This window comes from Ruegeria sp. SCP10 (assembly GCF_040329495.1).
GTDB lineage: Bacteria > Pseudomonadota > Alphaproteobacteria > Rhodobacterales > Rhodobacteraceae > Ruegeria.
The window spans coordinates 230,687-288,357 of record NZ_JBDZYF010000003.1; the positions used below are offsets into that span (position 1 = coordinate 230,687).

51 protein-coding genes, 1 pseudogene and 1 riboswitch (2 of these 53 running past the window's edge) are annotated in these 57,671 nt (G+C 56.2%); of the genes and pseudogenes, 36 read left to right on the forward strand and 16 right to left on the reverse strand.

Annotated features, from left to right (window positions below; genetic code table 11):
- The 4 genes from ABLN87_RS10185 to ABLN87_RS10200 all read right to left on the reverse strand — a co-directional run.
- On the reverse strand, positions 1-628 hold the 5' portion of the coding sequence (locus ABLN87_RS10185) for an IclR family transcriptional regulator (RefSeq protein WP_353009738.1). 152 nt of this gene lie to the left of the window's left edge; the window shows 628 of its 780 coding nt (coding positions 1-628); it begins with the start codon at positions 626-628; its stop codon lies off the left edge, out of view.
- An 11-nt stretch (positions 629-639) separates the two neighbouring features.
- Positions 640-1,998 carry a TRAP transporter large permease gene (locus ABLN87_RS10190; RefSeq protein ID WP_353009741.1) on the reverse strand — a complete coding sequence of 453 codons (1,359 nt, stop codon included), beginning with the start codon at positions 1,996-1,998 and terminating at the stop codon, positions 640-642.
- Positions 1,998-2,663, reverse strand: a complete 666-nt coding sequence (locus ABLN87_RS10195; RefSeq protein ID WP_353009744.1) for a TRAP transporter small permease — start codon at positions 2,661-2,663, stop codon at positions 1,998-2,000. Before ABLN87_RS10195 ends, ABLN87_RS10190 begins: the two co-directional genes overlap by 1 nt.
- A 68-nt stretch (positions 2,664-2,731) precedes the next feature.
- Positions 2,732-3,970: a TRAP transporter substrate-binding protein gene (locus ABLN87_RS10200; protein ID WP_170535418.1), complete on the reverse strand. Its 1,239-nt coding sequence runs from the start codon at positions 3,968-3,970 to the stop codon at positions 2,732-2,734.
- 108 nt (positions 3,971-4,078) lie between these two features.
- Here ABLN87_RS10200 and ABLN87_RS10205 point away from each other — a divergent pair, with 108 nt between their 5' ends.
- Positions 4,079-5,674 (forward strand): GMC family oxidoreductase, encoded by a 1,596-nt coding sequence (locus ABLN87_RS10205; RefSeq protein WP_353009747.1) that lies wholly within the window; start codon positions 4,079-4,081, stop codon positions 5,672-5,674.
- Between the two features lie 53 nt (positions 5,675-5,727).
- Here ABLN87_RS10205 and ABLN87_RS10210 read toward each other — a convergent pair whose 3' ends face one another.
- Complete coding sequence (locus tag ABLN87_RS10210; protein WP_353009750.1) at positions 5,728-8,766, reverse strand: AAA family ATPase; 3,039 nt, start codon at positions 8,764-8,766, stop codon at positions 5,728-5,730.
- Between the two features lie 831 nt (positions 8,767-9,597).
- On the opposite strand from ABLN87_RS10210, the gene ABLN87_RS10215 reads away from it, so the two are divergent.
- The 6 genes from ABLN87_RS10215 (at position 9,598) to ABLN87_RS10240 (ending at position 17,888) form a co-directional block, all read left to right on the forward strand.
- Positions 9,598-10,419, forward strand: coding sequence for an FHA domain-containing protein (locus ABLN87_RS10215; RefSeq protein ID WP_353009753.1), 822 nt, complete (start codon positions 9,598-9,600; stop codon positions 10,417-10,419).
- Positions 10,420-10,756: 337 nt separating this feature from the next.
- Entirely contained in the window at positions 10,757-11,569 is an 813-nt protein-coding gene (locus ABLN87_RS10220) for a type IV pili methyl-accepting chemotaxis transducer N-terminal domain-containing protein (RefSeq protein WP_353009756.1), read from the forward strand.
- A gap of 141 nt (positions 11,570-11,710) precedes the next feature.
- Positions 11,711-13,327: a phosphate ABC transporter substrate-binding/OmpA family protein gene (locus ABLN87_RS10225; RefSeq protein ID WP_353009759.1), complete on the forward strand. Its 1,617-nt coding sequence runs from the start codon at positions 11,711-11,713 to the stop codon at positions 13,325-13,327.
- A gap of 79 nt (positions 13,328-13,406) precedes the next feature.
- Complete coding sequence (locus tag ABLN87_RS10230) at positions 13,407-15,053, forward strand: phosphate ABC transporter substrate-binding/OmpA family protein (protein WP_353009762.1); 1,647 nt, start codon at positions 13,407-13,409, stop codon at positions 15,051-15,053.
- A 101-nt stretch (positions 15,054-15,154) separates the two neighbouring features.
- Entirely contained in the window at positions 15,155-16,990 is a 1,836-nt protein-coding gene (locus tag ABLN87_RS10235) for a serine/threonine protein kinase (protein WP_353009765.1), read from the forward strand.
- A 79-nt stretch (positions 16,991-17,069) separates the two neighbouring features.
- The gene (locus tag ABLN87_RS10240) at positions 17,070-17,888 is read left to right on the forward strand and encodes a PP2C family protein-serine/threonine phosphatase (RefSeq protein WP_353009768.1); all 819 of its coding nucleotides are present in this window, start codon (positions 17,070-17,072) and stop codon (positions 17,886-17,888) included.
- Between the two features lie 190 nt (positions 17,889-18,078).
- Here ABLN87_RS10240 and ABLN87_RS10245 read toward each other — a convergent pair whose 3' ends face one another.
- Both ABLN87_RS10245 and ABLN87_RS10250 read right to left on the reverse strand, forming a co-directional pair.
- Positions 18,079-18,699: an HD domain-containing protein gene (locus tag ABLN87_RS10245; protein WP_353009771.1), complete on the reverse strand. Its 621-nt coding sequence runs from the start codon at positions 18,697-18,699 to the stop codon at positions 18,079-18,081.
- A 189-nt stretch (positions 18,700-18,888) separates the two neighbouring features.
- Positions 18,889-19,200: a hypothetical protein gene (locus ABLN87_RS10250; RefSeq protein ID WP_353009774.1), complete on the reverse strand. Its 312-nt coding sequence runs from the start codon at positions 19,198-19,200 to the stop codon at positions 18,889-18,891.
- 126 nt (positions 19,201-19,326) lie between these two features.
- Positions 19,327-19,532, reverse strand: a riboswitch (cobalamin riboswitch).
- A 159-nt stretch (positions 19,533-19,691) separates the two neighbouring features.
- On the opposite strand from ABLN87_RS10250, the gene speB reads away from it, so the two are divergent.
- From speB to ABLN87_RS10270, 4 genes and pseudogenes are all read left to right on the forward strand, one after another.
- The gene (gene speB, locus ABLN87_RS10255; protein ID WP_353010256.1) at positions 19,692-20,654 is read left to right on the forward strand and encodes an agmatinase; all 963 of its coding nucleotides are present in this window, start codon (positions 19,692-19,694) and stop codon (positions 20,652-20,654) included.
- A 111-nt stretch (positions 20,655-20,765) separates the two neighbouring features.
- The gene (locus ABLN87_RS10260) at positions 20,766-21,014 is read left to right on the forward strand and encodes a hypothetical protein (protein WP_353009777.1); all 249 of its coding nucleotides are present in this window, start codon (positions 20,766-20,768) and stop codon (positions 21,012-21,014) included.
- A gap of 12 nt (positions 21,015-21,026) precedes the next feature.
- Positions 21,027-22,184 (forward strand): annotated as a pseudogene (locus ABLN87_RS10265) (tyrosinase family protein); the annotation flags it as partial.
- A gap of 72 nt (positions 22,185-22,256) precedes the next feature.
- Positions 22,257-22,514: a hypothetical protein gene (locus ABLN87_RS10270; protein ID WP_353009780.1), complete on the forward strand. Its 258-nt coding sequence runs from the start codon at positions 22,257-22,259 to the stop codon at positions 22,512-22,514.
- A gap of 19 nt (positions 22,515-22,533) precedes the next feature.
- Here the strand turns inward: ABLN87_RS10270 and ABLN87_RS10275 are convergent, their stop codons facing one another.
- Together ABLN87_RS10275 and ABLN87_RS10280 are read right to left on the reverse strand one after the other, a co-directional pair.
- Positions 22,534-23,328 (reverse strand): maleate cis-trans isomerase family protein, encoded by a 795-nt coding sequence (locus ABLN87_RS10275; RefSeq protein WP_353009783.1) that lies wholly within the window; start codon positions 23,326-23,328, stop codon positions 22,534-22,536.
- Positions 23,328-24,470 (reverse strand): M24 family metallopeptidase, encoded by a 1,143-nt coding sequence (locus ABLN87_RS10280; RefSeq protein WP_353009786.1) that lies wholly within the window; start codon positions 24,468-24,470, stop codon positions 23,328-23,330. Before ABLN87_RS10280 ends, ABLN87_RS10275 begins: the two co-directional genes overlap by 1 nt.
- Before the next feature lie 360 nt (positions 24,471-24,830).
- Here ABLN87_RS10280 and ABLN87_RS10285 point away from each other — a divergent pair, with 360 nt between their 5' ends.
- On the forward strand, positions 24,831-25,280 hold the full coding sequence (locus ABLN87_RS10285) for an Lrp/AsnC family transcriptional regulator (RefSeq protein WP_353009789.1): 450 nt from the start codon (positions 24,831-24,833) through the stop codon (positions 25,278-25,280).
- A gap of 57 nt (positions 25,281-25,337) precedes the next feature.
- Here the strand turns inward: ABLN87_RS10285 and ABLN87_RS10290 are convergent, their stop codons facing one another.
- From ABLN87_RS10290 to ABLN87_RS10300, 3 genes are read right to left on the reverse strand one after another with little or no spacing between them, the layout of a single operon-like run.
- On the reverse strand, positions 25,338-26,507 hold the full coding sequence (locus ABLN87_RS10290) for a M24 family metallopeptidase (protein WP_353009792.1): 1,170 nt from the start codon (positions 26,505-26,507) through the stop codon (positions 25,338-25,340).
- Entirely contained in the window at positions 26,497-27,690 is a 1,194-nt protein-coding gene (locus ABLN87_RS10295; RefSeq protein ID WP_353009795.1) for a diaminopropionate ammonia-lyase, read from the reverse strand. The genes ABLN87_RS10290 and ABLN87_RS10295 overlap by 11 nt, the downstream gene beginning before the upstream one ends.
- The gene (locus ABLN87_RS10300; RefSeq protein ID WP_353009798.1) at positions 27,687-28,838 is read right to left on the reverse strand and encodes an amidohydrolase; all 1,152 of its coding nucleotides are present in this window, start codon (positions 28,836-28,838) and stop codon (positions 27,687-27,689) included. The genes ABLN87_RS10295 and ABLN87_RS10300 overlap by 4 nt, the downstream gene beginning before the upstream one ends.
- 518 nt (positions 28,839-29,356) lie before the next feature.
- Here ABLN87_RS10300 and ABLN87_RS10305 point away from each other — a divergent pair.
- Complete coding sequence (locus ABLN87_RS10305; protein WP_353009801.1) at positions 29,357-30,520, forward strand: iron-containing alcohol dehydrogenase; 1,164 nt, start codon at positions 29,357-29,359, stop codon at positions 30,518-30,520.
- 28 nt (positions 30,521-30,548) lie between these two features.
- Here the strand turns inward: ABLN87_RS10305 and phnX are convergent, their stop codons facing one another.
- From phnX to ABLN87_RS10320, 3 genes are all read right to left on the reverse strand, one after another.
- A complete protein-coding gene (phnX, locus tag ABLN87_RS10310; protein WP_353009804.1) occupies positions 30,549-31,334 on the reverse strand; it encodes a phosphonoacetaldehyde hydrolase in 786 nt (261 codons plus the stop codon).
- Positions 31,335-31,590: 256 nt separating this feature from the next.
- Positions 31,591-32,481 carry an amidohydrolase family protein gene (locus ABLN87_RS10315; protein ID WP_353009807.1) on the reverse strand — a complete coding sequence of 297 codons (891 nt, stop codon included), beginning with the start codon at positions 32,479-32,481 and terminating at the stop codon, positions 31,591-31,593.
- Positions 32,478-33,479 (reverse strand): nuclear transport factor 2 family protein, encoded by a 1,002-nt coding sequence (locus ABLN87_RS10320; RefSeq protein WP_353009810.1) that lies wholly within the window; start codon positions 33,477-33,479, stop codon positions 32,478-32,480. The genes ABLN87_RS10315 and ABLN87_RS10320 overlap by 4 nt, the downstream gene beginning before the upstream one ends.
- Positions 33,480-33,625: 146 nt before the next feature.
- Between ABLN87_RS10320 and ABLN87_RS10325 the strand changes: the two genes are divergently transcribed.
- From ABLN87_RS10325 to ABLN87_RS10400, 16 genes are all read left to right on the forward strand, one after another.
- Positions 33,626-34,675: an ABC transporter ATP-binding protein gene (locus ABLN87_RS10325; RefSeq protein WP_170535381.1), complete on the forward strand. Its 1,050-nt coding sequence runs from the start codon at positions 33,626-33,628 to the stop codon at positions 34,673-34,675.
- A gap of 83 nt (positions 34,676-34,758) precedes the next feature.
- Positions 34,759-35,985, forward strand: a complete 1,227-nt coding sequence (locus ABLN87_RS10330; protein ID WP_353009814.1) for an ABC transporter substrate-binding protein — start codon at positions 34,759-34,761, stop codon at positions 35,983-35,985.
- Positions 35,986-36,050: 65 nt separating this feature from the next.
- Complete coding sequence (locus tag ABLN87_RS10335; RefSeq protein ID WP_353009817.1) at positions 36,051-37,079, forward strand: carbohydrate ABC transporter permease; 1,029 nt, start codon at positions 36,051-36,053, stop codon at positions 37,077-37,079.
- A 1-nt stretch (position 37,080) separates the two neighbouring features.
- Positions 37,081-37,962, forward strand: coding sequence for a carbohydrate ABC transporter permease (locus ABLN87_RS10340; protein WP_170742330.1), 882 nt, complete (start codon positions 37,081-37,083; stop codon positions 37,960-37,962).
- A gap of 179 nt (positions 37,963-38,141) precedes the next feature.
- A complete protein-coding gene (locus ABLN87_RS10345) occupies positions 38,142-39,170 on the forward strand; it encodes an ester cyclase (RefSeq protein WP_353009821.1) in 1,029 nt (342 codons plus the stop codon).
- Positions 39,171-39,302: 132 nt separating this feature from the next.
- On the forward strand, positions 39,303-39,833 hold the full coding sequence (locus ABLN87_RS10350) for an ester cyclase (RefSeq protein WP_353009823.1): 531 nt from the start codon (positions 39,303-39,305) through the stop codon (positions 39,831-39,833).
- Positions 39,834-39,844: 11 nt separating this feature from the next.
- The gene (hisD, locus tag ABLN87_RS10355; RefSeq protein WP_353009826.1) at positions 39,845-41,176 is read left to right on the forward strand and encodes a histidinol dehydrogenase; all 1,332 of its coding nucleotides are present in this window, start codon (positions 39,845-39,847) and stop codon (positions 41,174-41,176) included.
- A complete protein-coding gene (locus ABLN87_RS10360; RefSeq protein ID WP_353009829.1) occupies positions 41,173-42,225 on the forward strand; it encodes an ester cyclase in 1,053 nt (350 codons plus the stop codon). The genes hisD and ABLN87_RS10360 overlap by 4 nt, the downstream gene beginning before the upstream one ends.
- A gap of 1 nt (position 42,226) precedes the next feature.
- Positions 42,227-42,994, forward strand: coding sequence for an SDR family NAD(P)-dependent oxidoreductase (locus tag ABLN87_RS10365; RefSeq protein WP_353009831.1), 768 nt, complete (start codon positions 42,227-42,229; stop codon positions 42,992-42,994).
- Positions 42,994-44,013, forward strand: a complete 1,020-nt coding sequence (locus ABLN87_RS10370; protein WP_353009833.1) for a LacI family DNA-binding transcriptional regulator — start codon at positions 42,994-42,996, stop codon at positions 44,011-44,013. Before ABLN87_RS10365 ends, ABLN87_RS10370 begins: the two co-directional genes overlap by 1 nt.
- Complete coding sequence (locus tag ABLN87_RS10375) at positions 44,010-44,984, forward strand: nuclear transport factor 2 family protein (protein WP_353009834.1); 975 nt, start codon at positions 44,010-44,012, stop codon at positions 44,982-44,984. The genes ABLN87_RS10370 and ABLN87_RS10375 overlap by 4 nt, the downstream gene beginning before the upstream one ends.
- A gap of 150 nt (positions 44,985-45,134) precedes the next feature.
- On the forward strand, positions 45,135-46,094 hold the full coding sequence (locus ABLN87_RS10380) for a cupin (RefSeq protein ID WP_353009836.1): 960 nt from the start codon (positions 45,135-45,137) through the stop codon (positions 46,092-46,094).
- Complete coding sequence (locus ABLN87_RS10385) at positions 46,091-46,693, forward strand: class I SAM-dependent DNA methyltransferase (RefSeq protein ID WP_353009838.1); 603 nt, start codon at positions 46,091-46,093, stop codon at positions 46,691-46,693. The genes ABLN87_RS10380 and ABLN87_RS10385 overlap by 4 nt, the downstream gene beginning before the upstream one ends.
- A gap of 9 nt (positions 46,694-46,702) precedes the next feature.
- Positions 46,703-47,824, forward strand: coding sequence for a cobalamin-independent methionine synthase II family protein (locus ABLN87_RS10390; RefSeq protein WP_353009839.1), 1,122 nt, complete (start codon positions 46,703-46,705; stop codon positions 47,822-47,824).
- Positions 47,821-48,516, forward strand: coding sequence for an alpha/beta fold hydrolase (locus ABLN87_RS10395; protein ID WP_353009842.1), 696 nt, complete (start codon positions 47,821-47,823; stop codon positions 48,514-48,516). The genes ABLN87_RS10390 and ABLN87_RS10395 overlap by 4 nt, the downstream gene beginning before the upstream one ends.
- Positions 48,513-49,208: an RraA family protein gene (locus ABLN87_RS10400; RefSeq protein WP_353009845.1), complete on the forward strand. Its 696-nt coding sequence runs from the start codon at positions 48,513-48,515 to the stop codon at positions 49,206-49,208. Before ABLN87_RS10395 ends, ABLN87_RS10400 begins: the two co-directional genes overlap by 4 nt.
- An 81-nt stretch (positions 49,209-49,289) precedes the next feature.
- Here the strand turns inward: ABLN87_RS10400 and ABLN87_RS10405 are convergent, their stop codons facing one another.
- Positions 49,290-50,312 (reverse strand): AraC family transcriptional regulator, encoded by a 1,023-nt coding sequence (locus ABLN87_RS10405; RefSeq protein WP_353009847.1) that lies wholly within the window; start codon positions 50,310-50,312, stop codon positions 49,290-49,292.
- A gap of 114 nt (positions 50,313-50,426) precedes the next feature.
- On the opposite strand from ABLN87_RS10405, the gene ABLN87_RS10410 reads away from it, so the two are divergent.
- From ABLN87_RS10410 to ABLN87_RS10440, 7 genes are all read left to right on the forward strand, one after another.
- Entirely contained in the window at positions 50,427-52,190 is a 1,764-nt protein-coding gene (locus ABLN87_RS10410) for an acyl-CoA dehydrogenase (RefSeq protein WP_353009849.1), read from the forward strand.
- 22 nt (positions 52,191-52,212) lie between these two features.
- Positions 52,213-53,022 carry a methylthioacryloyl-CoA hydratase gene (gene dmdD, locus ABLN87_RS10415; RefSeq protein ID WP_353009851.1) on the forward strand — a complete coding sequence of 270 codons (810 nt, stop codon included), beginning with the start codon at positions 52,213-52,215 and terminating at the stop codon, positions 53,020-53,022.
- Between the two features lie 16 nt (positions 53,023-53,038).
- Entirely contained in the window at positions 53,039-54,652 is a 1,614-nt protein-coding gene (locus ABLN87_RS10420; RefSeq protein ID WP_353009853.1) for an AMP-binding protein, read from the forward strand.
- A 397-nt stretch (positions 54,653-55,049) separates the two neighbouring features.
- Positions 55,050-55,511, forward strand: coding sequence for a hypothetical protein (locus ABLN87_RS10425; RefSeq protein WP_353009855.1), 462 nt, complete (start codon positions 55,050-55,052; stop codon positions 55,509-55,511).
- A complete protein-coding gene (locus ABLN87_RS10430) occupies positions 55,508-56,176 on the forward strand; it encodes an ABC transporter ATP-binding protein (RefSeq protein ID WP_353009858.1) in 669 nt (222 codons plus the stop codon). The genes ABLN87_RS10425 and ABLN87_RS10430 overlap by 4 nt, the downstream gene beginning before the upstream one ends.
- The gene (locus ABLN87_RS10435) at positions 56,173-57,342 is read left to right on the forward strand and encodes an ABC transporter permease (protein ID WP_353009861.1); all 1,170 of its coding nucleotides are present in this window, start codon (positions 56,173-56,175) and stop codon (positions 57,340-57,342) included. The genes ABLN87_RS10430 and ABLN87_RS10435 overlap by 4 nt, the downstream gene beginning before the upstream one ends.
- A 16-nt stretch (positions 57,343-57,358) precedes the next feature.
- On the forward strand, positions 57,359-57,671 hold the 5' end (the start) of the coding sequence (locus ABLN87_RS10440; RefSeq protein WP_353009863.1) for a DUF4198 domain-containing protein. It continues 458 nt past the right edge of the window; only the first 313 of its 771 coding nucleotides appear in the window; its start codon is at positions 57,359-57,361; its stop codon lies beyond the right edge, outside the window.

Below are 57,671 nucleotides of genomic sequence, written 5' to 3' on the forward strand. Positions count from 1 at the left end.
GAGCGGTCATCCCGGTCATGAACTCTTCATCATCAGTGGAGTACCTGTTGTCGGCGACACGTTGGATTTCTGTGCGTAAAGCGTCGGGGTCGGTCAAAGAGCGTTCGGTCTGGGGTTGCAGATTGCCGGCGGAAAGAAAGCCATCCAGTGTTTTTTGCCGCAATGTGGACAGGTACATCTTGCCACTGGCGGTGCAATGAAAGGGCACTTGTGTACCGACGGGCAATTGAATGCGCAATGGCCATTTGGTTTCGACCCGGTCCAGATAGATCATACCTTCACGGTCCGGGGTGGCGAGATTGCAGGTCTCACCCACCTGTTCGGCCACGCTGCGCAAGATCGCCAGACGCGCTGTACGCAGGTACTCGGAAGACATCGTATTGACTGAAAGCAACCTTAGCCGGTGGCCGGGGCCGTATGAGCGGCCATCCAGATCGCGTTGCAGGAAACCTTCAGCCTCGGCGGTTTGCAGCAAACGGTGGACCGTTGGTTTCGCCAATCCCAATGCGTCGATAAGATCAGATGGTTTAACGGCGACCCCGCGCCGCGCCACCTCCTCTAGTATGAGGAGAAGGCGCAAGTTGGTCGGGATCTGAGTTTCTTTTTCTTGTGTTTCCGTCAGGGCCATCCCGCAACAGTCTAGTTATTTGGCAGCAGGATCAAGGCCAGATCGGGCACAAGCGAAACCAGAATCCATACCGACAGCAAAGATACCAGATAAGGCACGGTGTATCTGAGCAGCCGGAAATAGGGCACTCCGGTCACACCCGAAGCGACATACAGGTTCAACCCGTAAGGCGGTGTGATGAAGCCGATGGACGCGCCGACCAGGAAGATCACTGAGAAGTGGATCGGATCAATCCCAACCGAGGCTGCAATCGGAGCCAGGATCGGGGCTAGGATGATCGTCACCGGCAGACTTTCCAACACCATGCCTGAGAAGAAGACGATTACCATCGAGGTGAACAGAACCGCGTAATAGCCACCCATTGAGGTTACGAAGTTACCGATGGTTTCCTGCGCGCCAAGCAAAGACAGGATTTGCTGCATCACGACTGAAATTGCGATCAGCGGTGCGAGGATACCTGTGATCTGAGCTGATCGGATCACAATCGAAGGGATTTCCGGAATCGTGAAGCCTTCGACCACGAACATCTCAGCAAAGGTTTTCTCGGTTGGTGAAATGTCGTTTCGCGCGCCCATGATGCGGTTGATCGGATAGCTGACGAGACCCGCGATGACGCAGAAACCTACGGTCACGCCCGCCGCCTCAGTAGGGGAAAATTTGCCAGTGTAGATGCCCCACAGCACCAGGCCGATGGCGAAGAAGCCAAGCCAAGCTCCGAACGCGGTTTTTAGCACCCGGTTCAGTTGCAGCGGGATCAAGTGGCCCCAGCCGTTCATGCGGCAGATGATCCAGCAGGCAAACTGCATGCCAAAGACCATCAGCGCGCCGGGCAGGATGCCCGCGACGAACAACTCAGAAATAGGCAGGTTCATCAGGAACCCGTAGACGATGAAGATAATCGAGGGAGGAATGATAATCCCCACCGTGCCGCCCGCCGCAGCGGTTGCCGCACTGAACCGTTCGTCATAACCACCCTTGACCATCTCCGGGTGTAACATGGAGCCAATAGTAGCGGTGGTTGCGGAATTTGATCCCGAGATTGCGGCGAACAATCCGCAAGCGCCCAATGACGCCATCGCAAGCCCGCCGCGTATCCATCCGAGACATGCATAGGCGAAGTCGCTAAGCCTTCGGGCGATACCAGACTTGTTGATCAGGTCACCGGTCAGAATGAAGAGGGGCATCGCCAGAAGGGCAAAGCCTTTATTGAAAACATTCAGAAGTTCAGCGCCCATATTGTCCAGCGTCAGGCCAAGGACAAAGGAACAGCCGATGACCCAGTAGCCGATGACCAGAAGGACGGGCACGCCGAGCATGAACAGGAAGGTGACCCCAAGCGAGATCAGTGTGACCATGGTTCCATCTGTCATCAGTCTGCTCCGATCACGGCCTGCTTGATCAGCGGCTCGCCTGTTTTCCAATTGTGCAGATCGTCGGCGAGATTTTGAAACACCCGTCCAACCATCAGAAAGAACGAAAGCGGTGCGGCCAGAAGGAACCACCACTGCATGATGTTGTCAGTCCCCAGGACAATCTGGAAGTTCGAAGCCGACAGTGCCACCAATCGCGTGGTGGTCACGATGACGATCACTGCAAAGATGAACCACAGGACCGCATCCAGGATCAAGCAGGCTAGTTGACCGCCGCGGGGCATGGAGGTGCGGAATTCACTAAAGCTCAGATGTGTACGCAGGCGAACATTGTAGGAGGCACCGAACCATGCCATCACCATGAACAGCAGGGGCGGAATGGTCGTTGACCAGGGTTCTTGATCGTTGAACACAAATCGATCAATCACGCCCCAGAAGATGATGAAGGCAATCGCCAGGTAGGAATAGACCATCACGGACCGTTCAAAATGGCGTTCGACAAAGGGCACTTTCCGGTAAACCCACATGATGAGAAGCCCACCCAAGGCCGCGACGATTGCGCCCAAAACCCATGTCGAGTCGGATTCCAGTGCAGATTGTATCTCGAATGAATCAAAGGTGAGAAGAGCGCTAAAGATAGCGCCTATGTCTGCCCAAAATGACATGAGCCCCGTCCTCCCAGTCGGTGTTTTGTGGAACCGGCCCAAACGGGCCGGTTCTTGAAGAGCTTAGATTAGGCTTCGCCTCTCCACCAGCGACGCGGCTCAACGTTTTCTGCGATGGTATCAGCCGGGATCTCGCGCGCGATGTCGTAGATTTCCTGATAAGTGTCGATACCGCCTGCCCACTTGTTGATCCGTTCGCGCCACTGCGCCCAAGGCTCGGGGTTGTAGTTGGGCGCACACATTTCCTCGGCCAGTTTGATCTGGTCATCGGCCAGGAAGGCCGGACGCACACCGTTCTCGGCGAAGATCGTATTCGGCAGTTGCGGCTCGGAGAACCCGACTGTGTTTAAGAGCGCAGCTTCATTGGCGCCTTGAATCAGAGCTTGTGTGAAGTAGGACGATTCCATAACCGCATCCTGCAATTCCCCACCAAGGCTGTCGAAGACCTTCGAAGACATCGATGTGTGTTCGGTGCCGCAGAAGAACTTCAGGTTCACCGACTGCGAAACCACCGGCGCCATGTTGGCGTAGGCCACGGCCGAGGCCCATGTTTCCGCTCCGTCGATCAGACCGGTTTTAAGCGCGTCCAGGGTTTCTTCCCAAGCGACAGGCACAGGGTTCAGATTCAGCAACTGCATTGCGATCCGGCCCAGCTGTGTACCTGTTACACGGTTTTTGGTGCCAAACAGTTCTTCCAGCTTGGTCACGGTTGGTTTGTCGGCAAAGTTCGAACCCATTTGCAGACCACGCAACTCGCAATGGGTGAACAGGAACTTGAGCCCGTGCCGTTTCTCAAGCGGATCGCGCAGGATGCGCTGGCTCGCGGGGCTGTAGAAGAAGTGATACTGCGCCGCGCGGCTGGGGAACATGTAGGCGTAGTCCAGCACGTTCAGATAGGGCGCGCCACCTGCGGAGTTCTGAGTTGAAGCTGCGTAGATGTCGACGATTCCTTGCTGGGTCTTCTCGACACAGCTCAGTTGCCCACAGATTTGGTTATCGCCGATGAACTCAATGCGAATCTCACCGTCCGTGCGCTCTTCCAGATCCCGCGCAAACTCGATGGCTCCGGCGCGTTCGATCAGAAGGTTGCGGGTGTTGAACCCAGAAGCGCCGAATTTCAGCGTGTGCTTCGGTTCTTTTGAAAAGCGCTTTTCATAGGTTGATTCAGCGGCTTGCGCCAAATTCGCCAGGCTCATCGCGCCACCGAACCCGCCTGCTGCTAGCAGCGTCGAGCTCATGCCGTAGCGTCCGGCCACACGGAAGAAATCCCGCCGCGAAATACCACTTAGTTTCCGACCAATCTCCATTGCTTACCTCCCTGATCGCAAATAATGAGACTATTTGTATCAAAAAATGCTAGTATAATTCTTGCATCTTGCATAGAGTTTTTTTCAGCGACTTTGGAGGAGGCAGTCATGGAAGTGGATTATGCGGTTGTTGGCGCGGGGTCTGCGGGCTGCGTTGTTGCCAATCGGCTCAGCGCTGATCCCAAGAGCACAGTGGCTCTGCTAGAGGCCGGCGGGCGCGATACAAATCCGTGGATTCACATTCCCGTCGGGTATTTCAAAACGATGCACAATCCGTCAGTTGACTGGTGTTATCGCACCGAACCCGACCCCGGCCTGAACGGTCGATCCATCGACTGGCCGCGCGGCAAGGTCTTGGGTGGCTCATCTTCGCTGAACGGGTTGCTATATGTCCGCGGACAAAAAGAAGACTATGACCGTTGGCGCCAGATGGGCAATGAAGGCTGGGGCTGGGACGATGTGTTGCCCTTGTTCAAACGCAGCGAAGACCAGGAGCGGGGTGTGGACGAATTCCACGGTGTTGGCGGGCCCTTGTCTGTGTCCAACATGCGCATTCAGCGCCCAATCTGTGACGCATGGGTCACCGCCGCACAGGCCGAAGGCTATCCCTTTAATCCCGACTACAACGGCGCCGAACAGGAGGGCGTTGGGTATTTTCAGCTGACCACGCGCAATGGTCGCCGTTGTAGTGCTGCCGTCGCCTATCTGAAGCCCATTCGCAATCGCCAGAACCTGAACATCATCACCAAGGCTTTGGTATCGCGCGTGATCCTGGACGGCAAAAAGGCCGTTGGGTTGGTGTACCGGGATAGATCTGGGGTGGAGCACACTCTGAAAGTGCGGCGCGAGATTATCCTGTCAGGTGGGGCGATCAACTCGCCGCAGATTTTGATGTTGTCAGGGATCGGAGACCCGGATCACCTCAAGGAAAACGGCGTTGAACCACTGCACGCGCTGCCGGGTGTTGGCAAAGGTCTTCAGGATCATCTTCAGGCTCGGCTGGTCTTCAAATGCAATGAGCCCACGTTGAATGACGAGGTGCGCAGCCTATTCAATCAAGCGCGTATCGCATTAAAATACGCCCTTTTCCGCGCGGGCCCGATGACCATGGCGGCCAGCCTGGCCACAGGTTTCATTAAAACCCGCCCAGATGTAGAAACGCCGGATATTCAATTCCATGTCCAACCCTGGTCCGCCGATAGCCCGGGTGAAGGCGTGCACCCGTTTTCAGCCTTCACAATGTCTGTTTGCCAGTTGCGCCCGGAAAGCCGCGGGGAGCTTAGGTTAAACGGCCCCGATCCATCCACGCATGTCAAAATCATACCGAACTACCTATCAACAGAAACCGATTGCCGTACCATGGTCGACGCGGTGAACATCGCTCGGCGGATCGCCAAGCAGAATCCACTTGCCTCGAAGATTTCTGAGGAGTTTCGACCGTCGGCAGAGCTGAGCCTTGACGATTATGAAGGTACATTAGATTGGGCCAGATCGAACACCGCTTCAATCTATCACCCGACAGGTACCTGCGCGATGGGACAGGCCGAGACATCAGTTGTCGATGCAAAACTGAAGGTCCATGGAATATCGAACCTGCGCGTCGCGGATTGCTCGATCATGCCCGAAATCGTCAGTGGCAACACCAATGCTCCGGCGATTATGATCGGTGAAAAAGCAAGCGATCTTGTCTTGGCAGATGCCTAATGCGCGGACTGATCTAAGTTGGGGTTTGCCCCCGTCAGGCGGGCAGATCAAAACTACTCTAGAAGTAGCTTGAATGAAGGATGGCGTTCCGCGCCGCTTGGCATAATCTCTTGAATTGCTGACAGAACTTCTTCGGATGAAGACAGTTGCAGACGTCTGCGGCTGTTTAGAATATGGGCCAGCCAGGCAAGTGACCTGATATCTCGGGCCATTTGTTCTGCGTGGTCCAAATCTCTCACCAGTACATCTGCAGGCGCTTTTGCCAGATAGCGAGATTCCGCGCGCAGCCGCAGAATTTCGGGCCAAATCATTGTATTGCCTTGGGCGTTTTCGGGCGTGTCAATCGTCGCCCACAATCCTTCGGCGTCTTCATGTCGCCCCACGCACGCATAGGCATGCGCGAGCAATGCTTCGTGGTATCTGGTAAATATTTCTATGCCCAGAGCACGTGCCTCACCTACGGCGGCCTCCAGTTCCGAAAGCGCGGCGGCGGGGCTTTCGTTATGGTAGCGTGACGCCGACAACCAGAGATTTGCACCGACAATCCAGAATGGTTGTCCAAATGTCTCAGCCAGGCCCCTGGCGCTTTTCAGCTCTTCCTGAATCGGTACGCTACTTGGGGCGTAGCACCGCGATGCCGTACCGAAAATCCTGATATAGGGTTCCAGCGGAGGAATACCCAGCCGTTCCCGATGCGAGTGTGTCGATGCAATCGTTTGTTCCCAGCCGTCGGCGTCGCCTGCCATGAAACGCCCATGCGCCCTGAAAAGATTGGCCAATTCCAGAAAGTCCATTGAATACGTCATGGCCTGCGAGCTGTGCCGTTCAAAGTCATACAGTTCCTTCGTGCGCCGATAGGCTGCTTCCTGACCCGCGAACTCACCCATATTGAAGCACAGGACCGAACGCGCCGAACTTGACACAACCTCCAGTCTCGGCTCGGTCATGGCGATCCGTTCCATGCGATCAACCATGCGTGCCGCGCCCGACACATCCGATACAGTCTCCAGATGGGTCCAGATGCCCCAGGCAATCTGGAACTCGATCTCACCACCCCCGGCGATGGCTTCGCAAAGCGTCTGCGCGTTGCCATAGGCCGCCGCGACCCGAGGAGAGCCGAACCCTTCCTGCTGAACCAGCGCGTTTCCAAGCGCAACTTCGGTCGACAGTTCCAGGCGGTCGTGCAGGTCCCGGTCGTTGATTTTGTCAAGCAACCCTTTGGCAATCTTGATTACACGCACGCTTTCGGCGATCTCACCGCGCATGGTTGCTACCTGAGCGGCCTCGTCCAGTTTCGGGATGGCCTGCGCATAGTCTTCGCACCCCATTAAGTGCTTTGCTTCGATGATCGGATTGGCCACTAGAGATTCGGGTGAAATCGCCCGATAGGCCTGCAGCGCGTCCCGGTGCAGCTTGCGGGCGCGCGTGTTCAACATGGATGTGACGACCGCATCGCGCAGCAGCGCATGATCGAACGCAAGCTCGTTGGCCCCCCTTTGCTGAAGCAAACTGCGATAGACAAGCGTGTCCGTGGTCTTTTGCACCTCGTGTAATGGTTGGTTCATCATGGCAGCAGCCACGTCCGTTGTTGCATAGTCCTGAAGGACGGCGACGACCTCGACCAACTGCCTTTCATCCTCATCGACATCTAGCCGTTGCTGCAGCGCTTCGATCAGGGTTTGCGGTATGGCTGCCTCGATACTGGCTTGCGGCTGCTCCAGCAGGGTCATCGTGTAGTGGTACACATAAAGCGGTATGCCATTCGCGCGTTCGATTATTTTGTCGCGTGTTGATTGGTTGAGCCGGGTATCTGGATCGAGAAAACCTATCAGTCTGCCCGCATCGTGATCTGCAAGTGGGGTCAGATCGATACGCAAGTCTGCTTCCACCTGCAGATTTCGCCCTTCCAGCCTGTGTGTCGCCAGCAAAAACAGCGGCTGGTTGCGAAAAACCTGCGAAAGCAGGGTAAGGAATGCAACAGAATCCTCATCAAGCCATTGGGCATCGTCGATGAACAATATAAGCGGTCCCTTGGCAAGCTCGCGTTCGAGTATTGCTTGCAATGCTTCTGTGATCCGGCCTTGGCGGACGATTGGGGCGACAGGTATTTGCGACATATTCAAGAGGCGCTGAAGACCGTCTAGCATACCTTCCGGGGCCCATTCCTCGAGGGATGCGGCCGGGTCCGTCCCGTTCTGTTCTTGAGCGATCAACGTACGTATTGCGGCGTTGAAACATGCAAAACTCTGTTCACTGCGGTGAAGGGATCCCACGACGCGTATGACGTTTGCATCCGGAACTGATGCCAGGAATTGCTCGGCCAGCATTGTCTTGCCATAGCCTCCGGGGGCCATAACATCTGCAAATACAAAGCGGCCCGATGCAGCGTCGGCGTAACAAGTGCTGATCTGGCTCATCAGGTCAGAGCGGCCCAGCATCGGCTGTCCGACCGGGTTCAATTCTACTTGCCCGTCCCAAAGCGCAGGTTGATCCTGAAAACCTTGTTGGTCATTCAGGATACTGCCTGTCGCCAGCATGGCCTGATCACCGGTCAGGTGCGGAACGTCAATCGCCCAAACATCAATGGGATTGCGAAAGCCTTTGAGCGCTGTCTCGCCAACCTCTCTAAGATTAAGCGCCGCCTGATCAATGGATCGCCTGACCTCGGATGAAAAGAAGATGCTGCTTGGGCTCGCCAGCGATTGCAGTCGCGCAGCGCGGTTCACCGCGTTACCGATAGCTAATGCTTCCTGAGCCGCCTCGCCGGCGCGCACGATGTTTACAACGCTCCATCCGGTTGCGATGCCACAGCAGGCTTGCAAGAGCTTTCCTTTTATCTTCAGGGCAGAGGCGATTTCGATGATCTTAATTGCGCACGCAACTGCAGTGGCGGCGCTGTTTTTGATCGACCTTGGATACCCAAAATAGGCCATGGCGCCGTCGCCCAAATATTTCGCAACAAAGCCGCCCGCACTCTGGATTTCCTGCTGGCACTGGCTTTGAAAGCTCTGGATGACCTCGAACATGGCTTCGCTACCAAAATGCTGTGTCGCATCCGTAGAACCAACGAGATCAACGAAGAGAACGGTCATGTATTGGGATCGTGCTTCGCTGGCTTCTCCGATGCGGGCACCGCAGCCTGAACAGAAATTCCCACCAGCCTGGGAAGGAACTCCACACTGCTTACATATTACTTCACTCATCTGGCCAGCTTCCTCAGGGTCTTTTTGACTCTGCACACAGGGAAACAGGTATTGGTTACAGCGGTGTCGTTTTGAAAGGTATCAAAACCAAGACTGTTAGGTATCTAAATCCCAATTCGGGGCCAGAATCCGGGAATGAGATATCTGATTGCACGTTCCCCCGTTAGTGCGATCTTCCAAATATGCTCGGCCCGGTCTTCCAGGCCAAAGCATAGTGTATTTCGATATAATGCTTTAAATTAGATAAATTGTCGACAAATTCGAAACACTGATGAAGGCGGTTGTTCCGCCAATAGTGAAGTTTTTCAAGGATTGTGGACGACGATCCTGCATTTGCAACACCTCTAACCCGCAATCCTGCAATAGCGCGCAACTCTCTGCCGGGTTCAACCATAAGAGGGCAGGTCGTCTGTCATGCTGAAATCAAAAAAGTGAAAATGCAGGCCGTTCTCATTCAGTCTGCTCGCCCGCTCCATGGGCGAAAACGGTGATTTCGGGGCGCTACTTCTATCTTAATCAATTCCCCAATGAAGGCAGGAAGAAAACAAACTTTGGGCACATTGAAGGGATTCCTTGGGTTGGCGCCGGATTCTGGGGTGGTTGTTGTACTCGCTAACTCGTCTGAACTTGGACCTGATGCGAGCCTTGCTCCTACGTCCAGTCGCGTTTGGCCATCATAGGATTGGTCCAAGTGTTGTGAAAAGTTAGATGGTGAAACAGATGTTCAAATACAAAAGCCCGCTCAGCCGTATTCTTGATGGAACCAATGTGCCCAGCGTCGCCGAAGACGAAACGGTCGATAGCGGTGCCGTCGTTGTCGAAGATTCAGAATTGAATTCTGAACTTACAGAACCTGAAACGCCTCAGGCGGAAGTGACCCTTCAATCCGAAATACAGTTGGCCGGATCGGATGCGATTGCATCTTTGGCGTTTGCGGAAAGACTGGAGGCGCTGAATACGCCGAACGTGCAAGATGTCCTCGATACTCCAGCGCCTGAGGTAGTTGAACCGGCTCCGATGCCCGATCCTCATGAGGTGCCCGGCGAAAGTGTCGAGGACCCTGAAGCCACTGCTTCGGATGCAAAACGCAGCCGGCGGGTCAAAACAACTTTCTTGGGCTTTGGCAACCAGGCGGATCCGATCGAAGACATTCTAAAAACCGCGGAGCCTGTGAAAAACAATACCCAACAACACGAAGCCTACCCGGTCGGTTGGTTGGTTGTGACCAAAGGCCCCGGCCGTGGAACAAGTGTGATGCTCACAGGTGGATTGATGCAGATCGGTCGGAATGACGATCAAGCCATCCAACTCGATTTTGGCGACAACGGTATCTCTCGCAGCAACCACGCGGTTATCGCTTATGACCCAGAAGCTCGAAAGTGCTATTTGGGTCATGGGGGTAAAGCGAACTTGGTTCGCCTGAATTCGGGCCCCGTGCTTAGCACGGTTCCATTGTCGAGTGGCGACGATATTCGCATCAGCGACACCACGATGCGCTTCACCGCGTTTTGCGATGATGAGTTCGACTGGCAAGAAGGTTGAGTTGATCTAAATTAAACTCTCCTTAAAGAAGAGCGCTTCGCATAGATGTGGGGTGCTTTTCTTCGTTCTGCGCATCAGATTGATAACGACAGTCGAAAAATATTGAATAATTTCAACGCGTAGTTCGATCTTAAGGTAAGTCAAGAAATCAACACAAACTTTTCTTGGGCCAACCACAATACAGCTCAATTTCTCGTCATTGTTAACACAATCGGTGGGTAAAAAGTGAGAAAAGGTAAGGTTAGTCACTATGGAAATGAACCGACGAGTATTTCTTAACAGCGCATCGTTGGCTGCATGTGTCGCGATAGTACCCGTGGGGGGAAGTGCGCTGGCGATGGCTGCAGGGCAGGTTGCGCATCGCATACTGGCCGCAGACAAACTGAGTTTCTTGACAGAGAAGGTTGCGAAGGCAGTTGTACTGCTAAGCCTTGGTGCCGAAGTTGAAAAGGATCTTGCTGAACTGCAAGAAGCCCATGACGAGTTTGACGACATTCTGCTGGGCTTTCGCGAGGGCAAGGGATCTTCGGGCGTTGACCGTGAGCGGTTCGTTTCCGTGAACAACGCGCTGAAAGAGGTCGAAGAGCTTTGGATGCCTTACCGCAAGGCGATCGAAGAGATCATCGAGGCGGGAAAGGTGGATGATGAGCATCTGCACCTGATTATCGACAATGATGAGGTTCTGGAAAAAACCTGCCACGAAGTCGTTCGTAAGCTGGAAGAGGCCTATGGCGACGTGGATATCGATCTGGCACTGGCGCTGGCATTGGACTTTGCAGGACGTCAGAGAATGCTGACACAGAAGATCTGCAAGGAAATCGCACTGGCAGCAACAGGTCAGGACACCGAAGAGCACCACAAGAAATTCAAGAAGAACGCCAAAAAGTTCGGCAAGATTGTCGACGTTCTAATTGAAGGTGGAAGCAGTTCGATCACGATGGCGAAACCGCCAAGCAACGCGGCGCTTGAAGCCTTGACCGAAGTTCAGACCCATTGGGCAAAACTGCAGCCGGTTGTCGAGCAGCTTGATAGCGTGGATGTGCCAAACGTCGATGACGTGACTCACTTCTGTGCCGAGATGGATGTGCTTGAAATCGAGTCCGAAAAGGCCGCGCTTCTCTATGAAGAGGCCATCAAGCTGGATTCCTGAACGCTAACCATGTTTCGCGTGATTTGGCCCCAAACTACAGCACCTGAACGGAACCCGTAGCAAAACCAAATTGCGACTACTTTGATGCCCAAAAACATGCATCAGAAAAATACCAAATGAGTGCTAACTCGAGGAGTTAAAATGTTAAATTCACCCTTCACACGGCTTTGTGTTGCCGCATCGATCATCTCAGGCGCTGTCACCACCGCGTCATTTGCACAAGAGGTTCGCCTGATTGGGAAGGACAGCAATATCGACGTGATCGGCAATCTTCTATCGTCAAAAGACGGTAAGTATCTGGTCGAAACGGATATCGGCGAGTTTGTGATCAATCAGGACTTGGTGACCTGCGAAGGTGAGGCTTGCCCGACCGAACAGACTTATGTCTATGACCTTGAAATCTCTGCTCCCGATGAGATCGCAGAAGTTCTGGTTCCGATTATCGCAGAAGGATATGCCGCTGCCGCTTTGGAAGCAGAGGCGCAGCTTTATGACGAAAACGGAGAGCCGGTAGATACCGAGACCGTTGACGTGGGTGACCACAAATACGGCGAGGAGCATGACTTTGCATTGCTGCTGACCGATCTGGAAGGCGATGATGTTGCCACATTTGGTATCCATACAGCCAATGGTGCACGCCTGTTCGAGCGTCTTGCCAAGAAAGATGCCTCGATCATCTTTACCGAAACCTCTGCTCGTAAGGCTGATCGCTCGATTGTGTCCGAGAGCAGTGGCGGCAATCTGCGCGACTTTGATCAGGAGCGTGTTATCGCGGTGGACGGATTTGCGATGATCGTGAACCCGCTGAACCAGATCCCCGATCTGAGCGTCAAGCAGGCTCGTGACATCATGTCCGGTGATATCACAAACTGGTCCGAGGTTGGCGGTTCGGATGCACCCATCCATGTCTACTCGTTCGACCCTGATACCGAAGCGTATCATCACATCGAAAAGCTTCTGTTCAAGAAGTCCGATAAGACGCTGACGAACGAGTCGAGCATTGTGCACGACCGCACGGAATTGACGACCGCGATCATGGAAGATGTGGCTGGCTTCGGTATCGTCAACTACGCTGCTAAGCGCGATGCACGGGCAGTTCCGCTGCGCACAACCTGCGGGATTGTTCAGGACCCCAGCCTCTTCAATCTGAAAACCGAGGAATACTATCTGCAGGAACGTGTCGTGGCCTATAACCGCTCGGATATCGACGGCTATGCCCGTGAACTGGTTGATTTCCTGGATGATGGCAGCCTGGACGGCCTTGTTGCCAAAGCAGGCTATATCGACCTGTCGATCACCTCGGACAGCCAGGAGCGCGCCGCAGAACGTCTGGTCGCCGAACTGGAAGAGGGTGAGAATGAGTATGAGGCAGAGCTTGTCGAAGATCTGCTGAAAAACATGAACACCCACGCCCGTCTGTCGACAACGTTCCGTTTTGCTCCGGGATCGAAGCGTTTCGACAACAAAGCCGAGCGCGACCTGACGCGCATGGTGCGTTACCTGGCCGAAACCAAGCCGAGCGAAGTTGTGATCGTCGGGTTCACCGACAACAAAGGTCCCTTCGACTCGAACCTGCTGATTTCACAGGAACGTGCTCAGGCTGCGTTGGATCATCTGGTCGAGGTTGCCACCGGTGGCGAACTGGACGGGATCACCCTGAAGGCAGCTGGTTATGGCGAACTTGAGCCTGTCGCCTGCAATGACAGCCCACGTGGCCGCGCGATCAACCGCCGCGTCGAAGTATGGATCGCCGGTTAAGGTGAGAAAAGGCAAGCCGCGGCGATCACGTCGCGGCTTGCGCATCACAGGTGTAGTTTCTTCAGGGTTCGAGGCGAGTATGAAAAGTTGGTCAAAATATGCTGCAGCAATAGCCTTTGGTTGCATCGCGTCTTCGGGGCTTGCGCAGGAAGTAACGTTGACCTCGAAAGACGGCTCTAGGTCAGTGACTGGCGAGCTGGTTACGATCCAACCCGGCAAGTTCATCGTACGATCGAATGTCGGGGTTCTATCCCTCAATACAGCAGAGTTTCACTGCAGTGGCGCGGCTTGCCCGGCAAGCCTACCAACAGATACCGACCTCGTTGTGGCTGGTGGCGCCGGTTTGGCAGACATCCTTCTTCCCTTGCTTGCCGAAGGTTTTGCCGCTGAACAGGAACTCTTCTCGGATGTTTTTGATCTGCAAGGTGTACCTCTGGGCGAACAGCATGCCTTTGGGCAAGACGATACAGTCTCTGGCGCGATCGGATCTGATGCTTTCGACATTCTTATCATGGATGAAGAGGCCAGCCCAGTTCACAGCATTCTTGTGAAAGAGGCTTCGGGTCAGAACCTCTTTGAATCCCTGATGACCCGTGAAAGTGATCTGATCGTCAGCGAAGAACCGGTCTCGTCTCAGAACAATACGCAGGCCAGAAAAAGCGGTCTGGGCGAGCTGACCTCATTTCAGCAGGAACATGTTCTGGCGGTTGATGGCTATACGGCTACTGTCAATCCCGAGAACGATCTGTTGTCTCTGACAATCGAGCAGATATCGCAAATCCTGTCGGGTGAGATTGTAAATTGGACCCAGTTTGGCGGACCCGATCACAAGATCAACGTCTACACGTTACCGCAAAATTCGGAAGCGTTTCACAGAGTCGAGGGGCTTATCCTTTCGCCCTTCGAACGCGATTTTCTGGCCGATGGCAACATCGTAAACTCGAACCGAGAGCTTTCCCGAGCGATTGAAACTGATCCATATGGCTTCGCCGTCATGCGGTTTTCGAGTATTCGCGATTCACGCCCGGTGCCGTTGCGCAGTGAATGCGGAATCATTCATCTGCCCAACCAGTTTTCAATGAAGACTGAGGAATATGGGCTGCAGAATCGGGTGACCGTATACAACGGCAGCGATCTTTCGGGTGTGGGCACGGCATTGGTCGAATTTCTGGACAGCCCGAGAATAGATGGGTTCGTGTCCAAATCCGGCATCACCAGCCTTTCGGTTATCGCTCAGAGTGAAGACGAGAAGTTTGCCAGACTAAAATCAGACGTTGCCGAGATGACGGTCTCGGCCAATGCGTCCGAACTCCGCTCGTATGTGAGTGACAAGCTGACAACCACACGTCTGTCGACAACCTTCCGCTTCTCGCCTGGGTCTTCGTTTCTGGACAACAAGGCGAAACGGGATATCGAGCGGATTGCCGAATATATCCGCGACGTCGAACCCCACAAAATCGTCTTGGCGGGATTTGCTGATGCTGGCGGCAGCTACGGAAAGAACCGTCAGCTCTCGCTCGCCCGCGCCAAGCAGGTCCTGACAGAGCTTACATCAAGCATGGAAGCCAACGGTCCCGTTAGCACAGTGATCGAAGTGCGCGGTTATGGGGAAATGGCCCCGGTTGCATGCAACACCAACCCAGTGGGTCGTGCAAAGAACCGCCGTGTCGAAGTCTGGAGTGAAGTGAGCAGCCCTGATGCGGAGTTACGCGCATGGGGTGGATAATGAACAAAACTGCGGTTTCTGAGGTCAGTTTCCCTCAAGCATCGGTCGCAAAAAAAGCACGGGCGCGTCTGCATCCGGCTACAGCAAGGTAAGTGTTTCTTATGGTACAATCAGCCCACACAAACGATCAGTTCCCGGACGAGCTTGCCCCGGGTACCAAATTGCTGTCCGGTCAATACACGATCATGCGGTTTCTCAACAGCGGTGGCTTTGGCATCACCTACCTTGCCAAGGACAGCCTTGAGCGCACGATCGTGATCAAGGAATGCTTCCCCGAGGCGATCTGCCGTCGCAGCCAGACCGCGGTTCGCCCGCGGTCCCAGTCGCATACATCCTCGTACGAAGCGCTGGTGAAATCCTTTGAAAAAGAAGCGCGCAATCAGTCAAAACTTGTGCATCCGAACATCGCAGGTGTCCACCAGGTGTTCAGAGACAATGAGACCGCCTATATGGCGATCGATTTCATCGAGGGCAAAGATCTTCTGGACACGATCGAAGAACGTAAGACGATACCGCCCGAAGAGGTTGAGCGGCTGTTGCGCACCACGCTGGAAGCCATTGGTTTCATCCATAGCGAAGGCATGCTGCACCGGGATATCTCGCCAGACAACATTCTGATCAACCAAGACGGCGAACCGATGATTATCGATTTCGGCGCCGCCCGTGAGAGCGCCGCCAAATCTGACCGCGCAATGTCGATGCTGAGGGTCGTAAAGGAAGGGTATTCGCCGCAAGAGTTTTATCTGCAAGGCGCGGAACAGGATCAGTCGAGCGATCTTTATGCGCTGGCGGCTACGTTTTATCATGTCATCAAAGGGGCTGCGCCGCAGGACAGCCAGACCCGGTTGGCGGCTTTGGCCCAGAATGGCAAAGATTGCTACGAACCGCTTGAAGGTGCGGTTGAGGGTTATCCTGTCAGTTTTTTGCGAGCGATTGATCGTGCCCTGAGTATCCCGCCTGAAGACAGGTTCCAATCTGTTCAGGAATGGCAGGATGCGATTGAAGAAAGGATGCCGATCGAAGCGAAGCCCGAACCGGTCGCTGCGGTCGACTTCAACGATAAGGTCGCGGTTAACAGCAAAGCGCCGCGCAAACGTTCAAACTCTATGCTGATGATCGCGCTGATCGTCGCCGGAGTAATCGGTGGAGCAGGGTACTATTTCAGCCAGGGCGGAGAAGCGGATCAGGATGTGGTCGCGATTGCTGATACCCAGCAGGCGGCTCCGCAACCAGCCACCGATGAAGAGCCCGAAAGCGGCAGCGCGACGGCACAGGAGCCGGAACCCCAGCCTGTAGTCGCAGAGCCAGCGGTGGAGAGTGTTGCTTCGGAACCAGTGACGACAGGTTCAAACTGGATAGCGTGGACTGGCCCCGCTGTGGATCTGCCGTTTGCGACCGTTACAACATCGCAGCCGCAGGGCAGGTTCTCGATGGTATCGCTGGTGCGATCTGACCTTGATCAGGCGACAACAGATTGGTTGAAATCCGGCACGATCATCTATTCCGTAAATGGTCATTTGGTGGTGGATGACAACTCGATCATTCGTGCAATCCAATCACGTGAGGCTAATCCCGAAAGTGGCGAGATTCTGGTGGATATGCGGGTCAGAACCGAAGAAGATAGCCCGGTTTCTGAAAAGAACCTGACCCTTCAAACTGGTAAGGTGGTTGAGCTCACAAACGGAGTTCAGTTCATTACGGTCACCAATGGCAATGGGAAATGGGTCAGCAAGGTATTGCGCGCTCCGGCTTCGGCCAAATCAGTTCGCGTGGGCGATATTGTCGTGTCAGAAACCGCTTCGCAGATTTCGGTCGAGGGTGAGAACGGTATTACCCAGTTGTTCGAAGAGCTTAGCAGTACAGGTGCCGAGCTTGCGTTGCTGACCATCGCGCGGAATGGCGAACTGCAATCAGTGGATCTGCCACTTACGCATTAATGCTTGGCGGCTCTTATAATTACGAGCCGCCTACATTGCCTTGAAGGAAATTCAAGTGTCTCATTCTGAAAGATATCTGATGCAAGTTCACGAGCCCAGATTTCAACAGGCGGAGGAACGCCTGCGTGATGTCTTCGATATTTCAACCGTGATTAACCAGGGTGCCCGTGAGTATCAGGAAGATGCCATTCTTTCTGAAAAGCCGATCGGATCGGACATAGGGTTCGTGGTCCTGGCAGATGGCATGGGTGGCCACGCGGCAGGGGATGTTGCCTCTAACCTGATCGTTTGTGAGGTGATGAAAGGCTGGTTGGCCGCCGGGCTGAACAAAGACTCATCAAATTCAGAAGTCGTCGCATTCTTGCATGACAGTGCCGAACGCGCGAACAAGCAGATTTTCGAAGCCAGTCGCAACGATCTGAATGTAAGGGGAATGGGAGCTACGCTTCTCATATTGATCTGCATCGAAGATCGCGCGTTTTGGTTTTCCGTCGGGGACTCGCCGCTCTATCTCTGGCGGTCTGGCGAGCTAATACAGCTGAACGAGGATCATTCAATGGCGCCACAAATCGATATGATGGCGAAACTTGGCATGTTGGATCCCGATTTGGCCCGAAATCATCCCGACAGAAACATGCTTACATCGGTCATACATGGTGGCGACATCGCAAAGATCGATTGCCCCTCAGACCCGTTTCAGCTTCTGTCAGATGATGTTCTCATTGCAGCTTCGGATGGGCTTCAGTTTCTAGAAGACAAGGACATTCAAGAGGTCGTCACGCGCAACTATGAAGCGGGTTGCGACGCTATTGCGGACGCGCTGATCAGAGCCTTGATTGGCCTTGATGATCCCGATCAGGACAACATAGCTTTTTCTGTTGCAAAGGTTTGTTCTTAGGCGTTGATAGCGGGCGTTGAACTGATATCGTGGCGCATCTGCATTTTTGCAACCTGACTTGCCACAACTGAATCCTTCGATTTTCGTAGTGGCGATTGGCCCGTTTTGCGCTGAACAAGGAGCAAATCACCTCTACCAACTCCGCATGTTTGAACAAAGCAGGCTGTGATTTAACTAAATCGAATACATCCTACGCCCGTCTCGTTTCTGCAACGGCGTCATCGGTGAGCGGAACCCGGACGCCAGGTTGAACTACAGCCGGATCATAGGGTGTTCGATCAAACACCTCACGCACCATATCTGCAAAGAAAGACAGTGGTTTGCTGGGATAAGCGGGATCAAAGCTGGATTGATCCCAGCGTTCGCAGAACTCGGTACAGTCATCGAAATAGATGCTGTCACGATGAGCTTGGCGTTTTTCGGGGTTCGCGCCTACGTGCTGTCCGAAGTAAACAAGCTGAAAATCCCCATGGGTGTGCACACACCACGTGACCTGTTCGCGCAGGAAAGGTTTGAGGATTGAGGCCGCATATTCATCGTGATTATGCGGCGCGTATATGTCACCGATATCATGCAGCAGGGCGCCAACGATCCAATCTATGTCTGCCCCGTCAAACCAGGCGCGGGTGGCCGATTGCACCGAATGGCCAAGACGTGTGACTTGATAGCCGGACAGGCTTTTGTCGAGCCGTTCCATTGCCTCCAGCAAACGATCTGCCGTTCCTTTGCAGTACTCACGCTCCAGAGTATCGAGGAAGGTGTAATCCTCTTTGTCCCCGTCCTTCATCTGCGTGAATTTCACCTGGTCCATAGCATGTCCTTTGGCGTTTACGTGTGGGTCAGCGGGCGCAAGCAAGCGTACAATTCTGGACTATCCACGCAAACACCGGACTCGGCAAATCAAACCTGTTGTGTCGGTGAAAGCTGTAGTCGCCGGAGCTTAGCGTTCGACGTCGTCCAAGAGCACAAAGCTGTGCGATGATCCCGCAGCCCGTTTTAGTCACAGCGGCATGCGAAAGGATCGGCGGGCCTGTGCGCCGCCGCGCCTTTCACGTTTTGGCATGGCGAGTGGCAAAGGTTTGAACGGCTGTTCCAGCGAAGTCAGAAGCAAGTCGCAGAACGCTGCAACGGCAGGTGAGTGATTCATAAATGGTGCAGCTGTTTCGTAAGCATGCCTCGCAGCTACTGCATAGCTGGCATTGCCTGGAACACCCGCGATCCATTGCATATAGCCAAGCTGTCCCATCTGACGTGCTTCATCCGCAGGCATGGGGCCTGTATCGAGTTGAATAATCGTCCGTTCCAATAACATCGCGCCCTCCGCGCAAGGGGAGGAGTGTGGCTGGTCACGGTGATGTGCCGGGGACGCTTGGTCCTTCGGTCGTCTCTGCCGTTCCCAAGGCACCCCGCCCGGGTTCAAGTTGACTGCGGCGCATGGCATCACACACCGTAGATGGCAGGTCTCCTGACTTGCGGGTCAACGCTTTCCCGTTCCTTCCCGAGCTCTAGGGCTCAGTGGTTTTCAACGGGGTCGCTCACCGCTTACAGTTGCGGGGGCAGTCACGGAGTTGGGTATGAACCCGCACCGTGTTCCCTTTTCAGCCGACTCAAGCTGAGCCGGACACCATCTCGTTTACTGTCTCATACGCAAATCACTATGTCCATTGGGTTCGGATGCAATCTGATCATCGCGGGAAAAGGCTTGTCAAAGCGGGTTCGATCGTTAGGGGTCTTTACAGAGCGTGGCATTCGGGTGCCTTAATGTTCGCAAATGTTGAAGATCTGAACAGAAAGAACCCTCATATGTCGAACCATGGCTACGACTCCGGCCGATTGAACCTACCATTTGTTGGCATCTGCACCTTTGGCAAATATCCGTATGTCGAGGATTGGGGTGCGATTGACGCCGACGTTGCGGTTCTTGGCGCCCCGTTTGATTTTGGCTGTCAATGGCGGTCCGGGGCGCGGATGGGGCCACGCGCGATCCGTGAGGCGTCGACGCTGTTCTCATTCGGGCATGCAGGGGCCTATGATCACGAAGATGATGTCACCTATCTGGATCCGGCCAAAGTAACCATTGTCGATATCGGGGACGCGGATATCGTGCATACCGACACGATGAAAAGCCACGCAAATATCGAGTTTGGGGTGCGCAAAATACTGGAGGCGGGGGCGCTACCGGTCGTCTTGGGCGGCGATCATTCGATCAACATCCCCTGCATAAATGCCTTTGATGATCAGGAACCGATCCATGTGGTGCAAATTGATGCGCATCTGGATTTTGTCGATGAACGGCATGGGGTGCGCTATGGCCATGGAAACCCGATGCGCCGCGCCGCTGAAAAATCCTATGTCACCGGGCTTAGTCAGATCGGCATTCGCAATGTGTCGTCCACCGCCAAGGATGGCTATGTGGATGCCCGCGCCATGGGATCAGACATCCAATCTGTCCGGCAATTCCGCAAGATGGGAGTCGATGGGATGCTGGCCCGCATTCCCAAAGGCGCGCGGTATTATGTGACTATCGACATTGATGCCTTCGACCCATCCATCGCCCCAGGTACAGGTACACCAAGCCATGGTGGGTTCATCTACTACGAAGTGCTAGAGCTATTGGCAGGTTTGGCCAAGCAGGGCGACATTGTTGGTCTCGATCTGGTTGAAGTTGCCCCGGATTATGACGCCACCAGCTCCACCCAAATCCTTGCCGCCCAGTTGCTAATGAACATCATCGGGCGCGTGCTGCACGAGAAAGAGCAGCGTTAGATCCGCCAATCGTCATCTAGTTGTGCCGAGCGTTTGAGCCTGCCACCGCCATCGGCGGTGGTTTTATGCTATACTGGGCGCATTGAAGCACTCCTTAAGGGGGATTTTTAGATGACAACGATTGCCAAACTGAACTTTTTAAGAAAACAAGCCGGGTTGCCGATGATCCGTTTCGACCTGATCAGATTGCGCGAGGAAGATATTCAGGACCTGCGCGACGCCTATGCTGCGATGTACGAAATCTCTGACATCGCGCTGGGTGATCAGCGCGGATATTTCGCTCTGGCGCGCGGGCATGGTTATGATCAAGACCTTTGCCATGACGATGACCGCACGTTTCTGACCTGGCGCCGGTCCTAGGTCTATTCATTCGAAAAAGCACTTAACAGCGCGCTGAAACGGTGGCGCGTGGACGACGAACTCGAACCTACGCTTCCCTATTGGGATTGGAGGCAGTTTGCCACAGCGACGCACGCCTCGAACGGGCTGCCGAAAGTAGTGGACGATGCGACCTATACAAACAGTGCCGGGGATGATGTTCCAAACCCGCTGGCCCGCGCACACAGCCTCTATCGTAGCATTGCCCTGGGTTTGACTGGTGATGAGATCTTCACACGCAGATACACAACGCGCCTGCGCAGCAATATCCCGTTGCTTGAGGATGAGGTTGAGCGTTACCTGACCAATCCAAACTTTGAAGCCTTCCAGGCCGACTTCAACTTTGCGGCTCATGGCGGTATCCACGTTTTAACGGGTGGCACGGATACATCGTCGCCATTGCCCCGCTCGATTGGAGATATGGGCAGCACAGTGTCCGCGTCTTACGATCCCGTTTTCTGGCTGCACCATGCGATGTGCGACAAGGTTTGGGCAGATTGGCAGGCGCTGTGGCCCGCCGCCAATATTCCACAGCATGTTCTGGACACAGTTGTATATGACGGTCGGGTGGGCCGCGATCTGATCGATGCGGAAACCTCACTTCGCTACATCTATTCCGAGGATTCCGTCGAAGCCGCGATTGGCGCTTTGGGCACCGCAGACAGCGCGCCCGAGGCGACTTTGTCAGCGGCGGCCAGCAACGTGACCGAGGTTCGGCTCGGCATGGTGAAAGCCGGGTTTGTCAGGGCGGAACTTGAATTCCATCGCATGCGTCCGCCGACTGAAAGCTTTGAGCTGCGCGCCTATGTCGACAACGCCAGTTGCGATGCTTCGACAGGGTACAAAGACAAAAGCTATGCAGGGCGCCTTGTCTTTTTTGGTCACGGAACCTGCCCGGGTGCGCCGGGCCATTGTAACCCGGCCTTGGCCGTCCGCGACGATTATGACCAAAGATACAAGCATCCGCTCAGATATGAACATACGCGGTATCGGCTGGACATCACGCGCGGCTTGCGGCGCTTTATTGGCCGAAAAAAGACTGTAAAAGACCTGAAGATTTACCTTGTTACGCTGGATGACAAAGGTGAGGCCGTCGCGCCCGAGGCGCTGGTTTATGATCAGTGTTCCTTGCGCACCTATGCCAAAAACTAAACGGGTGGAGCCGGATCCTTGGACGTTAGACTTACGGATAAAGCTGTCAAAGACAGGGTTCTAAGGATCTGGTTGCGCCGTGTCCCGGAAGCGGGTGGTTTTTTGCAGGCCTGGCATATTGATGCAAACGAGAATGAGCGTCAGATCGGCAGCGCAACTTTGTATGGCAGAGGGGTCGGATCGACGGCACAGGAACGTGCAATGCTGTTGTTTCGACTGCCTTCGGATACTGATGATCTGAAGCTTTCAGTGGGGGATCGCGTTCAAATTCGTATTGAAGAAGGAAGCGGTTTCAAAGAGCTGAATCTCGATGTATCTGAGATTGAGTAGTGCTTGGAATTTGAAGAACTTAACCAGTTTTGCTTAGATGCCTGCCGGGATGTTCGAAGATTTGTCCGAAACCCTCAAGCTTATCCATAATTCCGGCGCGGCGTAGACAGGACCAGAATTGCGCCTGGTTCGATGTGATGACCGGTTTGCCTGCTGCCTGTTCAATCTCATCCACCACTTCCAATGATCTGATACCCCCACAGGACAAAAAGATTGCATCGGCTTCGGGCTGGTCGATCTCTAGGGCGAATTCTTTCCAATAAGATGGCTCGACCTTGCCGAACTCAACACCGGTTGCAAGACACAGGCCTTGAATGTCCAGAACATCGAAACCTGCGGCCAATAGATACTCGGCCTCGGCGGTGTTGACGTCATCCAGATAAGGTGTGCCAACGACGATCTTTTTGGCACCAACCTCACGCAGGGCGTCCATGACGCCAGTGACAATGCACATCGGTTGCGCATATGGCGCTCCTTTGCGGATTTCTCGAAAGACGTTCTCTTCGCGGCACACAATCGATCCCGACGTGCAGCTATAGCTGATAACGGATGGTTTCACGTCGGGCTGTAGGCGCGAGGCTGCGTCGGCCATGTGATCGATGTGGCGTGCCAGGGTTTCATTTGTTGTATAGTCGTCAGTCTTCAGGCGGGTGATATGAATGCCCACACCTTCGGGGGCCATCGCATTCAAATCCGCCTCGCTGGCAAGATCGGTCGACATCAAAATGAAACCCAAGCTGCCACGATGAGCGATACCGCCGCCCATAAGCGGCGTGCGAGGTATCGAGTGTACAGTATCTCCGGTCTTAAACATCAGACGATGACCTCCTCAATTGCCTTGGGGTGATGTGTAACCTGTTCCCAGCCGGTTTCGGTAACGATGAATGTGTCTCCAACCTGTGCGCGAAAGTCATCGGTCGCAACCGCGCCATCGACGGCAAAGACCATACCGGGCTGAATGACAGTCTCGTCCCCGGTTACCAGCTGCGGTGCCTCAAGAAAGCTGAAACCTGTAGCCCGGCCGCAACGGAACGGATATTCAAACCCGGCGTCCTGAATGACTTCGGCATAGGTGGCATGCACAGTTTCTGCGGTCACACCGGGTTTGAGCGCATCCAGCGCAGCCTGTTGGCTGGCGACGGCGACCTCGTAGATTGCGACCTGCTTTGGGTCGGGATCGCCGATCCAGAACATGCGGTCAAATCCGACCTTGAACCGGTGAAAATTGGTTAACCCGCAGAAACACATAAACACCGGCTCGCCATGGCGCATAATACGGTTTGTGGCGCGATGATGGGTCTTGGTCAGTTGATCGCCCGAGGCCAAAATCTGCAGGAAATGTATGTTGGGCGACATGTCGCTGTCTTCATAATGCGCCGCCAAAAGTTCTGCCGCTTTGCGGGTTCCTGCTTGCGAGGTGGCAATCGCGACCTCATACTCGGGCACCCCATCCCCAATGGCTGCCCGACCTGCCGCCACCATGGTCGAAGCGACCTCACCCGCGTGACGGGCCAGTTGCAGCTCGTAAGGTGACTTGATCATTCGCATATCGGTCAGGATCGGGGTCGCACTGGCCAATCGGTCGGTTCCGACAAGCTCCTCCACGTATGCGCGTACCATGGGCGGCATATGGTCCGGTTCAATCCCAACTTTGGTGGCGTTTGTGACCGCGTTGGGCAGTTCCGCGCGCCATTCTTCGGCCATTCCATCGTTCCAGGCTGCGATCCGGTCCACACGCGCAGAGTACTTGGCTGCATTCAGATCAATCGTCGGGGTGATCAGAAGCGAAGGACCATCCTTTGGTATTGCCAATATGGTTGGACGGCCAAACTCCATATGCAGATAGTCATAATACCCAGTCAGGTAGTAGACATTGTCGTCATCGGTGATCAGTGCGATGTCGATTCCCGCCTTGGCCAGTTTGGTTTGAAACCGGGACAGCCTTTCGTCAAACATATATGGCTTCCTTGCGCGTTTGGTCCTGTGACATCGTTCCACAAAGGGTTGGGCGACGTGCATGCCTCATGAGCCAGCATACAATTCGCAAAGCAACCTTTGATATGAATTCATCATGGTGGGGGAGTTGGAAATACGCTTGTCGTTCAGGACAAAACCGTCCCTCAGATGCAAAGACTTAACTGCATTTTTTGGGTTTGTTTCTGCAAACATGGCTTCGGTGGTGCGCTGGATTGAGCATTTATTCAGGAAACATTCTGCCGTCATCGTAGACAATGATGGCGAGGTTTAACGTCGAATTCTATTTGGTAGATGAGGTTTCGCGTTGCCAGTGGCGCCAAGTAAGAGCATTGTAATCGCATGGATGACAAAGACTTAGAGCTGCTCGCGCTGGTGCAGAAAAACGCACGTCAAACCGCCGAATCCTTGGGTTTGGAAATCGGTTTGTCGACCCCGGCGGTTCAGAAACGTTTAAAAAAGCTACGCGAAACGGGCGTAATCGAGAAAGAGATTGCGGTTCTCTCGCCGCCCAAGCTTGGGCGGGAACTGACGGTTATCGTCGAAGTTAAGTTGGTTCGGGAAAGCCGTTTGCATCTGGACAATTTCAAGCGGTTGATGCGGAACAGCCCGGCGGTCCAGCAATGCTACTATACGACAGGTGAGGCAGATTTTGTTGTGATCGTCGTTGTAGCGGACATTAAGGAATATGAGGCGTTTACGCAGGAATATTTTTTTGACGATTCCAATGTGAACGGGTTCACCTCTTCCATTGTTATGGACCGTGTAAAAGTATCGCTTGATATCCTGTGACGGCGCGATTGCGCCGCCCGGACGTTGAAGTCGGGAAGCGCATGGATAGAAAAATCTTTAGATCACGATAAGGCTCTGGGGTGCGCGGGTGGTCAAAAGCTCTGCGCCGTGTTTGCGGACAACGATGTTTTCCTCGTGCACCATCATTAGCCCGGACCCGTAAGACAGCGACGGCTCAAGCGTCAGCACCATGCCGTCTTCAAGAACTGTTTCATCGAAGGCCGCGTGCGAGGGTTGTTCGGTCAGTTGCAGTCCCAACCCATGTCCCAGGCGGCCAATATCGCCGCCCGAGGGGTCGATTTCAGCGATCACCTCTGACATGGCCCGGAACAGATTTTTGCAAGTGTTTCCGGGTATTGCGGCCTCCAACCCAGCTTCGGTCGCGCGCCAGAGCGTATCGTACGCCCTACGGGTCGCGTCAGTGACGTGGCCGATGGCCCAGTTGCGGTCAAAATCGCAGAAATACCCATCCCAGACACAGCCGGTATCCAGCATCATCACATCACCCGCCTGAAGCGGGCGACTAGAAGGCGGCGAGATGACATCTGCATATCCGCCAGGTGCGGCTGTCCCCACGAGATAGGGCGCATTATCTGCGCCTTGTGCCAGCGCTTCGCGGCGAAAGGCGCGGAATACATCTTCCAGCGGCATGCCCTCGGATACGATGTCTGGCACTCGTGCAAAGGTGGCTGATCCGATAGCGCAGATATGAGCGAGTTTTTCGATCTCGGCCTCGGATTTCACCATGCGCAGATGTTGCACCATGCGGGTTGCGTCGGCGATGTGCAGGCCGGGCAGGTCAACGACCAGCCGTTCCCAATCCCCAAGAGGCATGCGCAGCTGCGTCTCATGCCCTTTCATCACACCGATCCTGTCACCAGCTTTTGCCAGCGGTGCAAGAAGATCGGTCAGCAGGCTGATGCCGTCATCTTTGGGGCAGGGTGCGCTCCATGTGCGGATATCATCCAGCCAGGTTTGATGCATCAGCTCTGCCCCAATCTCGGGGATGATCGCGATAGGTTTGCCCGCGGCAGGAACAAAAAGGAACCAAGGGCGCGTCGGACTTTGCCAAAACAATGTCTGGAAGCCGGTAAAGTAGGTGACCTCGGGTTCTGTCATCAAAAGTAGACCGGCAAGGCCGTCTTGGATCATTCGGTCCTGGGCTTTTGCGGTGCGCGCCGAGAATTCTGCTTCGGGGAAGCCGCGTTCGGGGGCGCTAGGCTGCATCGCGGCCCTCCATGATCATCTGGAAAATGGCCGGATCTGTTACACCTTCGGACCCGATCAGCAATACGCGAGACTCGCCGTCCAGACCCAACTGCGCCGATACATCGTCATCCGTGCGCGCGATAATCAAAGCCGCCAGACCGGCAACCGCGCTCTCACCTGCTTCAAGCGCTGTGTCTCCGGGCAACGGCCGCGCCAACAGCCGTACAGCCGGTGCTACGACGTTTTCCGGGATCGTCAGGAAATCGGTGGCTTCCTCGGCGAGGATCTCCCACGCCAGAGGCGAAGGTTCGCCGCAGGACAGACCCGCCATGATCGTCTCTTCAGCGATCGCAACAGAGGTGGCGGCACCCGCTTTCGCGCTTTCGAACAGGCAGGCCGCCAGTTCTGGTTCAACGATAATCACGCGCGGGGACTCCGCGCCCCAATATTGGCGCAACGCGGCGGCTACACCCGCCGCAAGCCCGCCAACACCGCCCTGCAAGAAAACATGGGTCGGTGCCTGATCCAGTGCTTCACAGATTTCACGGGTCATCACCCCGTAGCCCGCCATGACATCGCGCGGCGGCAGGGAGTAGCCAGGCCACGAGGTGTCGGAGACCACAAACCACCCATTCGCCTTGGCCTCGGATTTCGCCAGAACGACCGATTCATCGTAGTCGCCCTCGATCCGGATCACGTCTGCCCCAAAATCGCGCATCGCTTCGGCACGGCCTTCGCTGACCTCGGCGTGAATATAGATGCGGCAGGCCGCACCAAAGCGCTGACACCCCCAGGCAAGCGAGCGTCCGTGATTGCCATCGGTGGCTGAGACCAAGGTGATTTTGGGCACCTCATCGCTGTATTTGCCCCGACGGATATCCGATAGGCTAACCTCGGTGCCAAGGCGCTTTGAAATCTCGCGCTGCAGCACACGCAGAGCCGCATAGGCCCCGCCAAGGGCCTTGAAGCTGCCAAGGCCAAAGCGCGGGCCCTCATGTTTGTACAAAACCTCGCCAACACCGATCTGCTTGGCCAGGGTTTTCAGGGACACAAGTGGTGTCGGCGCATAGCCGTCCCAGGCCATGATCTCGGATTGGGCTGTGGCGAAATCTGCGGCGGTAAGGACTCTGTCTGATGCATCACCGGTTTTGCGGGTCACAGCGACATGGCCCAGATGGGCTTTTGGAAGAAGGTCGGTCACGGTTTGTTCTCTTTGGCAGGAAGGCGATCCCGCACCAGAGCGGCCCAGAAGGCTGCGCCGATTGGCAGAAGCGCGTCGTTAAAGTCATAGTTCGCAGAATGCAGCGGTTGGCCATGCGCACCCTCGGTGCCATTGCCAAGCAGCAGAAAGCAACCCGGCACAGCGGCAGAGAAATGCGCGAAATCTTCCGAAAAACTCATCGGTGGGCGCTGACCATCGGCTTCAAGCCCGGCAGCCTGCGCGGTGCGCAGAACCGCATCGACCGGTTCGGGCGCGTTTATCGTTTCGATGAATTCCGTGTTGAATTGCATCGTCGCCGTCACGCCATGTGTGGCGGCCACACCATCGACGATCTGGCGCATGAAATGTTCGACGGCTTCACGATCCTCGGGCAGACGTGCCCGGACATCGCCTTTCAGAACGGCATGCCCCGGCAGCACATTTCTTTGTCCGTCGGTTAAGAACTCGGTCACCGACACCACGGCGCCCGCACTGGGGGCCAGTTTGCGCGACACGATTGTCTGAAGGGCCAGCACCATTTCAGCACCCACTGTGATCGCATCCACCCCCACCTGCGGCATCGATGCATGACCGCCTTTGCCAGTGATCTGAATTTCGAACAGGCTTTCTGAGGCGCATATTTGACCTGGACGGGTTGAAACCTGCCCCACAGGGGCACCGGGCAGATTGTGGATGGCGTAGACCTCTTGAATCGGGAACCGCTCCAGCAGCCCTTCCTCAATCATCGCTTGCGCCCCCAGCCCGTGTTCTTCGTTTGGTTGGAAGATGAACACGACCGTGCCGTTGAAATCCTTGTCACTGACCAGCATCTCTGCGGCCCCCAACAGCATCGCCATATGGCCATCGTGACCACAGGCATGCATGACGCCGGGATTGGCGGATACATAGTCATGAGTGCTTTGTTCCGCGATTGGGAGGGCATCCATATCGGCCCGTAACCCGATGGCGCGGTTTCCGGTTCCGGCCTTTAGAGTTCCGACGACCCCAATACCTTCGCGCACTTCGAGCCCCAACTCGCGCAAACGAGCAGCAATGACCGCCTTAGTGCGGTGTTCATCAAAACCAAGCTCTGGGTCCCGATGGAATGCTTGTCTGAGCCTGATGAGATTCTGTAGATGCACGTTCAAAATGACTCCTGTAAACCGCAACTGAGACCATAGCCTGAGCGATGATTTCTTGGCGTCGATCATTCGACGATGTGTGATTAAAATTGTCACAAACTTCGCAAATCATGAGGTTTTCCCGAGAGTAACGCAAGTTGTGCGAGCGGTGGGACGGCGAATCGGATTGCTGATATTGAGCCGTTTCCAACAGTTTAGACCCGTTGGGTTGCTTCCTGCGCTTGTCTGCGACGAAGCCACTGATCTCGGCGGGCAGTTTGCGTGTTCTCGGTTGGAGGATGGTGAGGTGTCTAAGGGCAAGAGTTTGATGCTCAAGCCCGTCTAAATGTGAATCGATGACTTCAAAACAGCAAGATACCGCCGTGGTTTTGCAGAGGTCAGGCCCGGACATTTAGGCTTCGATGCGCATTTACACTGGTTGAATAAAAAATTTGTCGGTTCAGGTACATCTGTGTCGTTTCTTTCTACCCAGATGAAGGTGCATCGCTACAATCTGTCGGAAACTCAGACGGCAGGAGATGCATATGCCACCATTCAACGTAGGCCGGGTTCCTCCGGCAACCTTCGGTGCGGGCAAGATTGCGAAAATACCCAAAATCGTCCGCGAGTTGGGTGATGGTCCGGTGCTGATTGTATGCGATGCCTTTCTTGCTGAAATCGGGGCCACCGAAAAGCTGACCAAAGGGTTGTCTGCGGAAGGCATTGTCTTTGAGTTGGCAGCCGATGTGTCAGGCGAGCCAAAAGAAGCGTTGGTGGATAGTCTAAGTGCGCGTGCACGCGAGATTGAGGCCGGTGTGGTTGTTGGTCTCGGCGGCGGTGCGGCGATGGATGCGGCCAAACTGGTGGCTGCAATTGCCCGATCCGGTCGAGCTGCTGCCGAATTTGCGCTGGCGGCTCAGCCGTTGCCCGCAGGTGGCATCCCGGCAATAGCGATCCCGACCACCGCCGGTACCGGTTCAGAGGTGACCAGAACGTCCGTAATCTCGCAGGCAGATGGCAGCAAGACTTGGTTCTGGGGCGAAGAACTTATGTTCGCGCAGGCCGTGCTGGATCCTGAACTGACGCTTAGCTTGCCGGCGACCCTCACAGCTTGGACCGGCATAGATGCTGTAGCGCATGCCCTAGAGGGTGCAACAGCGCGCAACACCAGCCCGGCAGGCCAGCTTTATGGTTTGGAAGCGCTTCGCATTCTAACCGATGCCTTGCCGCGGGCCGTGGCAGACGGCACCGACCTTGAGGCGCGCGGACGTGTTCTTTGGGCCAGTATGGTTGCGGGTCTTGCGCTGCACAACTGCAACACGCATATGGGCCACAATATCAGCCACGCTTTGGGGTCTTTGGTGCGTATCCATCATGGGCTGGCGACGGGTCTGGCGTTAGAGGCCAGCCTGCCGTGGCTGGTTGCACATCCTGAAGGTGCTGAAAACTATGCGCGCACAGCGAAGGCGATGGGAGCAGCAGAAAGCGCCGAGGCTTTGCCAGAGGCTTTATCGAACCTGATGCGCAGGTGCCAGATATCGCCAGATCTGCCAGCAGAATGCGCCAGCGTGACAGTGGAGGCCTTGGCGACCGAAATGCGGAACCCTGCCAATATTGGTATGGCCCAAAACGCGGCCTGCGCGGTCAACGACGATGATCTGGATCAGATGGCCTCACTGATGCTGCGTAAAACAGTAGTGAACGCATGACACTGGGGCCGCACCGATTGACTTGATGCTAAGCGGAGCTGCTTAGCTGCCTGACCAATGCTGGCAAATCAGCAACTGTGTCGATGACATAGTTGGCCCCAGCGTCCGTGAGGATCTTGGTGGCCTGCACGCGAAGGTGATCGACTTCTGCATCGGATAGTGCATTCAACTCTTCCGGCGTTTTGCCGACAGCATTGCCCGAAAGGGACACTCCGACAGTGACACAACCGGCTGCAACGCCTTCCTTGATGCCCGGTTCGGTATCGTCAACTTTAATGATCGCCGAAGGCGGGTAGGCCACCAGATCAACCATGCATTTGTACATGCCCAGAGGGCCAGGGCGACCTTCGGGTAAGTCGTCTGAACACACCAGATTGTCGGGTGAGTACCCCTGACGTGCCGCAACAGGGAGCACGTGCTCCATGATGGAGCGGGTGTAGCCTGTGGTCGAGCCGATCTTGAGGCCCATGGCACGTAGCTCATCAATTGCAGCTTTGCCGCCCGGTACAAGATCAGCGTAATCTGCAGCGACCTTTTCATTCATGGGCACAAAAACCTCATAAACTTTGTCGACATCTATATCAGAGGGCGCAGCACCATATTGACTTTCCCACTGAGCAGCGATGTCGGGCATGTCCATCATCTGACGAATGTGATCCCATTTCGGTGCGCCCATCGGTGCGCGGGCCTGTTCAATTGTTGCCTCGATACCGAATTGAGCGAATGCTTTGACAAATACACCCATGGGCGCGAAGGAGCCAAAATCGACCATGGTTCCTGCCCAATCAAAAACAACAGCTTTGAAGGTGTTCATTAGAATTCCTTGTGTTCGAGGAGTTGGCCGTTTTGTGGCATAGAACGACTATAGTTGCACTGTTTGAATGGGATGTGACGGCTGGTGGTGTCGCAAAAGCAAAGAACCACCAAAATCCCAGGTGCAGAAGACAAATGAAACCCGATTGCTTTCTAACTCACATCCACTGTGAAACTTAAGCTTGGATCGTGTTGGGCATCGTGCGTATGTCCCTTGTAGTCGGCCCATTCTGACCGCGCTGTTTCATACATGAATGTCATGTGTTCGACGTGTCCAGACCATAGAAGTGCGCGGCTGTGTCCCGAAATACGGGCGCGTGCGCGTCGGCTGGGATCAGCTTCTGATATGCCCGCATCAACGTGGCGTAGTCGCCGTAGAGCTTGTCGACGGGGAAGTTCGACCCGAACATGACCCGCTTGGGTCCGAATTGATCCAGACATTCTTCGACAATCGGACGAATGCTATCAACGGTCCAGCCATGATCGAACATTCCCAATCCAGATAGTTTGCAGGTGACATGGGGTAGCTCGGACAGGCTGCGCAGCCTCTGGGCCCAGTCCTTCAGACCGGCTGTGCTTCGGTTATGAGGTGATCCTGCGTGGCAAAGGGCGACAGGTGTGTCAGGCGCTTGTTCCAACACGCGGGCGGTCTTGTCCATCAGTTCGGGAATAAGCTGCAGATCAAAGCTGAGACCACGCTGACCGGCTTCTGTCAGGCCTCTCAAAAAGCCAGGGTGATCCAGCAGAGTGTTGGTGCCGGTCTGCGCATCCTCCCCTGGAGCGCGTCCTATGATCTGGCGAACTCCCCGGACCGTCGGTAAGGTCTGAAACGTATCCAGCTGCGTAGACAAATCCGCTGAGATGAGATCACAAAACACCACCTGCGCCATGGGCCAGTCGGGATTGGCATCAGCGACGGATTGCACCCACCTGGCTTCCTGTAACCCGCTTTCAGCGCCCACCTGAATATGAACCGAGGCGCGAATACCACAATCTGCGGCCTCCGACCGGAATTCGGATAACAGATAGTCGCGCTGAATAGGTGTCGGGTCGCCAAAGAACCGTTTCACCCCGCGCGCCATAAGCCAAGGATAGTGTACTGCGCTCAGGTCCCAAAGATGGTGATGGGCGTCGATCCAATCGGTCATGTTCTGGGCACCTCGGCCATCCGGGCCAGAATATCGACCCCTTGTTGCTTCCAGAAGTGAAGAAGGTCGATGAATATCCAGTTTTCGGCCAGTTTATCCCCGGAGCGCCGATATATATCGATCACCCGGAACTCACCCGCCTTATCGGTCGCAGGCATGCCCATGAACCCACCGGTGGGGCGAGCCGTGAAGTTCGGCCAACCAAAGAAGCCGCCATAATGTCCTTCGGCCATACGGCAGATGTGATTGGTCTTGGAACGGTCCGCAAACGAGGCCCGGAATGGCCCGGCATGTTGTTTTGCATAGCGTTCGATCGTGTAGGTGGCGCCGATGCCCGAGGGGCCCCACCAGATCATATCCTCACACCATGTGCGGCGCAGCTCATCCTCAAGACTCAGGCCGCTGTCCCAACGGCCAAGATCGGAGATCATTGCGTTGATCGTTGCAAGGGTCCGGTCGCCTTCCTCGGTGGGCTGCGGCCCGAACATCAGGCCATCATGTGTCATCGGTCCCGGCTGAACCAGTTGGGCGGCGGTTTGCGGCGGAAAGGGATGCAGGCCCGCCTGCATCATCAGATGCGGGATGTCGAAATACATCGCGGTCTCGGTGATTTTGCCGTTCTCAACCTTGTTGAACTCGCAATATCGCAGAAAGGCCATCTTGCCAGTGGGCGGGATGCCCAGCCAGCTTGTGTCGAACAAGCCCATCAGATGACCCATCGACACCACCCAAACCGAGTTGAACCCGTCGATCTCGTTCGCGCCTGCCATGAACACATCCATCCGGCGCTGCAAACCGGTCAGGCCGGCCCTGAGTGGCCGCCAGAATGTGCGGGCGACTTCGTCGATTCCCCGTAGTTCGTTGAAGGGGTGGAATCCTCGCCACACAAGCCCGTCAGCGCAGTATTTTGAGAGTGTTTCCACGACGGTTGCGTCCTCGCATCGACTCAGCGCTTCGTAAAAACCGAGGACGAGTTTTTTCGCGGATTCAGATGGCATTCTATTATCTTTCAATGTGTTAACGAGGTTTCGGTGGTGCCATTCACCGGGTTTGCATTCGCATGCAAAAAAAGCTTGCCATAGGCTTTTCTGAATGTCTATGCTTCTGCAAGCGTATGCATAACGAATGCGCAAGGGAGGACAGAATGGCCGAAATTCAACTTCGCAATGTCGGTAAACGTTGGGGATCATTTGTCGGCGTGGACAATTTTGATCTGACAATTGCCGACAAGGAGTTTCTGGTTCTTCTTGGTCCTTCAGGATGTGGCAAGACCACAACCATGCGCATGATTGCAGGGCTTGAAGATGCCAGCGAAGGTGACATCCTGATTGATGGTGCTCGCGTCAATGACATGGAGCCCAAAGACCGTGATGTCGCCATGGTGTTCCAGTCCTATGCGCTCTATCCGAACATGAATGTCTATGAGAATATTCGCTTTCCGCTGAAGGTTCGCGGCATTGATCCCGCCACCCATGATGAAAAGGTGCGTCGCGCCTCAGCGATGGTTGAGTTGGACGATTTCCTGCATCGCAAACCGGCAGAACTGTCCGGTGGTCAGCGTCAAAGGGTTGCCTTGGCGCGTGCTATTGTGCGCGAACCGAACGTGTTCCTAATGGATGAGCCGCTGTCGAACCTTGACGCCAAGCTGCGCGTTTCGACGCGCGCTCAGATCAAGAACCTTAGCCATGAGCTTGCAGTCACCACCATCTACGTGACCCACGACCAGATTGAGGCGATGACGCTGGCGGATCGCGTGGTGATCATGAAGCAGGGAGTTGTTCAGCAGGTTGGCTCACCCACCGATATCTACGATGAACCCGCCAACACATTTGTGGCCAGCTTTATTGGCAACCCGGCGATGAACCTTGTCGATGGTGAGGTTCAGGGCGGCGTGTTTCGCGCGCAAAGCACTGAGGTGCACGGGCTAAACGCGCCTGATGGCCCCATCACGCTGGGCTTTCGCGCCGAGGATGCAAATGTCGTGGAAAGCGGCGGCGAGATCAACGCGCCGATCTACACGCAAGAGCTGTTGGGAGACAGCACCATGGTCTCGGTCCGAATCGGTGGTGCGCTGGTCTCGGTCAAGGCCGACAAAACATATCGGGCCGAAATCGACGATCAGGTCTCGATCCATATCCATACCGATCACTGCCACTTGTTCGATGCACAAACAGGTGCGCGTCTGACCGGTTAAACGGTGAAACCAAGCCCGCAACGACGGGTCAAACCCGGGTGCAGACTTCGAAGATGCACCCATTCCATCTAGGGAGAAGTACTATGTTTCTAAAGAGAATTGCGTTGGCTGGCTCAGTCGCCGCCTTTGCTGCAAGCGCAGGATATGCCTGCGAAATCGGCGGGCGGGTCAATATTGTTGGCAACGAATTCGCGGCCATTCAGGCGGTTGCGGCCGGTGCCAAAGAATGTACCGGGGCGTCGGTTGAATCCAACCTGACATCCGAGCACCAGACTATCAACGTGGCCGGTTTGTCCGGCAACCCGTCGGAATATACAAGCGCCATCATCGCCAACAGCTCGATCGTGGCTTTGATGAATGAAGACGTCATTCGCCCGCTGAATGATCTGGTGGAAAAGCACGGCCAGGATCTTCAACCGGGGCAGCTGATCAAGATCGGCGATGACATCATGGCCGTGGCGTTCATGGCCAACGCTCAGCATCTGATGTACCGCAAGGATGTGCTTGAACAGGCCGGTGTCGAAGTTCCGACGACCTATGAGGAAATGCTCGAAGTGGCCAAGGCCATTCGTGAGCAGGGCATCATGCAGAACCCTGTTGGCGGCGCCTATGCATCGGGTTGGAACCTCGCGCAGGAATTCAACAACATGTTCCTGGGCTATGGCGGTCAGCACTTCAAGCCCGGCACGGCCGAACCCAACGTGAATTCCGAGGCCGGTGTCAACGCGCTGAACATGATGAAGGCGCTGTCGGAATACATGAACCCCGACTTCCTGACCCATGACTCGAACGCCACCAATGCTGAGTACCGTGCTGGTAATGTTGCAATCATGAACATGTGGGGATCGCGCGCGTCGCAGCAGACCACCACCGAAGGTGTGCTGCAAGAGGTGATCGACGGCCACGCAATTGGCGCACCGCTGACCGTTGGCGGCGGGGAAACCCCGGCATCGACCCTGTGGTGGGACGGCTGGACCGTCGGCAAGAACATCTCGGATGAAGAGGCCGAAGCCACCTTCATCGCCATGAAACACGGCATCCGCCCGGACATGCTGAACGATGAAACCACACCGCTGGCGGTCTGGCTGATCGAAGGCTACGAGCCGGCTGCTGATGCAGAAGGCGTGTTTGCAGCGGCCAAAATGGGCACGCCTGCCTATCCGATGCTGCCGTACATGGGCCTGATGCACAGCGCGCTTGGCAACGAACTGGCCGATTTCATGCAGGGCAAAGAAAGCGCTGAACAGGCACTTGCCGATGTTGAGGCCGCCTATCGCGCAGCCGCCATCGAACAAGGCTACCTGCAGTAAGACGCCCCTTGTGCGGGCGCCTTTGGTAGCTGCCCGCACAAACCATTCGACGCGAGGATTGTAACATGCGCCATAAGACATTCCTTTGGTTCTTCCTGCCGACAGGACTTGCGATGTTGCTGTTCATCGCAATGCCCATCGTCTCGGTCGTGATCCAATCGATCTTCGCTCCACATCCCGCCGTTCTGTTGGAAGTAGAAAGCTGCACCCCGCTGATCGGCTGCACCACAGAAACGACCATCGACCAAGAGGCCACCGCTGCCTTGCGCGAGGCACAGCCTCTGGGTCGGTTTGTTGGGCTGGGCATCTATTTCGACCGCGGTCACCTGGCCATTCAGGAAATCAGCCAGATGTGGGCGGCGAACGAGAGCTGGGGTGGATTTTTCTCGGATCTGAGCAACCTGCCATTCTATCGCGCGATGGCGTTTACGCTGACGTTCACCTTCATTGTGACACCGCTGACGATCCTTCTGGGTCTGGTGATTGCTCTGGCCGTGAATTCGCTGCATCGGCACCTCAAAGGTCTGATGATCTTCTTCTCGCTTCTGCCCATGATCGTCACGCCGCTGATCGGCTCGCTCATCCTGTTCTGGATGATCGACAGTCGTGGTGTCATCGGAAACGCCCTTGTGTACATGGCAGGAGATCCGAATTTCAGCCTCAAGGCTTCGACCGGGCTGATGTGGGTGGCCCTGATGGTCTACGGCGTTTGGAGCTCGGCCCCATTTGCCTTCGTCGTGTTCTATGCAGGACTGCAAACACTGCCACAAGACCAGATCGAAGCCGCGCAGATTGATGGCGCAACCCGCTGGCAACAGGTCAAGTTTGTAGTCGTCCCGCACCTGATGCCTCTGGTGACATTTGTTGCGCTGATCCAACTGATGGACAATTTCAAAGTGTTTGAACCGATTATCGGCTTCAGCGCTCAGGCGCATGCGCAGTCTCTCAGCACCTTCATATTCGACGACCTTGGCGGTGAAACCCGTCAGTTGTCATCCGCCGCCGCAACCTCTGTGATGACGATAATCGGGGTCGCCATTCTTCTGTCGCCCGTGCTTGTCCGCACCTGGCGCGACTTTAAAGGAGCACGCTAACATGGCCAGCCGCGCACAAAGAATGCCAACCAGCCTTCGGGTCGCCTCGTCCCTGTTCGTGCTCCTTTGGTTTGTCCTTGCGGCGTTTCCGTTCCTGTGGACGGTATGGGGCTCGTTCAAGGTTGAACTGGATTTCTTCTCGATCGCCGACTGGACAAATGCCCTTACCGGCGCCCGGACCGAGGCGGTCTATGGCTCGCCCTTCACCACGACCGGGTATGAGGGTGCATGGATCCAAGAGGAGTTCTGGCGTAATGTTCTGAACACCGGGATTGTGTGTTTCTTTGTGGTCACCATCTCGCTGACCATCGGCACGCTGGGCGGCTATGCCCTGTCACGGTCGACCTATAACTACACGTTCTGGCTGCTGATCACCGCGCTGATCTTCCGTGCGATGCCACCGATTACACTGGTTTCGGGGTATCTGCTGCCTTTCTTTGAATGGAATATCTGGGGTATCCTGCCGACCACGATCATTGTGCTGGTGGCGATCAACCAGCCTTTCACCCTGTGGATGTTGCATTCTTTCTTCAAGAACATCCCAAGCGAGTTGGATGAAAGTGCGAAGGTCGATGGCTGCAACCAATTCCAGGCCTTCCGCCGCGTGATCATTCCGGTGATGTGGCCAGGGGTGATTACTACCGGGCTGTTTTCCTTCCTGCTGGCCTACAACGACTTTGCCGTCGGCGCGATGCTGCTGTCTGAAAGCAACCGTACCATGGTGCCCGCTATCGCGGCCTTCCTCGGGACCACGCAAACCGAAGGCAATGTGATGTTTGCGGTCGCCGCAGTGGTTTCAGCCACCGTGCCTCTGTTCATCCTGGTCATGTTCTTCCAGCGCCAGATTGTCGGTGGTCTGACCGCCGGGGCGGTGAAAGGCTGACACCGATGGGACGCACGCATCCTCAGCCTATCTTTGCCCATGCACGCGCAGCCAGCCTGAACTTGGCTGCGCGCCGAGCCAGGCGACCGGGACGAATTCTTTTTGCTTTGATGCGCGCAGGCCCTCGTGCCTGCACATGGTCACAGCGAATAGGAACACGTTCTAAAAAGGAAAGCGCCATGAACACGCGCGCAAATCGCCCAGCGATGGGCATTGCTACCGAAACAACGTTTGAAAACAAACGGCTCTATCGCCAGTTTCTCGAAAGCTTCGATAAGGGCTCTGTCGAGACCATCGAGACGACCGCCAGCGAGATTTTCGCCGCTACGGCCACGACCGACACAAGCCATCCGATCAATTCAGCCCCCGATGGCAACGGCTACGTCAACTCTGTCATCTTGCCGATATCAGAGGCGTTCGAAGGGCTCACCCGTCAGAACTATGTGGTCACGGGTGGCGAATACCTGGGAAGCGAGTGGGTCACCTCGACCGGGTATTTCTACGGTCATTTCACGCGACCGCTTTGCGGTATTCCACCCAGTGGCAAACTGGCATTTCTGCGGTTTGGTGAGTTCCACCGAATGGAAGATGGCAAGATCGTCGAATCCTATGTCTTCCTCGGCTTTGCAGAACTGATCATCGCACTCGGCCTCTGGCCGTTGAACCTGCAGGGCTATGAAGGTGTCGTTCCGGGTCCGGCAACGAATGACGGTATCGTCATTGGGCCATCAGATCCAGCGCATTCACGCGTCACAGCAGATCTGGTCGAGAGCATGCTAATTCAGCTGACCACCGAGGACCAAAGCTGGCGACCTTATTGGGATGACCGAATGGTCTGGTACGGTCCCGGCGGGCTAGGCTCTTATGCGACAGTGGACGCGTTCGCCGGTTTCCAGTCCCCGTTCGAAAACACGTTCGAAGGCTGGGGCGACGGTCAGGATGCAGGCATCACCGGCGTCGGTTCGAACTGCAAGGCCGGCGACGGCGACTATGCATTCCTGTGCGGCTGGCGGCAGATCACCGGCGTCCACGTCAAACCGTTCCTGGGCCTTGAGCCCACGGGAAAGCGCGTCTTCATGCGTGACTGTGATTGGTGGCGCTGCGCAGACGGCAAGATCATCGAAAACTGGTGCATGCTCGATATTCCACATCTGCTGTTGCAACTGGGTTACGACCTTTTTGCCGAAATTTCTGAGCAGACCCAATGAGCTGGTCTGCCAGACATAACGCCGTTGCGCGCCATCCGGCGCTCAACCGGATGCCAAGGGATTTTCTGACAGCCGGCTGACCCTCCCAGTCGACGCAGAAAACCCCCAGGCAACCAAACAAGGAATAGAAACATGAAGGGTTCCCGCCCCGAACAGGCCGTGCTGACCAAAGACACGGATTTGAGCAAAACTGAAGAAACCCGCGCCGTCATCGAAGGCATGGTTGACGGGCTGAACGATCACCGCATCGACGATATTGGCGAGTTTTTCGCGCAAGGGTTCCGCTGGATGGGCAATCAGGGCTGCGGAAGAAAGACCGGCCTGCAGGAGTTTCAGGACAACTGGCAACGCCCGTTCCAGGCCGCATTCTCGGACAAGACCTGCATTGATGAGGCGCGTCTTTATATGGGGGAATGGGCGGCCGCCTTTGGCCGTCAGGAAGCCACCCATTCCGGTGAGTTTCTGGGGATCGCCCCCACCGGGAAGAGGGTTGAAATCCGCTACATGGATTTCTGGAAAGTCGTCGACGGCAAGATCGTCGACAATTGGGTGAATGTCGATTTCGCCCATGTAGCTGCTCAGCTTGGCGTTGATCTGTTCAACGGACAGGGCTGGGAAACATTCGACCGGGGAGAGAGAACTCCGCCCCGGCCCGACAATTGAGGATCAGGACAATGGCTATCGAATATCTCAAACGCGGCAAACCCGAGGCTGACCGGGCTGAGGATGACGCCAAAACACGCGCAGTCGTTGAGGCAACGTTGAAGGATATCGAAACGCGCGGCGATGCGGCTGTGCGCGAGCTGTCCGAGAAATTCGACAACTACTCGCCCGAAAGCTATCGCCTGAGCCAGCAGCAGATCGATGACTTGATCGCCTCGCTGTCTGACCGAGAGCTGGCGGATATCCGTTTCGCGCAAGAGCAGGTGATGAACTTTGCGCAGGCGCAGCGGGATTCGATGCTGGATATCGAGGTTGAAACGCTGCCCGGTGTGATCCTGGGTCACAAGAACATCCCGGTTCAATCTGTGGGTTGCTATGTGCCTGGCGGCAAGTTCCCGATGGTCGCCTCGGCGCATATGTCGGTGGCGACCGCCAAAGTGGCTGGCGTGCCGCGGATTATCGCCTGTACTCCTCCGTTCAATGGCAAGCCAAATGCAGCCGTGATCGCGGCGATGCATCTGGGTGGCGCGCATGAGATTTATGTCATGGGCGGTATTCAGGCTGTAGGCGCGATGGCCATCGGGACTGAGACGATCGAGCCCGTGCATATGCTGGTGGGCCCCGGCAACGCCTTTGTCGCCGAAGCCAAACGCCAGCTGTTTGGTCGTGTGGGTATCGACCTGTTCGCAGGTCCGACCGAGACCATGGTCATCGCCGATGAAACCGCCGCTGATGCGGAACTATGCGCGACCGATCTGCTGGGTCAGGCCGAGCACGGGTATAACAGCCCCTGCGTTCTGCTCACCAATTCGCGCAAACTGGCCGAAGATACGCTGGCGGAGGTTGAGCGTATTCTGGGTATCCTGCCCACCTCGGGCACCGCGAGGGTCAGCTGGGATGAGTATGGCGAGGTGATCGTCTGCGATACCTATGACGAGATGCTGCAAGTGGCAGATGACATCGCGTCTGAGCATGTACAGGTGATGACAGACCGAGACGACTGGTTCCTTGAGAACATGACCTGTTATGGCGCGCTGTTCCTTGGGCCACGTACCAATGTGGCGAATGGTGATAAGGTGATCGGTACCAACCACACCCTGCCGACCAAGAAAGCCGGGCGATATACCGGCGGTCTCTGGATCGGTAAGTTCATGAAAACTCACAGCTATCAGAAGGTCACCACCGATGAGGCCGCGACCATGATCGGAGAATTCGGCTCGCGCCTGTGTATGCTCGAAGGTTTTGTAGGCCATGCCGAGCAATGCAACATCCGCGTGCGCCGCTATGGCGGGATCAATGTGCCCTATGGCGAAGGCGCACCCTATCGAGAGGCTGCAGAATGAGTGATGTGCATTCAGCGAACAAAGCGCTGATTGCGCCGCTTCGTGCGGCGATGCACGATTTTGACGATGTTCGGGTGCAGGCAGCGTTGAATGGCGCGCTTGCCTCGGACGCCACCATTCATATGCCCCATCCGTTTGGGGATCTGAGCGGCCCGCAAGAGCTGTATCAGACCTGCTATGCACCGTTGCTGAAGGCGATGCCCGATCTGGAACGGCGGGATTGGATCGTTGTTGGTGGACGAACCGAGCACGGGGACGATTGGATCGGGTGCGCGGGCCACTACTACGGCACGCTTGTTGCACCCTGGTTGGACATCCCTCCGACCGGTCATCTGACTCATATGCGGTTCCACGAATTCTACCGGATCATAGATGGCCTGGTGGTCGAAGTTCAGGTGCTCTGGGACATTCCTGAGGTCATGAGGCAGGCCAAGGCCTGGCCGATGGCCCCGTCCTTGGGGTTGGAATTCTGCGTGCCGGGTCCGGCGACGCAGGATGGGTTGGTACCCGGCCCGTGGGATGAGGCGCGGTCAAAGGTCTCGTGTGATCATGTCCTGGAGATGTTGGCATACCTCACCAAGCACCCAAGCCAAGGCGGGCCAGGGGTGATGGAGATGCAGCGGTTCTGGCATCCACGTATGAACTGGTACGGCCCCGCTGGAATCGGCACGGGGCGCGGGATCGCCGGGTTCCGCAATTGGCATCAGATACCGTTTCTCAACGGAATGCCGGACCGCGGAAAACGTGCCGGTGAGATTACCCATCATTTCTTCGGCGACGCGGATTACGCCGCCGTGACAGGTTGGCCTAATATGATCCAGACCGTCACCCATGACGGATGGATGGGCATCGCGCCGTCGGATAAGCGGATCAGCCTGCGTTCGCTTGACTTTTGGCGACTTGAGAATGGCTTGATCCGCGAAAACTGGGTTCTGGTCGACCTGCTGGATGCCTATCGGCAGCTGGGTGTTGACGTCTTTGCGCGTCTGCGCGAATTCAACAAGGCCCGCGTTCCGGGTGAAATTCCATTCCCGGTAGGCGAGATCTAAAATGGCGCAATTCCTCACGACACCCAGTTTCAAATTGGACGGCAAACACGCGCTGGTCGCCGGGGCGTCCTCGGGCATCGGCATGGCCTGCGCCGTGGCCTTGGCTGAGCACGGGGCCGAGGTCACCCTTGCCGCGCGGCGCACAGATGCCCTGAATGAGATCGCCGCAGATATGACCTCTCGCGGTTGGTCTGCCAATGTGCTCGAACTGGACGTTACCAATATCGAAGCGACCGCGTCTGCGGTGGCTGAACATGGCCCGTTTGATATTCTTCTGAACTCTGCCGGATCGGCGCGTCACAGCAAGGCGGTCGACACACATGTCGAAGATTTCGACGCGGTGATGAACATCAATCTCAAAGGCGCGTACTTTCTGACGCAGGCTGTGGCCAAAGGGCTGTTGGCCGCAGGGCGTCCTGGTTCCCTGATCAACATATCCAGCCAGATGGGTCATGTCGGCGGGCGCGAGCGTGCGGTCTATTGCGCATCGAAATTCGCGGTCGAGGGTTTCAGCAAAGCCATGGCGTTGGAATTCGCACCTGCAAAGATACGCGTCAACACAATCTGCCCGACCTTCATTCTGACCGATCTGACGCGCCCGACTTTTGACGACCCGGACAAACGCGCCTGGATCCTCGACAAGATTAAACTGGGCCGTCCGGGCGAAATCGAAGACATCATGGGCGCAGTTGTCTATCTGGCCTCGGATGCATCGGGGCTGGTGACTGGGACATCTATGATGGTGGATGGAGGTTGGACAGCGGATTGATGGCAGTGCAAAAAGTCACTTCGATGGATGTTGCACGACTGGCCGGAGTAAGCCAATCCGCCGTCAGCCGCGTGTTCACGCCAGGTGCGTCCGCATCCGCAAAAACCATCGCGAAAGTCCGCAAAGCTGCGGACCAATTGGGGTACCGACCCAATGTTTTAGCCCGCGCGGTGGTCTCGGGCAAAAGTCGCATCATCGGTCTTGTTGTCGCGTATCTGAACAATCAGTTCTATCCTGAAGCGCTGGAAAAACTGACCAACACGTTGCAGGAACGCGGCTATCATGCGTTGGTGTTCATGGCCTCGAACTCGGCTCAGAATATAGACAAGGTTGTTGGGGAAATTCTGGATTTTCAGGTCGATGGGATCATCGCCGCCTCGGTTGCTCTCTCATCCGATCTGTCTGCGCGCTGCCAGTCAGCCGGGGTGCCCATGGTTCTGTTCAACCGAGGGCAGGACGATCCGTCCATGTCATCAGTGACATCGGACAATCTGGCCGGAGGTCGGAAAGTGGCCGAGTTTCTGTTGGCTGCCGGCCACAAGAAAATCGGCTACATCGCGGGGTGGGAGGGGGCTTCGACCCAGCGAGATCGTGAGACGGGGTTTGTCGCGGCTCTGAACGAGGCACGCGTGACACTTCACAGCCGTGAGATCGGCAATTTTGGCACTGAAGAATCCAAAGAAGCCGCCCGTAGAATGTTTGCCACAGACCCGCCCGATGCTGTCTTTGTCGCCAATGACCATATGGCGATTGCCGTGATGGACACGCTGAGGTTCGAGTTGGGTTTGAAGATCCCTGAAGACGTTTCCGTAGTGGGGTATGACGATGTCGCCGTCGCGGCCTGGCCCAGCTATGACCTGACAACGGTCCGGCAGCCCGCCAACCGCATGGTGGCTGAAACCGTCGACATATTGCTCAGCAAAATCAACGACCCGCAGATAGAATCCAGGCAGCTTGAGATTGACGGACCGCTTATCATTCGCGGGTCTGCCCGCATACCTGAAGGATGGAAGACATGAAGGGATTTGATCCCAAATTCAAAGACTTTCCCGACTATATTATCGGGATCACCAAAGAGATCTGGGAAGATCGCGGCATTGCCACGCTGCATGACTATTATGGTGCGGATATCATTGTGCGCACCCCCGGTTCTGTGGTCGTCGGCAATCAGGGCGTGATTGCAGCCACGATGGCAACTCTGGCTGAGTTTCCCGATCGCACGCTTCTGGGCGAAGATGTCATCTGGTCGGGTACCCCGGAACAGGGGATGTTGTCGTCGCATCGCATCATTTCGACGGCGACCCATTTGGGCAATGGTGTCTATGGCAATGCAACAGGCAAGAAACTGGTCTATCGGATCCTGGCTGATTGTCACGCGATCAACAACAAGATCGACGACGAATGGCTGATCCGGGATCAGAGCGCCATCGTGCAGCAAATGGGTTGGGACCCCAAGGACTACGCGCGCGACTTGATCATGCGTGAGGGCGGCCCCGAGGCCTGTGTGCAGCCCTATACCCCGTCAAATGAACAGTCGGGACCGTACAAGGGTACCGGCAATAACAACGAATGGGGTGAGAAATACGCCGATATCCTGAACCGCATCATGAACGCAGATATGGCCGCAGTTGAGGCCGAATACGACCGGGCCGTTCAGTCGGAATATCCCGGTGGTGTAACTGGACACAGCTGGGGCCCGGTAGATCGGTTCTGGATGGGGCTGCGCGCCTCATTCCCGAACGCGGCCTTTACCATTCAGCATCAGATCGGTCGGGAAGATCCGATGATGCCACCGCGCGCGGCGATCCGCTGGACCTTGCATGGCACTCATGACGGCTGGGGTGTGTTCGGCAAACCAACCGGAGCCGAGGTCTTTATCCTTGGCATCAGCCATGCAGAGTTCGGCCCTTGGGGTCTGCGCCGCGAATACACCCTGTTCGACGAAACATCTGTCTGGAAGCAAATCCTGCTGAAAACCGGCGATCTGTAGCATGTCACACTTGATGTCAAATCTGGATGCAAGGCCGTCGGTGCGGCGCTACCACGCCCATCGGGCCAGCCTGCGCGCCCGGCGGCTGAACAACCGCCCGCCCGGATTTGGGGTTCTGAACCAGAAACCCCAAACACAAGGAAAACAGAGATGAGTACAATTCAAAGCCGCATCGTCCGCTATGGCGAGTTGCAACCCTGTAAAACCGCGTTCATTGACGCCCACACGCCGGGCTCGGACCAGAAAGAGAACTTTACCATCGTTGGCGGTGGTGTCTCGGAAAGCCCGGACCAGCACGTCCATATCACCGACAAGATCGGGTTCAATATCGGCGCGGCAGGGCAACCGCCGAAATGCCGCAACTCGCTGCACAGCCACACCACGGCCGAGGTGTTCTTTGTCGCCAAAGGCCGCTGGCGGTTTTTCTGGGGCCGTTATGGCACGGCGGGTGAGTTCATCGCCGAGGAAGGCGATATCTTCAACATTCCAACCGGCATTTTCCGCGGGTTTGAAAATGTGGGTCAGGACTACGGAATGATCATGTCGATCCTTGGCGGCGACGATGCGGGCGGCGGTGTCACTTGGGCTCCGCAGGTTATTGAGGATGCGCAAGCCCATGGTTTGATGCTGGGTAACAACGGCGTTCTGTATGACAGCAAGAAAGGCGAGGAGCTTCCTCATAACGTGCAGCCCATGCCGTTGCTGACCGAAGAGGAACTGAAGGCTTACCCGGAGGTTCCGGTTGAGGATGTGATCGGCAAATACGTCGCCCGCTATTGGGACTTGATGGCTTTGGCAGCCAACGATCCTGCGGTGGTGATTGGCGAAAACGGCCTGATCAAAGACAAGCCAGGGTTTGAGGTTGATTTCCTGACCCGTGGATCGGCAGTGAACGACCCGTTGAATGCGAAAAAACCGGTGGTTCTGATGCCCGCAAGCGGTCATTGGCGGATTGCGATCAACGATGTTGAGACCACATTGTCCAACGGTGATACCGCGCTGGTCTTACCCGGCGAAACTTACAGCGTCGCACCGTCCATGACCGGGCAGGCAGGCCTGTACCGGATCACAGCCACCGACGATCCGGCTGGGGCAACCTGGGTCGGATGACCGTAAACCCCGACGATACCCATGCCGTCTATGAACGGCAGGCCAGGGCCTATGACGAGCAACGCTCGCGGGCCCTGTTCGAAGCGCGCTGGCTGGCGCGCTTCACCGCCAACTTGAAACCCGGTGGTCATGTGCTGGACCTGGGGTGCGGTGCGGGCGAGCCAATAGCGCGTTGGTTCATGGCCGAAGGGTTTAACGTCACGGGTGTTGATTTTTCTGAGGCCATGCTGGACATAGCCCGCAGCCGTTGGCCCGAAGGCGATTGGCGACAGGCCGACATGCGGGATTTTGAGCTGAGCCAAAGGTTCGACGGGGTTATCGCCTGGAACAGCTTTTTTCACCTAACCGCGGACGAACAAAAAGCCTGCATTGCGCGAATGGCGCGCCATCTGCGCAGCGGCGGTATGTTGATGCTGACTGTCGGGCATAGCGCGGGTGAGGCGCAAGGGACCGTTGGTGGTGAACTGGTTTACCACGCCTCGCTTTCTCCGGCTGGTTATGCGGCCTGTCTCGAAGACAACGGGATGATCTTAAGCGGGTTTCTGGCCAAAGACCCGGAAACCCAAAGCCATACCGTGCTGATGGCACACAAGATTTAAGGAGGTTTCATGACCGTCAAAACAACACATGTCGGGTCTCTGCCGCGATCTCAGGAGGTTGTGGATTTCATCTTCGCCCGAGAGAATGAAAAAGAGTTTGACCAAGCCGCATTTGATGCGTGCATGACGTCAGCGGTGGCTGAAACCATCCGCAAACAGGTCGAAGCCGGGGTCGACATCGTGTCGGATGGCGAAACCTCGAAGATTTCATACGCGACCTATGTCAAAGACCGCTACACCGGATTTGCGGGGGATAGCCCTCGCAACGCACCAGCGGATCTGAAGATGTTTCCCGGCTTTCTGAAACGCCTGGCCGATGATGGCGGCACCCCGCAATATGCGCGCCCGATGTGCGTGGGCGAGGTACGCTCGAAAGGGCAGGGAGAGTTGCAGAAAGATATAGCGAACCTTAAGGCGGCAATGGCGCAGCATGGGGTTGATCGCGGGTTCATGAATGCGGCAAGCCCCGGCGTGATCTCGCTATTCCTGCAAAATGATTTCTACCCCACGCGTGAGGCGTATCTGTCCGCGCTCGCCGATGCGATGAGGGACGAGTACGAGACCATTGTCGCAGCCGGTTTGGACCTGCAGCTGGACTGCCCGGATTTGGCCTTGTCTCGCCATATGCTGTTCACCGAGCTTTCTGACGAAGAGTTCGTCAAGGTTGCCGATATGCATGTCGAAGCCCTGAATCATGCGCTGCAAAACGTGCCCGCCGACAAAGTGCGCGTGCATATTTGCTGGGGAAACTACGAAGGGCCGCATTGTTGCGACATCGGCATGGACAAGGTTTTCGCAACGCTGATGAACACCAAATCGCGCTATGTATTGTTTGAAACCTCGAACCCGCGCCACGCGCATGAATGGACCGTGTTCCGCGACCGCAAGGCTGAGATACCGGACGAGAAGGTGCTTGTACCTGGCGTGGTCGACACCACGACCAATTTCGTGGAACACCCCGAAGTGGTCGCCCAACGTACCCAACGCTTTGTTGATATCGTTGGCGCTGATCGTGTGGTTGCTGGGTCGGATTGCGGCTTTGGCACCTTCGCTGGGTTCGGCGCGGTTGATCCCGACATCGCATATGCCAAGCTGGGGGCGCTGTCTGAAGGGGTATCCCTGCTCAAATGACCCCGCTTGTTCTGTTGCCGGGCATGATGTGCGACGCGCGCTTGTTTGCGCCACAGATCGCGGCGTTGTCAGGACAGTGGCCTATCTTGTCTGCCCCGATTGGCGCGTGCGACACGGTGGAGGCGCTGGCTTCCGAAATACTGTCCTACGCCCCGCCGCGCTTTGCCATAGCGGGGCTGTCCATGGGCGGGATCGTTGCGATGGAGGTTCTGCGTCAGGCCCCCGACCGCATTTGTGGGCTGGCTCTTTTGGACACCAACCCTTTGGCAGAAAAAGACGAGGTCAAAGCCAGACGCCAACCTCAGATCGACGCCGTCTTGGGTGGTCAATTACGCGCCGTTATGGCCGAGGAGATGAAGCCCAACTATCTGACTGACGGGCCAAATCGCAGCGCTATTCTGGACCTGTGTATGGAGATGGCAACCGACCTCGGGCCAGAGGTTTTTGTCAACCAGTCCAGGGCACTCCGAGATCGCCCGGATCAAAGCGCGACATTGCGGGCCTATGATGGTGCGGCGCTGGTGTTATGCGGGCGAGAGGACACTCTATGCCCAGTATCACGCCACGAGCTGATGCATAGTCTGATGCCCCAAAGCCGGTTTGAGATCATCGAAGATGCGGGCCACCTGCCCACATTGGAACAACCCGAGAGAACAACAGCGGCGTTGACCCGCTGGTTGGAGGCGATATGAAACAAACCCTTTTGGACCTTCTCAGATCGGTCGATACCCCGACAGTCTGCAACGCAATCGAAGTGGCGCAGGGCAAGCGTGGGTTCAACGCATTTACCCGTGGAACCATGCTGTGTTCGGACCCTGATGCAAAACCCATTGTCGGATATGCCCGGACCGCAAAGATTGCCGCCGTGAACCCGCCTACGGAATCGCCCGAGGTGATCCGAGAACGCCGGATGGATTACTATCGGCATATGGCTACCGGAACTGGCCCGGCTGTTACGGTGGTTGAAGACCTGGATTATCCCGACTGTATCGGCGCTTATTGGGGCGAGATAAATACCACCGTCCATAAGGGGTTCGGCATCAGCGGCGCGCTGACCAATGGCGTGATGCGTGATCTTGGTGATCTGCCCGATGATTTCCCGGTTGTTGCCGGGTCAATCGGGCCCAGCCACGGCTTCGTCCATGTGCGCGAGATCGGTACCCCGGTGTCGATATTCGGCCTTGAGGTTCAGAACGGCGATCTTGTTCACGCCGACCGCCACGGCGCGTTGGTGATCCCGCCCGAGGTTGTGGACCAGCTCGAACAGGCAATCCTCAAATTGCTTGAAACCGAAAAACTGATCCTTGCCCCTGCACGCGCAGCAGGATTTGATTTTGAAGCCTTTGAAGCGGCATGGGCCGCGTTCGAGGCGTCACGCACTTAGCGTCGCGCCCGTGTCGCTGTGATCAGGACGTGTGTTGCAAAGCCTTCGGTTCGGGGCAGATGGTCTTGAAGGTTGGTGCTTTTAAGGAGTGTGCTTCTTGTAGGACCCGGGGGTCCGGTTTGTCCATTTCCGAAAAGCCCGGTGAAAATTCGCTGGCGCAGAAAAGCCGGTCTCATAGGCGATCTGCTCGATGCTATCCTGTCCCTGTTGCAAGGCACGTATGGCGATGTCGCGGCGCAAAGCGTCTTTGATATCCTGAAAAGATGTGCCTTCCTCGCTCAACCGCCGGTTCAGTGTGCGGGGTGTCATTCGCAGGGCAAGGGCAGCATCCGGCAGCTGACAGGTTTGCCAGGATGCGCTGTATAGAAAGGCGCGGACCCGCAAGCTGCTGGTATGCGCGCGTGAACCGGTGAAAATCCAATCAAGCGGCGCGCGCTGAAGAAAAACCGATGCTTCGGCAGAACTGCGGGCAATTGGGCGGTTGAATTTGCTGGGATCGAATAAAATGCTTGTCTGCCGCGCGTCAAATTCAACCGGGCAGGGGAAGACTACGGCGTAGTCGGCTGCAAAATCGGGACGGGGAAAGGCAAAACGCACGGTTTTTACTGGCGTCTCTGCCCCGGCGAGCCAAGATAAAAGTCCATGCGCCAGTTTCAGTAACAGCATATGACCAAAGCGCTGTGGTCGGGTGTGATCCAGATAGGGGGTCAGCTTCAGCTCCACCTGATCGGGCTCGGTATCCAGGACCAACCGGAAATCATCAAGCAACAGGTTCCAGAATGTCGTAAACCGATACAGGGCCGAAGTTAGACTGCCCGCCTCACGCTGCACGGTCACGAGATGTTGCAACGCGCGGGGGCGGATTGGGCGGCTCCACAATCCCATCATCTCGTCGCCGGTCTCGGGCGCGGCCAACTGATAGAGCTGTGCGATCTCGTCGAGCGTAACGCGCTGGGTCGATGCCATTGGGCCGGGTTGCAGGCCCGAGCGCTGCAGCAGAGAGGACATCTCCGGCGGGGTGCAACACGATGTCAGGGCGTCCAGCCAATCTTGGATAAAACCCGCCGATACGGTGGTCAGAGAGATGGGGTCGGGACGAGACATAGCAACTATAGTTTGGCGCAATCGGATACAAGCTTGTCAAGATATGAGCTTATCTGCAAGTCTTGGCACAGATATATGACGTGAAACCATAGTTGCCGAGAGGAGGAGGCAGTCATGTCCTATCAACCGCCCGTGCAGGACTTGATGTTTTGTATTGAACACCTCTCGCATTGGGATCAGGTATCCTCCTTGGCGGTGTATTCGGACTATGATCTGGCGGACATTGGGGCTGCTTTGGATGGTTACGCCCGGTTCTGCAGTGAACAAATCGCGCCGTTATCTCATATCGGAGATACATTGGGTGCCCGGTTCGACAACGGGCGGGTAACGATGCCTGAAGGGGATGCGCAAGCTTATGCACAATTCGTCGAAATGGGATGGCAGGCGCTGACCCATCCTGTGGAATACGGCGGCATGGGGCTTCCGCGAACAGTCGGCGCGGCGGCGGTCGAGATGTTGAACGCTGCCGACATGAGCTTTGGCCTGTGTCCCCTACTGACCGACGGTGCGATTGAGGCGTTGTTGCTGACAGGTTCGGACGCGCAGAAAGCCACTTACTTAGAGCCGCTGATTGCCGGACGCTGGTCGGGCACGATGAACCTGACCGAACCACAGGCGGGCAGCGATCTGGGTCGTGTTTCGACCAAGGCGGTGCGGCGCGAAAATGGCAGCTATGGCGTGTCCGGCACCAAGATCTTCATCACATATGGCGCGCATGACCTGACCGAGAACATCATCCATCTGGTTCTGGCGCGCACCCCTGACGCGCCCGCCGGACCGAAGGGTCTGAGTTTGTTCATCGTCCCGCAGAAGATGGTGGCAGAGGATGGCTCGGTTGGGGCCGAGAATTCGGTGAACTGTGTCAGCATCGAACACAAGCTGGGCGTGCGTGCGAGCCCGACGGCGGTACTGGAATTCAAAGACGCCACGGGCTTCCTGATCGGTGAGGTAAACCGCGGGCTGGAATATATGTTCATCATGATGAACGCCGCGCGCTTTTCGGTTGGTGTTCAGGGTATCGCGACATCAGAACGTGCCTATCAGCGCGCCTTGGCTTATGCGCGGGACCGGGTCCAAAGCCGCCCTGTGAATGGTCAGGTCAAGGACGCTGTGGCGATCATCGAACACCCCGACGTGCGCCGCATGTTGATGCGGATGCGCAGCCTGACCGAAGGCGGGCGGGCCATGGCGGCGGCCACAGCCGGGCTGCTGGACATCGCACACCATCAGGATGATCCGGACATGGCTGCCCTGGCCGAGTTCATGGTTCCGTTGGTCAAGGGCTTCTGCTCGGAACGCGCGGTCGAGGTTGCCTCGCTGGGCGTTCAAATCCACGGCGGCATGGGCTTTATCGAAGAAACCGGAGCCGCACAGCACTACCGCGACGCTCGCATTCTGCCGATTTACGAGGGCACCACCGCCATTCAGGCCAACGACCTTCTGGGCCGTAAAGTCATGCGCGACGGAGGAGAGACCGCCCGCCGGTTCGCCGCGCGCATTGCGGCAACTGAGGCCGAGCTTGCAAAGGGCGACGCCACCGCACAAGCCATCGGTGCAAGCCTTACGCAGGCACGCGGCGCGTTTGAAGCCGCCTTGGAATGGCTATTGGAACACAGTCGCAAAGATATCGACGCCGCTTTTGCGGGCTCAGTCCCGTTCCTGATGCTGGCAGGTACGCTTGCGGCGGGTTGGAAACTGGCAAAAGGTGTCACCCCGGCGCAGGCAGCGTTGAACAATGGGCAGAACACGCAGTTCATGACCCAGAAGATCGCCACCGCGCTGTTCTTTGCGCAGCACATCCTGCCGGATTGCAGTTCCGAACACACCCGTATCCTGCACGGCGCGCGCAGCCTGCTTGACGCGGCCTTCCCTGAATAAAGCTTCCAAAAGGATCCGCAACATGAATGATGTCGTGAACCCCGCCAGCTATGAGAACCTCGCGATTTCCGAGCGTGATAACGGCCTCTTCGTCGTGACCCTGAACCGCCCGACCAAGCGCAATGCACTGGACGTGGCCACGATCGAAGAACTGATCCGCTTTTTTAGCGGCGCGCGTATGGCTGGCGTGCGGGCTGTGGTGCTGTCCGGCGAGGGCGATCACTTCTGCGCAGGCCTGGATCTGGTTGAACACTGGAAGGCCGACCGCAGCCCCGATGATTTCATGCATGTCTGCCTGCGCTGGCACGAGGCGTTCAACAAGATGGAATATGGCGGCGTGCCGATCATCGCCGCCCTGAAAGGCGCGGTGGTGGGCGGCGGGCTAGAGCTTGCCAGCGCAGCCCATATCCGCGTCATTGATCCCGGCACCTATTTCGCGTTGCCCGAGGGACAGCGCGGGATTTTCACGGGCGGGGGCGCAACCATCCGCGTTTCGGATATGATCGGCAAATACCGCATGATCGATATGATCCTGACCGGCCGCGTCTATCAGGGGCAAGAGGCCGTCGATCTGGGGCTGGCGCAGTACATCACCGAGGACGGCGGCAGCATGGCCAAGGCAATGGAACTGGCGGAACAAATCGCGCAGAACCTGCCTTTGACCAATTTTGCGATCTGCTCGGCGATCAGCCATTTGAACAACATGTCCGGAATGGATGCAGCTTATGCCGAAGCCGTAGTCGGCGGTGTCGTCAACACCCAGCCCGCCGCGCGCGAACGGTTGGAAGCCTTTGCCAACAAGACCGCCGCCCGCGTGCGGCCCAACAGCTAAGACAGGCGGGACCCGGATGCGTCACCATTTCGAAGCTCTTCAGAAGACAGGGGCCAATCATGTGCCTTTGTCACCTTTGTCCTTCCTGCGCCGCGCCGAATCCCTGCACGGCGCACGCACGGCCGTTATCTATGGTGACATCCGACGAAGCTGGTCAGAAACCGCCGCACGCATTCGCGCGGTGGCCAGCGGGTTGACCGCGCTTGGCGTGCAGAAAGGCGATACGGTCTCGGTCCTCAGCCCGAACATCCCGGAACTGTTTGAGCTGCACTTTGCCCTGCCTCTGACCGGAGGAGTGCTGAATACCCTCAACACCCGGCTCGAGCCCGAAACCATCGCCTATATTCTGGACCATGCGGACACCAAGCTGGTGATCGTGGACCGGGAAATGGTGCCGCTTCTGTCGAAAGCCTTTGATCTGCTGGGCCGGACGATACCGGTAGTCGAGATCGCCGATCCCGCTGCCACCGGTGAAAGCCTGGGTGGCCAGACCTATGAGGCGCTTACGACGGCCCCGCCCCTGCCGATCGATCTGCCCGATGATGAGTGGGACGCGATTGCGCTGAACTACACCTCGGGCACCTCGGGCCGCCCCAAGGGCGTCGTCTATCACCACCGTGGCGCCTACCTGATGGCGTTGGGTACGGGCACAGCATGGCAGATGCCACCCTATCCGGTCTACCTGTCCGTCGTGCCGATGTTCCACTGCAACGGCTGGGGCCATCCCTGGTTGATGGCGATGCTAGGAGGGACGGTTGTCTTTACACGCATCCCCGCCGCAGACCGTATTCTGGAGGCGATCCGCACCCATGGCGTGACCCATTTCGGTGCCGCCCCCATCGTGCTGCAAATGCTGGCAGAGGCCGAAAGCGCCTCCGCCCCGTTTGATCCCGCAATCCGCGTGCTGACTGCCGGCGCGCCTCCGCCCCCTTCGGTTTTGGAAAAAACCCGCGCGATGGGGTTTGACGTCATGCAGGTCTATGGCCTAACCGAGACTTACGGCCACATCTCACAATGCCTCTGGCAGGAAGAGTGGAACGATCTCAGCCCAGCGGAACAGGCTGAATTGCAGGCACAACAGGGCATCGCTTTTCCGATGGTCGAAGAGGTCACGGTGATCGACCGCGACAGCGGCGCGCCGGTGCCGCGCGATGGTGCCACACAAGGTGAGATTGCCATTCGGGGCAACACGGTCATGGCCGGGTACTACAAAGACGCCGAGGCGAGCTCGAACGCCTTCGAGGACGGCTGGTTCTGGTCCGGCGACGGAGCGGTGATGCATGAAAACGGCTACATTCAGATCCGCGACCGCCTGAAGGATGTGATCATCTCGGGCGGCGAAAACATCTCATCTGTCGAGGTTGAAGCGGTGCTGTATCGCCATGCCGCGGTTCAGGCCGCGGCCGTGGTCGCAATGCCGCATGACAAATGGGGCGAAGTCCCCTGCGCCTTTATCGAATTACGCGACGGGGCCGAGGCAACCGCCGAGGACATCATCGACTTCTGTCGCGATCATCTGGCCGGGTTCAAGGCGCCAAAAGCGGTTGTTTTCGAAACGCTTCCCAAGACCTCAACTGGCAAAATCCAGAAGTTCCAACTGCGCGACCGCGTCAAAACACTCGCTCTTTGAGACCCGGTACACGTCGTAGCTAAGGATCGCAGTCTAATGAATCATGAAATCTTCGATCAGCGGTGAAGGTCGCTGATCAGAACCGCTTGACCCTAGCCCTAGCTTTGCCAATGACTGGTCTCAGCCGTAGATGCGCGCCGCTTCGATGGTCGCTGGGCAGGGTGGTCGATAAGAAAGCCATGCAGTGCAATACCCGATACGGGTCAGGACTTTTATTATCGATCCAATCGATGTTCTGGAACGTAATTGGATTAAGCTGGGATTTGGATACATGGGTCAGAACGTTCTGTTAGCCATAGTTTTTGCCTTGGGCGTTGGCGGAATTACGGGCTTTGTTTTTCTATCGTCTGAAAGATCGGCAGATGCATTGCCACCCGGGGCTTATTCGGTACCAAACATGCCTGGTATGACAGTTCCGGTTGCCTACGAGCTATCAGATGAGTTGATACCGGCGTTATTGATCGTGATCTACGAGGCCTTCGCGCAGACTCAAGAAGACACCATTTATGACCAGTTGGCAAAGGTCACGCATGGCGACGCGCTGGAGTATCTTTACCTCGAACGGGTTGGTGCGATGGAAGGGAATGGGCTGGATCAAGCGGATCAGACCATCCACGAAATCAGCCTATTGGACAGCCTCGTGACGCAAAGTGATGAGACGCTTGAGGTCGATGCAACATGGCAGGTTATTGGAACGGTCGGTCACGCTGATCACCTTCATGTACGCGGTAATACCTATTATGCCGCCTTGTCGATCTCTCCGATTGATGGTGCATGGCGGATTACAGATTTCGACTTGCTTGAGGTCAGTCGGGACAGTGCGGGTGAGGTTTTTCAGGTTTCGGAAGAAAATCAATGATCCGGGTTGAAGATCTTAGCTTTAGGTACAGTTCCGGCGCGTTTCGCCTGCGGGTGCCGCAACTATCCCTGACCGAGGGTGAACGTTTGGCCATCGTTGGGCCAAGCGGCAGTGGAAAGACAACCCTGCTGAACCTGATCGCGGGTATTCTGACACCTGAAACAGGGTGTATCGAGGTGGCCGGAACAAATGTCTCGGGATTGCCAAATGCGGCGCGTCGTCGGTTTCGCGCCAGCCATATCGGTTTCGTTTTTCAGGATTTTGCTCTGCTGGATTATTTGACCGCACGGCAGAACATCCTGTATCCCTATCGCATTACACCCGCGCTCAAACTGGATTCCGCGGCGCGGGGTCGGGCAGAGGCTTTGGCGGAGGCCAGTGGTATTGGTGATAAGCTGGACAGGCATCCCGAAGCCCTTAGCCAAGGGGAACAGCAACGCGTCGCCATCTGCCGTGCTTTGGTGACCCAGCCCAAGCTTATCCTGTCTGATGAGGCGACCGGCAATCTGGATCCTGAAAGCAAAGGACGCATCCTGGATTTGCTGTTCGAGCAAGCCGCCACTGCAGGGACAACGGTTCTGGCCGTGACCCATGATCACGAGCTTTTACCGCGTTTTGAACGTGTTATCGACTTTGCGCAATATCGCGAGGTGGCCGAGGTATGAATGCGCTCTACCTCGCCTTTTCCTATCTGCGTTATCATTGGGCACGCAGTCTTGTGCTAGTGATTGCGACGGCGTTGATCCTGTTTGTGCCGGCAGCCACGCAGATCTTACTGTCCACAAGCCAGACCGCCTTGGTTGCGCGGGGTGAGGCGACGCCACTGCTGTTGGGCAATCGTGGATCGCGGTTGGATCTGACAATGGCTGCCCTCTATTTCTCAGATGAACGCCCTGATCCCACCGCAATGCGCGAGGTGGATGTGATCTGGGACAGCAATTTGGCTGTTCCCATCCCGGTCCATACCGCGTTTTCGTCTGGCGGGTTCCGGATCGTAGGTACGACACTCGATTATTTTGAGTTCAGGAATCTGACACTTGCCGATGGGAGGGGTCTGTCCTTTCTGGGGGAAGCGGTGATCGGGGCGCAAGTGGCCCAAGACTTGGGGAAGGGCATGGGCGATGTGTTAGTCTCCGCGCCCGAGAACCTGTTCGACCTCGATGGTGTTTACCCTCTGGAGATGCCAATAGTCGGGGTGTTGGCTCCGACCAACACGCCAGACGATCAAGCGATTTTTGTTGATATCAAAACGGCTTGGGTGATCCAGGGGATTGGGCATGGCCACGAGGATGTAGTGACCGCCGCAGATATTGCAGCAGGGACTGATGCGCTGGCGAATGCAGCTGTGGTGCAATATCAGCGTATCACGCCGGACAATATCGATAGCTTTCATTTTCATGGGGCACAGGCTGAGTTTCCAGCCACTGCTGTGATCTTGGTCCCGAGTGACCGGCGGTCGGCCACGATCCTGAAAGGGCGGTATCTGGACGGCGAAAATCCCAGCCAACTGTTTGAACCGGCGCAGGTCATACAAGGGCTGGTCGATCGGATATTTCGGATCAAATCACTATTGGACGTGGTGACGGCGATCATCGCGGTGGCGGCGGTTGCCGCCGTTGGGCTGGCCGTTTTCCTTAGCTATCGGCTGCGCGCAAAAGAGATTGCGACGGCCGTCAAGTTGGGGGCCAGGCAGGGCATGGTTTTGCGTCTGCTGGCAGCCGAAACAGTCACTCTGCTGTTCATTTCAGGGTGTATCGCGGCCTTTGGTGCTGCGTTGGTGTCACGACATGCTGAGACCTGGGTGGGCTGGCTGCTCTCGCTCGGCACATGATCAGAAAGGAAAGGCTATGAAACAGCATATTCTTCTGGCGGCATTGGCAGGCAGCGTTGCTGTCACACCTGCGCTTGCCCATTATGGTATGATCATCCCGAATGATCCGATGATCAGTCAGGAAGATGGCCGCAGCTTATCCTTGACCATGTCTTTCTCACATCCGTTTGAACTGGACGGGATGACACTGGAAAAACCTGCAGCCTTTACCGTCACCCATGAAGGGCAAACAACAGACATCCTGAGCAGCCTTGAGGGTGCCACTGTTATGGATGAACGAGGGTATACGCTCGATTTCCCGCTTGAACGTCCGGGCACCTACATCTTTG

Coding starts and splice junctions, on each gene's coding strand:
- ABLN87_RS10280 (WP_353009786.1), bottom strand. CDS start 24,470: ATGTTTGACGAAAGGCTGTCCCGGTTTCAAACCAAACTGGCCAAGGCG.
- ABLN87_RS10195 (WP_353009744.1), bottom strand. CDS start 2,663: ATGTCATTTTGGGCAGACATAGGCGCTATCTTTAGCGCTCTTCTCACC.
- ABLN87_RS10375 (WP_353009834.1), top strand. CDS start 44,010: ATGAAGGGATTTGATCCCAAATTCAAAGACTTTCCCGACTATATTATC.
- ABLN87_RS10230 (WP_353009762.1), top strand. CDS start 13,407: ATGAAAAGTTGGTCAAAATATGCTGCAGCAATAGCCTTTGGTTGCATC.
- ABLN87_RS10250 (WP_353009774.1), bottom strand. CDS start 19,200: ATGTTATTGGAACGGACGATTATTCAACTCGATACAGGCCCCATGCCT.
- ABLN87_RS10430 (WP_353009858.1), top strand. CDS start 55,508: ATGATCCGGGTTGAAGATCTTAGCTTTAGGTACAGTTCCGGCGCGTTT.
- ABLN87_RS10205 (WP_353009747.1), top strand. CDS start 4,079: ATGGAAGTGGATTATGCGGTTGTTGGCGCGGGGTCTGCGGGCTGCGTT.
- hisD (WP_353009826.1), top strand. CDS start 39,845: ATGGCTATCGAATATCTCAAACGCGGCAAACCCGAGGCTGACCGGGCT.
- speB (WP_353010256.1), top strand. CDS start 19,692: ATGTCGAACCATGGCTACGACTCCGGCCGATTGAACCTACCATTTGTT.
- ABLN87_RS10345 (WP_353009821.1), top strand. CDS start 38,142: ATGAACACGCGCGCAAATCGCCCAGCGATGGGCATTGCTACCGAAACA.
- ABLN87_RS10275 (WP_353009783.1), bottom strand. CDS start 23,328: ATGTTTAAGACCGGAGATACTGTACACTCGATACCTCGCACGCCGCTT.
- ABLN87_RS10210 (WP_353009750.1), bottom strand. CDS start 8,766: ATGACCGTTCTCTTCGTTGATCTCGTTGGTTCTACGGATGCGACACAG.
- ABLN87_RS10395 (WP_353009842.1), top strand. CDS start 47,821: ATGACCCCGCTTGTTCTGTTGCCGGGCATGATGTGCGACGCGCGCTTG.
- ABLN87_RS10325 (WP_170535381.1), top strand. CDS start 33,626: ATGGCCGAAATTCAACTTCGCAATGTCGGTAAACGTTGGGGATCATTT.
- ABLN87_RS10340 (WP_170742330.1), top strand. CDS start 37,081: ATGGCCAGCCGCGCACAAAGAATGCCAACCAGCCTTCGGGTCGCCTCG.
- ABLN87_RS10350 (WP_353009823.1), top strand. CDS start 39,303: ATGAAGGGTTCCCGCCCCGAACAGGCCGTGCTGACCAAAGACACGGAT.
- ABLN87_RS10235 (WP_353009765.1), top strand. CDS start 15,155: ATGGTACAATCAGCCCACACAAACGATCAGTTCCCGGACGAGCTTGCC.
- ABLN87_RS10305 (WP_353009801.1), top strand. CDS start 29,357: ATGCCACCATTCAACGTAGGCCGGGTTCCTCCGGCAACCTTCGGTGCG.
- ABLN87_RS10420 (WP_353009853.1), top strand. CDS start 53,039: ATGCGTCACCATTTCGAAGCTCTTCAGAAGACAGGGGCCAATCATGTG.
- ABLN87_RS10320 (WP_353009810.1), bottom strand. CDS start 33,479: ATGCCATCTGAATCCGCGAAAAAACTCGTCCTCGGTTTTTACGAAGCG.
- ABLN87_RS10225 (WP_353009759.1), top strand. CDS start 11,711: ATGTTAAATTCACCCTTCACACGGCTTTGTGTTGCCGCATCGATCATC.
- ABLN87_RS10425 (WP_353009855.1), top strand. CDS start 55,050: ATGCCTGGTATGACAGTTCCGGTTGCCTACGAGCTATCAGATGAGTTG.
- ABLN87_RS10190 (WP_353009741.1), bottom strand. CDS start 1,998: ATGACAGATGGAACCATGGTCACACTGATCTCGCTTGGGGTCACCTTC.
- ABLN87_RS10365 (WP_353009831.1), top strand. CDS start 42,227: ATGGCGCAATTCCTCACGACACCCAGTTTCAAATTGGACGGCAAACAC.
- ABLN87_RS10405 (WP_353009847.1), bottom strand. CDS start 50,312: ATGTCTCGTCCCGACCCCATCTCTCTGACCACCGTATCGGCGGGTTTT.
- ABLN87_RS10240 (WP_353009768.1), top strand. CDS start 17,070: ATGCAAGTTCACGAGCCCAGATTTCAACAGGCGGAGGAACGCCTGCGT.
- ABLN87_RS10215 (WP_353009753.1), top strand. CDS start 9,598: ATGTTCAAATACAAAAGCCCGCTCAGCCGTATTCTTGATGGAACCAAT.
- phnX (WP_353009804.1), bottom strand. CDS start 31,334: ATGAACACCTTCAAAGCTGTTGTTTTTGATTGGGCAGGAACCATGGTC.
- ABLN87_RS10220 (WP_353009756.1), top strand. CDS start 10,757: ATGGCTGCAGGGCAGGTTGCGCATCGCATACTGGCCGCAGACAAACTG.
- ABLN87_RS10410 (WP_353009849.1), top strand. CDS start 50,427: ATGTCCTATCAACCGCCCGTGCAGGACTTGATGTTTTGTATTGAACAC.
- ABLN87_RS10330 (WP_353009814.1), top strand. CDS start 34,759: ATGTTTCTAAAGAGAATTGCGTTGGCTGGCTCAGTCGCCGCCTTTGCT.
- dmdD (WP_353009851.1), top strand. CDS start 52,213: ATGAATGATGTCGTGAACCCCGCCAGCTATGAGAACCTCGCGATTTCC.
- ABLN87_RS10200 (WP_170535418.1), bottom strand. CDS start 3,970: ATGGAGATTGGTCGGAAACTAAGTGGTATTTCGCGGCGGGATTTCTTC.
- ABLN87_RS10360 (WP_353009829.1), top strand. CDS start 41,173: ATGAGTGATGTGCATTCAGCGAACAAAGCGCTGATTGCGCCGCTTCGT.
- ABLN87_RS10260 (WP_353009777.1), top strand. CDS start 20,766: ATGACAACGATTGCCAAACTGAACTTTTTAAGAAAACAAGCCGGGTTG.
- ABLN87_RS10335 (WP_353009817.1), top strand. CDS start 36,051: ATGCGCCATAAGACATTCCTTTGGTTCTTCCTGCCGACAGGACTTGCG.
- ABLN87_RS10315 (WP_353009807.1), bottom strand. CDS start 32,481: ATGACCGATTGGATCGACGCCCATCACCATCTTTGGGACCTGAGCGCA.
- ABLN87_RS10400 (WP_353009845.1), top strand. CDS start 48,513: ATGAAACAAACCCTTTTGGACCTTCTCAGATCGGTCGATACCCCGACA.
- ABLN87_RS10380 (WP_353009836.1), top strand. CDS start 45,135: ATGAGTACAATTCAAAGCCGCATCGTCCGCTATGGCGAGTTGCAACCC.
- ABLN87_RS10245 (WP_353009771.1), bottom strand. CDS start 18,699: ATGGACCAGGTGAAATTCACGCAGATGAAGGACGGGGACAAAGAGGAT.
- ABLN87_RS10370 (WP_353009833.1), top strand. CDS start 42,994: ATGGCAGTGCAAAAAGTCACTTCGATGGATGTTGCACGACTGGCCGGA.
- ABLN87_RS10285 (WP_353009789.1), top strand. CDS start 24,831: ATGGATGACAAAGACTTAGAGCTGCTCGCGCTGGTGCAGAAAAACGCA.
- ABLN87_RS10290 (WP_353009792.1), bottom strand. CDS start 26,507: ATGCAGCCTAGCGCCCCCGAACGCGGCTTCCCCGAAGCAGAATTCTCG.
- ABLN87_RS10390 (WP_353009839.1), top strand. CDS start 46,703: ATGACCGTCAAAACAACACATGTCGGGTCTCTGCCGCGATCTCAGGAG.
- ABLN87_RS10385 (WP_353009838.1), top strand. CDS start 46,091: ATGACCGTAAACCCCGACGATACCCATGCCGTCTATGAACGGCAGGCC.
- ABLN87_RS10435 (WP_353009861.1), top strand. CDS start 56,173: ATGAATGCGCTCTACCTCGCCTTTTCCTATCTGCGTTATCATTGGGCA.